Below are 56826 nucleotides of genomic sequence, written 5' to 3'. Positions count from 1 at the left end.
ATGACGCAGGATGGACAGTTTTTCCAACAGGAAAAAAGCCAGCAAGCCGCCCAGCAACACGGCAAACAACATATGCGGCTCAGCCCTGGATTCGAAGGCCTCCGGCAAGGCATGCAGCAGCGAGGTCGACAGCATGATGCCGACCGACAGGCTGACCAGCCGCTCCACCATCTTCGACAGTAGCGCGAACGAGAAGATGGCGGCCGCAGTGATGCTGAATACGCCGGCGATCGTCGTCGCCAGCAGGATGGAAATCAGAGTGGAATTGATGTCAGGCCTCGATCGTCAGATGTAGCGCAGGAAGTGGCAGATTAGACCATAGCTGTTTTTTTTCGGCAAATCAGTCCTCTTCTTCGGAAGGAGGCAGCGGCGCCGGATCGACATGATCGCCTGCGGGCTTGAACAGCACCTCGTCAACGCAAAACTCCGGACGTACGCCGTCGTTCTCGATCAAGCCATGGATCATCTTCAGCAGAACTTCGTCCTGATAAGGCTTGCCAAGGTATTCGTTGATACCGAGCTCCATCGCCCGCTCGCGATGCTTGGCGGCGGTGCGCGAGGTAATCATGATGATCGGCAGCGTCGCCGTGCTGTCTATGTCGCGAATATTGCGAGCCAGGTCGAAACCGTCCATGCGCGGCATTTCGATGTCGAGCAGGACGATATCGGGCCGCATGTTCTGCAACTGATGCAGCGCGTCGACGCCATCGGTCGCCAGCACGACGTGGTAGCCCTCTCGCGTCAACAGCCGGTGCATGACGCGCCTGACAGTGAGCGAGTCGTCCACGACCAGAACCACTTTTTTGCCGGCGCTGTCGTCCGTCGTTTGCGGCGCGACATGACGCAATATTTTTTGATAGCCGTGGCGCTGCGCCAGTTGGATCGGATTGAGGATCAGGACGATGCTGCCGTCGCCCAGCACCGTCGCGCCGACCACGCCGATCATGTTCGCCAGTTGCGGTCCGATGTTCTTGGTCACGACTTCGCGGTTGCCGATGATGTGGTCGACCAGGATGGCGAGGAAATCGTGGCCGCTTTTGACGACCATCACCGGCAACGTGTAGTGCAACGGCACCCCGCGATCGTCGCCGAGCAAGGCCGAAAGATAATGCACCGGCAGCTTGCGGTCCTGCCAGTCCAGCACGCCGTCGCGAAAAACCTGCTCCTGCCTGGCGCCCTTCAGTTGCAGGACCTGCTCCACCAGCAAGGAGGGAATGGCATAGGTCTGTTCCTCCAGTTCGAGCAGCACCACCTGCGCCACCGCCAGCGACAGCGGCAGGTGGATGATGAATTGCGCTCCCTTCCCGGCTACGGTATCGATGCTGATGCGTCCGCCCAGCGAAGCCACTTCGGAACGCACCACGTCCATGCCGACGCCGCGCCCGGCAATGGCGGTGACGTTGCTGCTGGTGGAAAATCCGGGGTGGAAGATGATGCCGGTAAGTTCAGCGTCGGACAGCGGTCGACCCGGATCGATCAGTCCCTGGAGTATCGCTTTTTCGCGGATGCGCCCCAGGTTCAGCCCCTGGCCGTCGTCGGACAGCCGGATCATGGCTTCGTTGCCTTCCTGCTTCACCTCCAGCAGCAGATGGCCGACGGCATCCTTGCCGGCAGCGCGGCGCTGCTCCGCGGTCTCGATGCCGTGCGCAGCGGCATTGCGCAACAGATGTTCAAACGGCCCCACCATTTTTTCCAGGATGCTGCGGTCGAGTTCGACCGCGCCGCCGACGATGTCCAGCTTCAGGTCCTTCCCAGTCTCTTTCGCCATTTGCCGCACCAACCGATATAGACGCTCTTCGACTCCCTTGAATTGCACCATGCGCGCATGCATCAGTTCGCGCTGCATTTCCCGCGTCAGCCGGGTCTGCTGGACCAGGCCGTTTTGCGTGTGATCGACCACATCGAGCAGATTCTTCTGCAGTGACGCAACGTCGTTGACGCTCTCGGCCAGCATGCGCGTGAGTTCCTGCAAGTGTGTGAAACGATCGAACTCGAGTGGATCGAAATGCTGATGCTGCGGCTGCCGCTGATTGGATGCGGTGATCTGGATTTCCGCCTGGATTTCGATCTCGCGCAATTGCGTGCCGAGACGCGCGACGTTGTCGCCCAGATCGGCCAGATAGTCGCGCAAGACGCCGACTTCCGACTCCAGGCCTGAACGCGAAATGGAAATTTCGCCGGCCTGATTGAGCAGGTTGTCCAGAATGCCGGCGCGGATACGCACCAGCGGCGCGGCGCTTGCGGTCTTGGCGGGATCGGCTTCCGGCGCGAACGGCGCTTCGCCGGCTGGTGCAGACTCAGGCTGCGCCAAGGAAGAAGCCGACGTCGTGGCGCCTCCGGCTTGCAGCGCATCGAACAACAGCAAGCCCTGATCGTAACGCGCCAGCAGCTCGTCGATCATCTCGGCCGACGGCACGCCGTCACGCATGATTTCGTCGATACGGCTTTCCAGATCGTGCATGTGCTGCCCGAGACGCATGGCGCCGGCCATGCGCGCGCTGCCCTTGATCGTGTGCAAAGGACGCAGCAGATAATGGATCAGCGACGTGTCGCCGGGCGTCTTCTGTAGTTTGTGCAAGCTTTCGCCGATCTGCGGCAACAGGTCGCGTCCTTCTTCCAGGAAAATATCCAGCAGTTCGGGATCGAGCTTGTCGCCCATGGCGTCGGCTTGCACGCTCACAGGGACGTTGTCGCCGTTCGCCTCGGCGGCATGCTTGCCGTTGGCATCGTGGCGCCGCCGCATCTCCAGGTCGGCCAGCAAGTCGCGCAATTGCACCTGCAGGTCTTCACGCGGCGCCGGCATCCTGCATGCGGCAAACTCCTGTTGCATGGATTGCAGCGAGTGCACCGCCTGCAGCAGGCCGACGCAGGTCGGAGCATCGAGCAAACCCGGATAATTTTCCAGGAACTGCATGATGTCGTCGAGCGGCTGCGCCAATTCCCGCAAAGCAGAGAACCCGACGGAAGCTGAACTGCTTTTGAGAGAATGCGTGGCGCGCAGCGCTTCCGGCGAGATGATCGCGGGAAGCTGCTGCTGCCATTGCGCGATTTCTTCGGCAAGGATGTCCAGCAAATTCTCCGATTCCTCGCTGTAGATCTGATGCAGCCTAGCCGGCAACTCCAGATCGCCGATACGGCAGACGGCGTCGGCAGGCGATGAAAGCGCAGCCTGTGTCTCGGCAGCCGGCTGCGACAGCCTGGACTTTATTTCCTCCGGAGAAAAGGAGAATGCCTCGCCGTGCGCGACACGCTCGGCGGCGGCGATCAGCGCATCCGGCCGTCGCCGCGATTTGCCGTGTTCCCTGATCTCGCGGACCCATGCCGCGATTTCATGCTCGGCATACTCCAGCAAGGCATGGTCGCTGGCATTGCCGGGCCTGCCCGTCGCCTGCCATGCGTTGAGAAAATCTTCCAGGGCCATTGCGCCTTTGCCCAGGGCATTCAATCCCACCATGCGGCCGCTACCTTTGATGGTATGGAATCCCTGGCGCAGCAGGGTGACATGCGCCATGTTTGCCGGTTCTTGGCGCGCCGACGCCAGGGCTACGGCGATCCCGGTCAGCACTTCCAGCGCTTCTGCCAGGAAGACGTCGAGCAACTCAGTGTCGATATCCTCTTCTTCGTCTGCATCGATCGTTGCGGCTGTCGGCGCTATCGCTTGCGAAGACGCCTCGACGGATTGTTCCTCGCCATCGGCGGCAGAGTTTTCCGGCAGCGCCGCTGTGCCCATGCCCTCAGCCTCATCGGCGAGTATGCCTGCATACGGCATTCCCAGTCCCCGGGAACGACGCATGATCGGCAGCGACAGGCTCAATGCGGCGAGATTGTGCGAGAGACGCGACAGCAGCCGAGCCTCCTGATCCGGCACGCCGGGACAAGGCAATCCTCGGATATCGGCGACGCAGGTCTTAAAAAGCGCGGCGACCGCCCCAAGCTGCAGCATTGCCGCGACCGCAGCGAGTCGCGCTGCAATATTTGCCGCTTCCGGTAGATCGGCCGATGCGCCGCTGCCGTCGGCATGGCCTTCCAGCAATGCTTCTATCCTGGCGAGGTCCACCGTCAATTCTTCCATGGCGACGCCCACGGCATCTCGGTGGAACACCGCACCCATTGCGGCGTCGATGCCGCCGGCATCGACTATCGGAACATCTCCCGACAAGGCCGACGTCAGCCGCTGGATGATCGCATTGACCTGATCGGGAAAACATTCCGGCAAATCCCGGATATGCCGCAGGCATTGCTCCAGGAACAGCAAGCCCTTGGCCATTTCAAGGCCGACGGCAATCTGCGGCCCGGCCTGGATGGCGTCGTGCGCCAGATGCGACATGCCGCTCAGCAGTTCGCCGAGCGCCGGCACATCCAGTTCATCGCACAGTGCATTAAGATGCGCCAGTTCGTGCTCGAAGGAAGTCGCCTGGATTGCATCGCCGCCGGCTTCCAGCAATTTTTCCCATGCGCCCTGGACCCGCACCGCCTGCTCCCGGGCTCGCGTCGACAAATTGCCGCGGACATCGCCATAGCGGACGTCCAGGTAATCTTTCTGGCGCAAATCGTGCAAACCATTGGCGGCCTTGATCCGGGCGCTGCCGATGTCGGTAACGGGCGCCAGCGATACGAAAAACAAGGCATCGCGCAGCAAGTGCGCGTCGATGATAACGGCACTGTCAGTTGTGCCGGCCAGACGGCGCAGTTGCAAATTGATTTGTCCGAGAAACTGTTTGACATACTGATCGCCGACGATCTCTCCGTACGCCAAAGCGGCAACTGCCGCCGCCAGGGCGCGCCAGAAAATCCTCACGTTGCCGTCATCCTGCGCACGCGCGATCTGGTCGACAACGGCCTGCATGTCGCGCAAATGCAGGAGGGAAGCATCTGTATCCGTTGCGCGAAAATAAGACAGCAAGCTGCGCTCGAACGCCGCCCGGCATGCCGCGTGGCCAGGAAAGACATCCTCAGCCGCCGTATCGTCGTCATCCGGAAACGACAAGGTCTCAACATCGCGGCGATATGCAAGGACGAGATCCGACGGATGTATCCTTTCCGCACCGCGCAGAACCAGCAAATTCTTGTAGACGCTGAACAAACACAACGGATGCGGGGCAATACTTTCGGCAATGTCGTCAAGATACGCGAGCATGGCCTGACACGCCCGCTGCACCTCGGCTCTGCCCTCAACATCGGTATGTCCGGCGTCGAATACATCCGTCATGGCGGCAATCAATGTCGCCAGCGACATTTCGCCGATAAAGGACAGCGTCTTGGCGCCTTGCAGCAAGGTCTCGCGCGCCTGCGATGCCGACGGATTGTCGCTGTCCAGCACGCGAGCCGCCTCGGCGACGACTTCGGTCAACCCCGGCGCCAGCAGAATCAGGGCAGCAGGATCGGGGCCGGACCGCGGCAGCGCTTCGACGATGGGATCGGTGGTCATGTCGGTGCCGAAAAATATACGCAGCGGCAAGGCGTCAGGAAATCGTGACGCGGAAGCGGGCTACCGAATTCTTCAACAGTTCGGCGAGGTCATGCAGTTCATTGAACAAGGACAGGACTTGCTCGCGGCGCTGTTCGATGATTTCATTCTCGCTGAGGATGCTCTGGATGTTCTGCGCCACACTGTTGGCTGATGTCGCCTGATTTCCGGTCGAGGAGGAAATGTCCTGGATCAGTTCGGCCAGTTGGTTCGACACGCGCCGGATGTCCGACAGCGAAGCGCCGGCGGCATCGGAAAGCTTGGCGCCTTCGACCACCCCGGCGGTCGACTTTTCCATCGCCGCGACGGCATCGTGCGTATCGGCCTGAATCATGCGCACCAGCGCGCCGATCTGGCGCGTCGCTGCGCTGGAACGCTCCGCCAGGCGCTGGACCTCTTCCGCAACGACGGAAAAACCGCGCCCTGCTTCGCCGGCGGACGCCGCCTGGATAGCCGCGTTGAGCGCGAGCACGTTGGTCTGCTCGGTAATGTCGGAGATCAGTTCGGTGATCTCGCCGATTTCCTGCGACGACTCACCCAAGCGTTTGATGCGCTTGGAAGTCTCCTGAATCTGTTCGCGAATTTCATTCATGCCCTTGACCGCATCTTCCACCGCCTTGGCGCCGCGCTCGGCCACCACCACCGAATGACGCGCCACGTCGGCGGATTTGTTGGCGGAGAGCGATACGTCGGTGATCTGTATCGACATTTCCAGCATCGACTGGCCGGTATCGTGGATGCGGCGAGCCTGTATCTTGCCGGCGCTGGTCAGTTCCTGGGTATTTTCCTTGACCTGATTGGACGCCGCCGCCACTTGCGAGGCGGTGTGCGTGACCTGTCCGACCAGGCCGCGCAGTGCTTCCACCGTATAGTTGACCGAATCGGCAATGGCGCCGGTGATATCTTCCGAGACGGTGGTGTGCACGGTGAGGTCGCCGTCCGCCACTTTCTGCAACTCGTTCATCAGACGCAGGATCGCAGCCTGGTTAATGGCGTTGGTGCGCATGGCGCGCTCTTCCTGCTGTTGCGCGTGCAGCCGTTGCGCTTCCGCTTCCTGGCGGCGCAGTTCGGCTTCTTCGGCATTGCGGCGGCTGCTCTGCAACTGCACCCAGGCGATACCGATGCCGCAGATCAGCGCCGTCAGCATCGACGCCAGCATGACCCAGAAGGTCCAAGAACGCGATTCCTGCGCCTGCCGATAATCGTTTTGCAGCACGGTCAGATGTTGCTTCAGGGTTTCATTCTCGAGGAAGACCAGTTGTTCGGACTGCTTGGCCGCGATGAAATTTTGCAGGTTGCCGAGAATGTTGGCGACCAGCGGCTGGTATTCGCCGAACACTTTTTCCAGCTCGCCGAGCTTGTCGCGCACGTCCTTGTCGCGTGCGGCGCCGATGCCGAGGATTTCGCTGCCGTTCAGGAAGCCGTCGATAATGTCGCGGAAGGTGTTGACGTCCTTACCCAGCAAGAAAGCGGTTTCCGGATTGACGCCTTCGGACGTCAGAAATTCATTGGCGCTGCGGCCCAGACGCAAGGTCAGCAATACCAGTTGCCCGGCTGCGGCGATTTCGCGTGGAGAATTGCCGCCCTGCGATTGCAGCATCGAAATCTGCTCGCTCAGGTCGAGCAGATTGGGAGACAGCAATCGCAAGCGCGCCAGCGTGACGCCGAAACCGGTCAGCTCCGGCTGCAACTTGAGGATGGTGGCGGCAGCCTTGTCGGTGTGGTCCCATATTTTTTGCACATCGGTGAGCACCCCGATCATTTCCGGCTCGGGCTTGCGTATGGTGTAGCCTTGATACTCGCCGCCGCGCATCAACACGTTCAGGCCCTGGTTGAATTCCCTGCGGCTTTCCGAGAGCTGGCTGAACGCTTCTCGATTGCCCTGAATGGCGTTCGGCACGGCCTTGCCGATACGTTGGGAATGCATGACCAGATCGCTGGTGATATGCGCTTGCAAGCTGGCGTGGATATAGTGCTTGGAACCCAGCCAAAGGAAAAAGAACATGGAAAGCAGCGCCATGATCAACAGCAACAGCAGGATGCGCGTCTGCGCACGCAGCGAGTGGCGGCCGATGAAAGGCAACCGCGTATGCTGGTAGCGCTGCATGTACTGACCGGCTTTCGCGCTGACAAGCGACGCCGGATTCGCCTGTTTTCCTGACGATGCGACTGTTTTATTTTTTGATAGATACGGCAGCTTCAATGCCATGACTAAGGCTCCTTATTACCTGGTCGCTGCCACGCGGCGTGCGATTTCATTTTACAATCCGACATGCAAGAAGCGCGGATCGCCGACGATGCCGGCAAGACTGATTTCAGTCCATTCGTTCCTGTCGCCGTCGAGGTAGCAGTTCTTTGCATCTGCCGATGCATTCTTGTCGTCTTTTCGGAGCGTCATCTCCTGGATATGACGCAATCCCAGCACCCGGGACACCATGAAGCCGCTGGTGACGGACAGCGCGCCAGAGACGACGATGACGCGGTTTTCCTTTCCCGGGGCCTGCAATTCGCCGCCGAGGAAGCGATCAAGGTCGACCACGCCGATGAGATTGCCGCGCACATTGGCGAGTCCGAGATACCAGTCCTTGGTCAACGGCACCTTGGTGACGGGCATGAGACTGACGATTTCTCCGGCCTCGCGCAAATCGAGCAGGCAACGCCTGTCTCCGACCATCACGCCCAAGCGACTCTCGCGCATACCGGAGCCGTCGCGCGCGGCGTTCATGCGCTCCAGCAGGCGTGCCTGGAACTCATGCAACCTGCCGTGCTTCCATTGTTCGGGAACTGAGCCCACCGTCACTTCTTCTGTCATAGCGCCTTCATCCTGCCGGTCGGTCAGCCGATGGCGGCAATCTTGGACAGTAGCTCCTGCCCATTGACCGGCTTGACAATATATTCGCACGCTCCCTGACTGAGGGCCCAGATACGGTCCGTTTCCTGATCCTTGATGCTGCAGATCATGACCGGGATATCTTTCATGACCGGATCGCGAGTGATCAGACGCGTGATCTGAAAGCCATTCTTGCCCGGCATGACGACATCCATCAACACCAGTTGCGGCCGGTTGAGTCTGATTTTCTCTATCGCTTCTTTACCGTTGCCGGCAGTGTCGACTTCAAACCCGTTCCTGCCGAGGATATCAGCCAACAGATAGCGGTCCGTCGGCGAGTCGTCGACGACAAGGATTTTCTTGATCCCCATTGCGCTGTTGCTCCCTGCCTGAAATGCGCTAGAAAGACGCGGCAGCTTCCTTCGCTTTCGCGTACGTCCCGACAGCCTGCAGCAAACTGTCTTCCGAAAACGGCTTGGTCATGAACGCGGCCGCACCGACAATCGCGCCGCGCGCCCGGTCGAAGAGTCCGTCCTTGGACGACAGCATGATCACCGGAGTTGCATGGAATCTTGCATTTTTTTTAATTAATGCACAAGTCTGGTAACCGTCCAGCCTTGGCATCAGGATGTCGCAAAAAATGAGTGCAGGGTCGCAATCGACGATTTTGGATAAGGCGTCAAAGCCATTTTCGGCCAGGATGACCTGATGGCCGGCATGGCCGAGGAAGATTTCGGCGGAACGGCGGATGGTGCTGCTGTCGTCGACGACAAGGATCCGGAGCGCCGTTTGAGCCTGGATATCCGCCATCGATGCCTCCCTGGAAAAGCATTGTTTTGCGCGGCAGGACGTCGCCGACTCAGCCGACTATAGCAAAACACCCGCGCGTGCGATAAATGGAACAAACCCGCCTTATCCCCTTATTTGACGTAAAGCAGGATCATTGAGGATGTTGGTTGCAAAAACCACGGAGTTGCTGGATGCACAGGATGCGCAAACGCCTGCGCTCAGAGAGCGACCATTTCAAAGTCTTCCTTGCGGGCGCCGCATTCCGGACAAGTCCAGTTGATAGGCACGTCTTCCCAGCGTGTGCCTGGAGCAATGCCCTCGTCCGGCAAGCCGGCTTCTTCGTCGTAGATCCAACCACAAATCAGGCACATCCAAGTCTTAAATTCTGTTTTGCTATCGCTCACGGCTGACTTCCCTCAATTCAATCAAGTAAAATGGTAAACCAGATATCTTAATCTACTCGTCGTGCAAAACCAAACATCTCCACTGATATTAACCTTTGGCGCAGCCGACCCGGTCGGCGCAACCGGCATCCAGGCCGACCTGGCCACGTTCGCCGCCATGGGTTGCCACGGCTTGTCCATTATCACTTCCATTCTGGTCGGCGATACGGCGCGTATCGAAGACATTCAGGTCATCGACGTCGACTGGATGGCGGATCAGGCTCGCGTGATTCTGGAAGATATGCCGGTAGCGGCCTTCAAGGTCGGTGCAGTCGGCAGCATCGAGAATATTTCCGCAATCGCCGAAATCGTCTCCGATTATCCCGACATCCCCCTGATCCTCGACCCCTTCATCACCGCCATGCCCACCCAGGAAGGCGACGATGACGACAACCTGATCGCCATCCGCGAGCTGCTTATTCCGCAAACCACGCTGATGCTGGCTTCCGCCGTGGAACTCAACCGGCTAGCCGAAACCTGGCGCGAGCCGGTCCCCAACGACGCGCTTCAGCTCGACGCCATGCGCATCATCGAAATGGGCTGCGAATACTTGTTCATCACCGGCATGCCGGGCGAGACGCACGAAGTCGTCAATGCCCTGTTCGACGACTCCGGCGTGGTGCGCCGCGACAGTTGGCAACGCCTGCCGGGCGCCTTTACCGGCGCCGGCTCGACGCTGTCGGCCGCCATCTGCGCGATGCTGGCCAATGGCCTGGAAATCCCGGAAGCCGTGTCCGAAGCGCAGGAATTCACCCTCGCCGCCCTTGCCCACGCACAACGCCTGGGCATGGGCAAGCTGATCCCCGACCGCTATTTCTGGGCGCGCGAATCCGACGAACCCAACTAAACACTTTCTCATTCCGCATGAACGCACAAAACTCCGGCATCACCGATATCACCAACGCATCCCTGTTCGCCCGCGCCCAGAAAACCACGCCCGGCGGCGTCAACTCTCCCGTGCGCGCCTTCCGTTCGGTGGGCGGCACGCCGCGCTTCATCACAAAGGCGCAAGGCCCGTACTTCTGGGATGCGGAAGATCGCCGCTACATCGATTACATCGGCTCATGGGGGCCGGCCATCGTCGGCCACGCCCATCCGAAAGTGGTGCAAGCCGTGCAGGAAGCTGCCGCGCGCGGCCTGAGCTTCGGCGCGCCGACCGAAGGCGAAATCGAAATGGCGGAAGAAATCTGCAAGCTGGTGCCATCCATCGAACAAGTGCGACTGGTGTCGAGCGGCACCGAAGCGACCATGAGCGCCCTACGACTGGCGCGCGGCGCCACCAAACGCGACAAGATCGTCAAGTTCGAAGGCTGCTACCACGGCCACGCCGATTCCTTGCTGGTGAAGGCCGGCAGCGGTTTGTTGACGTTCGGCAACCCGACCTCATCGGGCGTGCCGGAAGATTTCGTCAAGCACACGCTGGTGCTTGACTACAACAACACACAACAACTGGAAGATGCCTTCAAGGCCGCTGGCAATGAAATCGCCTGCGTGATCGTGGAGCCGGTCGCCGGCAACATGAATCTGGTGCCGGCCACGCCCGTATTCCTGCAGACCATGCGCCGCCTGTGCACCGAATACGGCGCGGTCCTGATTTTCGACGAGGTGATGTCGGGTTTCCGCGTCGCCTTGGGCGGCGCGCAAGCGCTGTATGGCATTACGCCGGACCTGACCGCACTCGGCAAGGTCATCGGCGGCGGCTTGCCGGTCGCCGCCTTCGGCGGTCGCGCCGACATCATGAAGCACCTGGCGCCGCTGGGTGGGGTGTACCAGGCCGGCACGCTGTCGGGAAACCCAGTCGCGGTGGCGGCGGGACTGACGACGCTCAGGATCGTCCAGGAAGCCGGTTTCTACACCCGGCTGGCCGCACAGACGCGCAAGTTGGCCGACGGCCTCTGCGAAGCCGCCAGAGCCTCCAACGTGACATTTTCCGCCGATACACTGGGCGGCATGTTCGGCCTGTATTTCTCCGCGGCCGTGCCGACCAGCTATGCTGAAGTCATGCAGGGAGACAAGGAGCGTTTCAATGCCTTCTTCCATGCCATGCTCGACGCCGGCGTGTATCTGGCGCCATCGGCCTTTGAAGCCGGTTTTGTCTCGGCACAGCATGACGATGCCATCATCGCTGAGACGATCGCGGCGGCGCACAACGCTTTTGCCGCCATCGCGCGATAGCAGGTTGTTAATATTTAATGCATTCCTGCAACATGGAATACATCAAGCCCGCCCAACAAAAAAGGACGCCTGAGCGTCCTTTTTTTATGTCTTGGAAGACCTTGTTGCCAGTCTATGTCGGCAAAAATTATGCCGAGAACGACGACCCGCAACCGCAAGTGGTTGTGGCATTCGGATTCTTGATCACGAACTGCGCGCCTTCGAGATCGTCCTTGTAGTCGATCTCTGCGCCGACCAGGTACTGGTAGCTCATCGAATCGATCAGCAACTGAACACCGTTCTTGGTCATGGTAGTGTCGTCTTCGTTGACGATTTCATCGAAGGTGAAACCGTACTGGAAACCTGAGCAGCCGCCACCCTGCACGAACACGCGCAGCTTCAGGTCAGGGTTGCCTTCTTCTTCGATCAGTTGCGCAACCTTGGCGGCGGCGCTGTCGGAGAAGACCATAGGTGATGGGATCGAGGTATCTGGAATTTCTGCAACGGCATTCATATTAAGCTCCTGCATCAGCGGACAATGAAGACATTATAAGGTGTCTGAAAAAATCATGCATCGCCGCCGCTTGACGCGGCCAGCTTGAGTACCGGGGCCTCTTCTGTGTGGCCGTGGCTGAGCTTGCCGGAGACCAGCGCGCCACCATGCATTTCCAGAGCCTTGTAATACACATCTCCAGTTATGCGGGCTTTCGGCTGTAATTCAAGTAGCTCGACTGAATGAACATCGCCAATGATTTCGCCGTTGACGATCAGGTGTACCGCACGAATTTCGCCGACGATCTTGGCATGCTCGGAAATCACCAGAACGCTGGGCTGGCCGGGCTCGGCATTGATATTACCCTTGATATGACCGTCGATGCGCAGGCCGCCCTTGAAATTGACATCACCCTGGATATTGGTGGAAATGCCGATCAGGCTGTCGATGGTGCTCTTGGATTTACGTCCCAACATGATTTCACCTCACAAATTCACGGATTGCTGGGCGCGCATCTGGCCTCTTTCGAGTACGCGAGCCTGAATCGCCTTGATGGTTGCCCCCTCGGGCAAGGTCAACACACCTTCCACCCGTTGATAATACTTGAATGCGAGCTTGTAGCGCGCCAGATCTGTGGCGTTTTGCTCGGGGAAGTTGATAATAGCACTTTTGCCGCCCTGCAACACTGTTACGCTCAGTTGCAAGTTACCCACAAACTGCCGGCCTTTTTCACCCTGAATCGCCAGCAACTGGTAACGCACCTGATTCGGCACCACGATCTCGGCCTTGAGACGCTGGATGGTCACCCCGTCAACGCCGACATTGGTTGGCAACAAGCTTTCAAAGAATGACAGGTCTTCCTTCAGCTTGGCATTTTCGGTTTCCAGCGTCTTGATCTGGCCCGCAAGTTGCGTCTGGGCCGAACGCTCGATATTGAGCTGGCTCTCGGCGGCATTGGCGGTCGCGGAGAACTGCTCGCGCTCGGCATTCAATTTTTTCACCTGTTCGGTCAGCTCTGCAACCTGGTCGCGCATGCCGTCAGGATTCAGACCGGCGAAATTACTGCGCCCCAAATCGTAGGCCCACATTGCCACGGCACCGCCCAGACCAACCACCACCGCCAGAAACACCGCCCGCAAGGGCCAGGGCATATGGCGCTTGATGGTCATTTTCGGCGCCGAAATCGACATGCGCCGGACCCATAGTCTGTATTTCACGGCAAGACAGGCACATGCATCAGACCAGTGGTTTCATCCAGCCCGAACATGAGGTTCATGCACTGCACAGCCTGGCCGGAAGCGCCCTTGACCAGATTGTCCTGCACCACCAGCACGACCACGGTGTCGCCATTGTCCGGACGGTGCAGCGCAATGCGCAGCATATTGGACGCACGCGTAGTACGTGTTTCCGGGTGGGAACCGAACGGCATGACGTCGATGAAAGGCTCGCGCTTGTAGGCGTCTTCAAACAGCGCCTGCAATGCGGCATTGTCGATGTCCTTGGTCAGGCGCGCATACAGCGTCGAATGCATGCCTCGGATCATCGGCACCAGGTGCGGCGTGAACAGCAGGCCGATCTTGTCGTCGGTCAGCGTGCCCAGACGTTCCACGGTTTCCGGCGAGTGGCGGTGGCCGGAAACTCCATAAGCCTTGAAATTGTCGGAAGCTTCCGAAAACAGCGTGGCGATTTCCGCCTTGCGACCCGCGCCGGAGACGCCCGATTTGCAATCGGCGATCAGATGCGACGCATCGATGGCGCCAGCCTTGAGCAACGGCGCAAAGCCCAGTTGCATGGTGGTCGGATAACAACCCGGATTGCCGACGATGCGCGCCTTCCTGATGTTTTCGCGGTTAAGCTCAACCAGGCCGTAAGCAGCTTCCTTGAGCAGCTCAGGGCAACTATGCGGCATCTTGTACCATTTTTCAAACGCGGCGACGTCTTGCAGGCGGAAGTCGGCCGCCAGGTCGATGACCTTGACGCCGGCGGCGAGCAACTCTGGCGCCTGCGCCATCGCAACGCCATGCGGGGTCGCAAAGAAAACCACGTCGCAATCGGTTAATTTAGCCTTGTCCGGCGAGGAAAAAGCGATATCGACGCGACCGCGCAGCGACGGATACATTTCGGCAACCGGCATGCCATCTTCCTTGCGCGATGTCACTGCCTGCAATTGCACCTCAGGATGCGCGGCGAACAAGCGCAGCAATTCCACGCCTGTGTATCCTGTGCCGCCGACGATACCAACCTTGATCATGTTTTTCCTTGCTGAAAGAGCGTGCCTCGAGAGCGTTTTATTTTAACAGGAGAATATTGCCGTCACATTACCTGAAAATGATGCGACTCGAAACCCAAAAAAGACCCAAAAAACACATCGCTCGTCGGAACCGTTTCGCCGCCATAATGCAAAAAGCCGCCAGGCATTTCGCCGGCGGCTTTTCGGTGCTGCGAGTGTGCTGAAAAGCACGCGTCGGAATTAACGCTTGGAGAATTGCTTTGCGCGACGTGCCTTGCGCAGACCAACCTTCTTACGTTCGACTTCACGTGCATCGCGTGTCACGAAGCCGGCCTTGGACAGTTCCGGTTTCAACGTTGCATCGTAGTCGATCAGAGCGCGGGTGATGCCGTGACGAACGGCGCCTGCCTGGCCGGATTCACCGCCGCCGTGGACGTTGACCATGATGTCGAAGCGTTCGACGTTATTGGTCAGTTCCAGTGGTTGACGAATCACCATCAGGCCGGTTTCGCGCGAAAAATATTCGTTCGCGGGCTTGCCGTTGACGACGATCTTGCCCGAGCCGGACTTGATGAATACACGAGCCACTGCACTCTTGCGACGGCCGGTTCCGTAATTGTAGTTACCGATCATGTCTGTTCCTTAGAGTTCGAGTGCTTTAGGTTGCTGAGCAGCGTGCGGATGGTTGCCATCTGCATAAACCTTCAGCTTCTTGATCATCGCGTAGCCGAGCGGGCCCTTGGGCAGCATGCCCTTGACCGCTTTTTCCAGCGCGCGACCTGGAAAACGCTGTTGCATTTTCAGGAAATTGGTTTCGTAGATGCCGCCTGGATAGCCGCTGTGACGGTAGTACGTCTTTTCAGTTGCTTTGGTGCCAGTGACACGCAGTTTGCCGGCATTGATCACGACGATGAAATCGCCCGTATCGACGTGCGGAGTAAATTCTGGTTTGTGCTTGCCGCGCAGTCGGAGTGCCACTTCGCTGGCAACACGTCCGAGGACTTTGTCCGTCGCGTCAATCACGAACCACTCGCGCTTTACCTCATGGGCTTTAGCGGAAAAGGTTTTCATGTTGACTTCCTAAGTTAAAAATTAAACGCTCAATGTGGCGGTTCTGCGGCTATCGAACGGCGCATTGCGGTGCTTTGCTCGCGCTTTGTTCGTGATGCCGTCGCAGACTCTTCCTTGTTATCTTTCCCAGAGCGCACGGAAAGCCGAGAATTATAGCCTTTTCAAGGACTTAGCGTCAAACCCTTTATTCCCCGAGCCGCACGCCGTAGCCGTTTCGGCACATTTGCCTATGAACGCACGCCGGGATCAGGAGACAAAAAAAACCCGAAACGAGGGTTCCGGGTTTAAATCCACACCAAAGGAGGAGGGTGGAGGAGACATTGGCAGATTGCGTCAAAACGTCAATCAGTGAATTCAATATAGCAAACGAAATTGTGCGCCGCAAGATTTAATTTTGTCTATGTGGCGTAATTTAGAATTGAGTAAATGCCATTTTTTTTGTGCTTTGCAATATGCATTTTTTTGCCTATTTTCAGTCTGATATCTTTGGTGGCCCCAACCGGATTTCCGGGAAAAGTTACAATAGCGGCCTCCCTCTTCTTTACCAAACGAGAACGCATATGGAATGCACAGTACGCTGGACCGGTCTTTCCGGCATGACCTTCCTGGCCGAAACCGGCTCCGGCCATGTAGTCGCAATGGACGGCGCCCCGGACGGCGGCGGTCGCAACCTGGCGCCGCGCCCGATGGAAGTGGTGCTGCTGGGCACGGGAGGCTGCACTGCCTATGACGTGGTGGTGATTTTGCGCAAAAGCGGCCAGGATATTCGCGGCTGCGAAGTGACGCTGAAGTCGGAACGCGCCGAACAGGATCCGAAAGTGTTCACCAAGATCCACTTCCACTTCACGGTGCGCGGTCGCAACCTGAAGCAAAACGTAGTGGAGCGCGCCATCAAACTGTCGCACGACAAATATTGCTCGGCCTCCATCATGCTGGAGAAGACCGCTGAAATGACACATTCGTTTGAAATCGTCGACGACCTAGGCGACCAGGTGCAGCAACAGCAGTAAGGTTCAGCCTTGCCGCGAGGGCCATGCTGAACCTTGGCGTCAAATGCGAACGTTCAAATACGGTAGGCCACGGTAGTCATGACTTTCGACATCATTTTCATGATGCCGCGAATCGGTGCCGGCATGTCGGCGGCGCCCAGAGCCTTGGCGGCCTGGCCGTGTTCGACTTCATCCTTGCGCATCTGATCCACAATCGCGCGCGACCTGGCGTCTTGCGGCGGCAGCTTTTCCAGATGGCTGATCAGGTGCAGCTCGACCTGGCGCTCGGTTTCAGCGACGAAGCCGAGACTGCGCGCATCGCCGACGCGCGCGGCGATCGTGCCGAGCATGTAAGAACCGGCATACCACAATGGGTTCAGCAAACTCGTGCGTGAACCCAGTTCGCGCAAACGCTCTGCGGTCCATGCCAAATGGTCTTCCTCTTCAATGCCGGCATGAGCGAACTGCTGCTTCAATGCAGGCGTCCGGGAAAAGCGGCCTTGCGCATCGTACAGCGCCTGCGCGCACACTTCGCCGACATGGTTGACGCGCATCAGGCCCGCGCTGTGGCGCTTTTCTTCATCGCTCATGGCGGCATCGGCGATCTGCCCTGCCGGATTCGGCCGCGATGACGCCACCACGCCGCTGACGACGCGCAGCGCCTTGTCCAGATCGTGAATCAGTTTATCGGCGAATAACATAGCGCGCTCTCATTCCAAAATAAGCCGGCACAGCCGGTACATCAGGCCATTTTCCAGTTCACGGTTTCGCCGCCGTTGAGCGGCACGACGGTAGCGTCGCCCATCGGCAATTCGGCCGGAATGGTCCAGCTTTCGCGGCGCAACGTCACCGTGCCTTCGTTGCGCGGCAAATCGTAGAAGGCCGGGCCGTTGAAGCTGGCGAAAGCCTCCAACTTGTCCAGCGCACCGGCCTGGTCGAACGCCTGCGCATACAGTTCCAGCGCATGCAAAGCGGTGTAGCAGCCGGCGCAACCGCAGGCATGCTCTTTCAGGCCCTTGGCGTGCGGCGCCGAGTCGGTGCCGAGGAAGAACTTGTCGCTGCCCGACACCGCTGCCGCCACCAGCGCCTGACGATGCGTCTCGCGCTTCAGGACCGGCAGGCAATAGTAGTGCGGACGAATGCCGCCCTTGAAAATTTCATTGCGGTTGTACAACAGGTGATGCGCGGTAATCGTGGCGGCGGTCGGCCCCTCGGCCGACATCACATAGTCGGCAGCGTCCTTGGTGGTGATGTGTTCGAACACGACTTTCAGTGCGGGCATATCGCGGCGCAGCGGCTGCATCACGCGTTCGATGAAGACGGCTTCGCGGTCGAAAATATCGATCGCGGGGTCGGTGACTTCGCCATGGACCAGAAAAGGCATGCCGACTTCCTGCAGCGCTTCCAGCGTCTTGTAGCACTTGCGCAGGTCGGTCACGCCAGCGTCGGAATTGGTGGTGGCGCCGGCCGGATACAGTTTGACTGCGTGCACGAAACCGCTTTCCCTCGCCTTACGGATCTCTTCCGGCGGCGTATTGTCGGTCAGGTAGAGCACCATTAGCGGCTCGAACGTGGAGCCGGCCGGCAACGCTGCCAGAATACGGTCGCGATAGGCGCCGGCCAGCGCCACTGTGGTGACCGGCGGCTTCAGATTGGGCATGACGATCGCGCGCGCGAACTGACGGACGGTGTGCGGCAACACGCTCGCCAACGTCGCGCCGTCGCGCAAATGCAAATGCCAGTCATCCGGACGGGTAATGGTCACTACGTCGCTCATCGCTCTTCTCTTCCCTGACAGTTCTGTTTTCCCTATGCACACGCTGCGTTGCCTGCATCGCCTGCGCGAGTACGAAATCCACCTATTTTACCGCATGGGTGCGGCAGGCGATTGCGCCACATCGAGCGCAGGCGACCTTCCAGAAAGCAAAAAACCGCTGCGGCCGGGGCCGGAGCGGTTTGATGCGGACCGGACACCAAGGCGTCCAAACCCATCGATCAGTGCGTGATGATCTTGGCCAGGAAGTCACGCGCACGTTCCGAACGCGGTGAACCGAAGAAGTCCTCCTTCTTGCAATCCTCGACGATCAACCCCTTGTCCATGAAGATAACGCGGTTGGCGACCTTGCGCGCAAAGCCCATTTCGTGGGTCACGACCATCATGGTCATGCCTTCCTGCGCCAGGCCGACCATGACGTCCAGCACTTCGTTGATCATTTCCGGGTCGAGCGCCGAAGTCGGCTCATCGAACAGCATCGCGATCGGATCCATCGACAGCGCGCGGGCAATCGCCACACGTTGCTGCTGGCCGCCCGACAACTGGCCGGGGAACTTGTCTTTTTGCGCGATCAGGCCGACGCGATCCAGGTATTTCAGGCCCTTTTCGGTCGCTTCGTCAACGCTGCGGCCCAGCACCTTGACCTGGCCGATGGTCAGGTTTTCGCGGATCGACAGATGCGGAAACAGTTCGAAGTTCTGGAACACCATGCCGATGCGTGCACGCAGCTTCGACAGGTTGGTCTTCGGATCGCCGACGGAAACGCCGTCGACGGTGATCGTACCCTTCTGGAACGGCTCCAGGCCGTTGACGGTCTTGATCAGCGTCGACTTGCCCGAGCCCGACGGACCGCAAACCACGACGACGTCGCCCTTGGCGACGCTGGTGGTGCAATCGGTGAGAACCTGAAAGCTGCCGTACCACTTGCTGACATTGTTGAGTTCAATCATTTATTTCTCCTAATTCCTGAATACGGTATGTCCGCCGGCGTCAGGCGCAGTCCGCGCCGGCGAGAATCGGTTAGCGAATGATGGCGATCTTGTGCTGGAAGCGTTTCACAAATTGCGACAGCGCGAAGCTGAGCACAAAGTAGACCACGGCGACAAACAGGTACATTTCCACCAGGCGGCCGTCGCGCTGGGCGATCTTGGATGCACTGGTCACAAAATCCGGCACCGAACCCAGCACATACACCAGCGACACGTCCTGGAACAGCACGATGGTCTGGGTCAGCAGGATCGGCGTGACGTTGCGGAACGCCTGCGGCAGCACCACGTTGCCCATCATTTGCCAGTAGTTCATGCCGATGGCGTAGCCGGCGAATACCTGGCCGCGCGGGATCGACTGGATACCCGAACGCATGATTTCGCAATAGTACGCAGCTTCAAACAGGATGAACGTGATAAGCGCCGACTGGAACGCGCCGACCTGGATCGGTTCGCTGGCGCCGATCACCCAGGCGCCGATGAACGGCACCAGGAAGTAGAACCAGAAAATCACCAGCACCAGCGGCACCGAACGGATCAGATTGACATAGGTCGTCGCGATGAACGACAGCGGCTTGTTGCTGGACAGGCGCATCATCGCCAGCAAGGTGCCGATGACGATGCCGCCGACCATCGCCGAAATGGTCAGCACCAGCGTGAACTTGAGACCGGTCGTGATCAGGTAGAACCACGAGCGCTCAATGATATCGAAGTCGAAATTGGAAAACATGGTTTAATGCCCTCCCGTACTGGAACTGCCGGTCGTGATGTAACCTGGCACGGCGGTGACCTTTTCCAGGACGCGCGCCAGCAGCAGTGCGATGACGGAAATAATGATGTAGATAACGGTGGCGCCGGTGAGCGATTCGAAGGTCTGGAAAGTGAATTCGCGCATCGAATAGGTCGCAGCCGTCAGTTCCACCAGACCGATGGTCAGCGCCACCGAGCTGTTCTTGATGATCGCCGCAAACTCATTGGTCAGCGCCGGAATGATGATACGGAACGCCATCGGCAACAGCACATAACGGTATGTCTGCACCGGCGTCAGGCCCAGTGCGGCACCCGCCATGCGCTGACCGCGCGGTAGTGCATTGATGCCAGTGCTCACCTGCACCGCGACGCGCGACGAGGTGAAGAACCCCAGCGCCAGGAAAGCGGTGATAAAAGAGGCTTCAGGCAGGCTCTTGAGCCAGTCGCCCAAGGCCGCAGGCACCAGTTCCGGCATCACGAAGTACCAGAGGAACATCTGGACCAGCAGCGGAATATTGCGGAACAGCTCAACGTAGCCGTTGGCGATCTTGACGGCCCAGGGTTTCTGGGTCGTACGGATGGTGCCGATGACTGTGCCCAGAATCAGCGCCATGATCCAGGCCAGCACAGCCGTGGCGATGGTCCATTTCAGGCCGATCAGTAATGTATCGATATAGGGGATGCCATCGGGAGACTGCTCCCAGAATATGCCCCAGTTCCAGTTGTAATGCATAAATGCCCTCGTCTTCTCGTCTCGACTCGTTTGCGATCAAGAGCACTATCTTCATAGTGCACTTCGGCTGCCTGCGCCATTGCTCCCGCAGGGGAGAAACAGCGTTCTGAACAGGTCCTGCTTTCTTCGCCAACTTAAACAAAACGGGGGACAACTCCCCCGTTTCGTTTTATTGCAGCACGTCAATCAAATACTGTGCTTCCAGCTTGCTCTTCGGCTTATTTCTTCTTCGAAGATTGCTTTTGCGCTTCAGGCACGGCTGCGTAAGTCGACGGTTCGCCGGAATCGGTAGGCTTGGCGAAGACAGCTTGCAGTTGCGGGCTCATCGGCACGTTCAGGTTGACACCCTTTGGCGGGATCGGCGATTGGAACCACTTCGCATAGATCTTCTTGATGTCGTCGCCCTTGTAGACGTTGATCAGAGCATCGTCGACCACCTTCTTGAAGGCAGTGTCGCCCAATGGCAGGATCAGGCCGTACGGCTCAACCGACAGCGCTTCGCTGGACACAACGTAATCGCCGGGCGCCTTGGAATTGGCAGCCAGCGAGGACAGCAGGATGTCGTCCATGACGAACGCCACTGCGCGGCCGGTTTCAACCATCAGGAAAGCTTCGGCGTGATCTTTGGCAGCCAGGATGTTCATGCCCAGGTTGCGTTCGGTGTTCAGCGTGGTGATTTGCTTCAGGTTGGAAGTACCGGAAGTCGACACGATGGTCTTGCCCTTCAGGTCATCCAGCGTCTTCAGGTTGGCCGATTTCTTCGACAGGAAACGGTTCGCGGTAACGAATTCGGTGACGGCGAAAGCGACTTGCTTTTGACGTTCCATGTTGTTGGTCGCGGAATCGCACGAAATGTCGGTGGTGCCGTTGGCGATCAGCGGAATGCGGGTTGCCGAAGTCACCGGCACCATCTTCACATTCAGCGAGGTCAGACCCAGTTTCTTTTGGATTGCGGTTGCAGCCTTCAGGCACAGATCGATCGAGTAACCTTGATACGATTGCTTGTCGTCCAGATAGGAGAAAGGAATCGATGCATCGCGCACACCCAGCGTCAGCGTGCCGGTGTCTTTGATCTTCTTCAGACGACCTGTGAACTCTTCAGCGTGGACCGAACCCATCAATACGCTTGCCCCAACCAATACCCCTGCTAGCTTTAATAACTTCATGTGACCTCCTGGAAAAATTTTTACGTAGTGTACCAAAAGCCCTTCTTCAAAAATAGTCTTCATTCTTGAAAAGAGGCCATTCTGCTCTCAATTTGCCTTAGCTTCCCAAATCCTGTCCTGGCGCGCTTTCCGCCGCCCCTGCCTCGATTTTCAGTCATCGCCGACCTTGTCCGTCGGATAACGCAGAGTATCGCGCAAAATGAACCCCATCGGCATATTCATCGCCGGCACGGTGGCGCTGATCGGCTGCATGAACCAGCGGTCGTAAATCTTGAATATCTCGCCCGACCGGACAATACGCACCATCTGCAAGTCCACATATCTCTTGAACTCCGGATCGCCCTTGCGCATCATGATGCCGTACGGCTCCAGCGAAAGCGCGTCGCCGGTCACAATATATCGCTCAGGATGCGGCACCGACAACAGATAGCGCCGCAACAACACATCCTCCATCACAAAAGCATCTGCCTTGCCTTGCTCGACGCTCTCAAAGGCGCTTTCGTTATACGCCACCTCGACAATTTTGAGATCGAGCGAGCGTATCTTGCTGCGCTGCTCAACCAGTTCCACCATCGGCGTATTGCGCGGCACGACAATCGTTTTACCGCGCAGATCTTCCCAGTTGTGAATACCGGAATTCGCCTTCACCAGCATACGCACCGTCGCGAAAAAATGCGGAACGGTAAACGCTGCGATCTTCCTGCGTTCGGCGTTGTTCGTTGAGGTGCTGCATTCGAGATCGGCCTTGTTCTGATCCAGCGCGATGAAACGCGTCACCGTATCGACTTCCATGAACTGCACCTGCATACGCGGCAATTTCAAATCCTTGCGCAAACCTTCCGCAATTTTCTGGCATAGCTCGATCGTATAACCCGTCACCTGCTTGTCGTCATTCACAAAGGCAAACGGCGTCGTGCCGTTGAGATACGCAATTACCAGCGTATTGGTGCGCCTGATTTTTTCAAGCGTTCCTTCTGCACCGGCAAACAGCGGCAAACTCATGCATGCTGCAACAAACGTCCATCGCTTCACTGCCTGGCCGACGAACCGGATCATCATGGCGGACTCTCTTACCGGCATCCTGCGCCGGAGAATAACAAAGAGCAAGTATCATGCCAGAAAATCAAGCACCTGATGTGCCGATCAGCACCGCAATTCGCACCTTTATTCGTCCATTTGCCTTTGCCGCATGCAGCCATGCGTAGCGGCTAGCCGCTACGGCAAACATCACAAGAAGAAAAAGAGACCGGATGGCGGCGCGCATGACAGTTGCACGCGCTCAGCCATGGCTGAATGCCGTCGTCTGCATATGTTTTTGGCGGGGATGTCTCCTCCTTACGCGCACAACATCGCTTGCAGACAGCGACGGGAAACATGCAACGAAACGCCTCTGCGTTCCCACAAGCCCGGCTTTCCGAAACGTGTTGCCGATTTTACTTTTTCAAATCCTGCGACATCCGAAAGACATTGATCTTGTTTTTTCTTCCGAATGCCGCACTGTTTCTTTACTTTACAGCGACCGTATCATGGATACAAACCGCGCATTTCACGCGCTTGCAAAACGCGCGTGCATGCCACGATGAACGCGGCTGTGCGCAGCGACACTTTCTTTTCTTCCGCCAGTTGCCACACTGCCGCAAACGCTTCGCGCATGATGCGCGTGAGGCGCAGGTTGATCTCGTCTTCGGTCCAGAAGAAGCTCGAGAAGTCCTGTACCCATTCGAAGTAACTCACCGTCACGCCGCCGGCGTTGGCGATCACGTCGGGCACGATCAGCACGCCCTTGTCGCGCAGGATATCGTCAGCCGCCGGCGTGGTGGGGCCATTGGCGCCTTCCAGAATGATCTTCGCGCGAATCGACGACGCATTGCTTACTGTGATTTGCTGTTCGAGTGCGGCAGGCACCAGAATGTCGCAATCGGTTGCCCAAAACTGGGCGCGGTCCTTCACTTCGTCCGCGCCCGGGAAACCGGCAACGCTGCCGTGCTCCGCCACGTAAGCCTGCAGCGCCGGCACATCCAGGCCGCTGTCGCGCACGACCGTGGTGACGTGATCCTGCACCGCCACCACTTTCGCACCGGCCTCTGCAAACAGGCGCGCGGCGATGCCGCCGACGTTGCCGAAACCTTGCACCGCCACACGCGAATCCTTGATGTCGAGATGGCGCTTGGCGGCGGCTTCGCAACCCACCACGAACACGCCGCGGCCGGTCGCTTCATGGCGTCCCAGGCTGCCGCCGAGCGAGATCGGCTTGCCGGTCACGACGCCCGAAGACGTGCTGCCCTGATTCATGGAATAGGTATCCATCATCCACGCCATGATCTGCGAATCGGTATTGACGTCCGGCGCCGGGATATCCTTGTTCGGTCCGATGATGATGCCGATTTCGCTGGTGTAACGGCGCGTCACTCGCTGCAGTTCGCCGCGCGACAAGGTCTTGGGATCGACGCGGATGCCGCCCTTGGCGCCGCCGTACGGCACATTGACTGCTGCGTTCTTGACGGTCATCCAGGCCGACAGCGCCATCACTTCGGACAAGGTCACATCCTGGTGGAAACGCACGCCGCCCTTGCCGGGACCGCGCGAGGTATTGTGCTGCACGCGATAGCCCTCGAAGTGAGCGATGGTGCCGTTGTCGCGTTCGATGGGTACGTCGACGATCAGTATGCGCTTGGGGCGCTTCAGGGTCTCCACCCAGCGCGCGAGCGAGCCGAGATAAGGGGTGACACGGTCGATCTGTTCGAGATAATCGCCCCATGGACCGATGCCATGTGGAGTAAGGTATGAGGGAACTTCGTGCTGGACTGGTACGTTCGACATGATGCAATCGCTCCTTGTGTTAGCCGTGCTGGCCGAGGCTGCTGCAAAATTAATCAAACTCGCGGAACTCAATGTAACGCCATCCTACTCCTTCGGAAGCGGGAATTGTCGCGCAGTGTTGCTCAATTTTTCAGCCGCCGCCGAGACAAAAACCCGGGCAGGAATGCGGATACGTCGGCACCAAACCATCGTGCAAACTTGATATCCAGACACGCCATCGACAGCGACGCCATCGTAGGACAAGGCAATGCAGCAAAGCTAATGCTTTGTACGCATGCAACTATGCAATCCATGCATAGTTATGCAAAAACTCCCGTTTCATACGGCTTTCGGCGACTTTTTTATTTGCGCGGCAGCGCCTTTGCGAGCGTCTTCCTGCTCCAGCAGGTAGTCCCACAAGCGCGCCACCACCACCTTGCCGCTGCGCTGTGGCGTCGGGCGTTCGCGGTACAGGCGGATTTCCATCTCCACTTCCCACTCGCCGTGGGCGCCGTCGGCGCGCGCCAGTTGCTTGTTGCGCACTTCGCGCGCCACCGACGATTCCGGCAGGAAGGCTACGCCGTGCCCTTCCAGCGCCATCATCTTGAGGCTTTCGGACATGTCGGTTTCATAATGTTTTTCCAGATGCAGCGGCTTCTTGGCATCGGTCATGATCAGCTCGACCATGCGCCCCAGGTAGGCATTGGGCGTATAAGACAAAAAAGGCAGTGGCGCCTTGGCGCTGCCTGGGAACACATAATCCGGCTTGCCGGTGCGATCGCAGCGCGAATACGGGCGCACGCTCTCTTTGCCCATGGTCAGCATGTCATAGCGACTGGAATCGAGTTGCACCGGCTGGCGCGGATGGTGGTAGCACAACAGCAGGTCGCAGCCCCCCTCGACGATGGTCATTACGGCGTCATGCACGTTGAGCGCGATCAGGCGCGTATTGAGCGCGCCGAAGCCGGATTCCAGCGAACTCAGCCATTTCGGGATATAGGTCAGCGACAGCGTATGCGGCACCGCAAAATCAACCGTGGTCTGCGCAGCCGGCCGCTTGCCGCGCAACAGGGCGCGCGTGTTGTTAATCTGGCCGAGCATTTCCACTGCCTGCTCATAGAACACCTCGCCCGCTGCCGTCAGCCGCGTAGGGTAAGAAGTGCGGTCGATCAGGTCTGCGCCGAGCCAGGCTTCGAGCGACTGGATGCGCCGCGAAAACGCCGGCTGCGTCACATGGCGCAATTCGGCGGAGCGGCTGAAACTGCGTGTTTCAGCCAAGGAGATGAAGTCTTCCAGCCACTTGGTTTCCATTCGTTCTTCCCACTTCAGAAGGGCATGACGCCGACAATATTCGCGTTGTTGTTCGACCCGCCGGATTACGCCAGTTGCAGGGAAGGCGACACGGACGCAGCGTCCTCGTCATCATCGTCCCGGGCTTGCTGCCGCGCCCACATCTGTGCGTAAGCGCCGTTGGCGATCAACAGTTGCGTGTGCGTGCCGCGCTCGATGATACGGCCATGTTCCAGAACCAGTATCTGATGCGCATCGACGATAGTCGACAAGCGATGCGCGATGATCAGCGTGGTGCGGTTCTGGGCAATTTCGCTCAGTTGCTCCTGGATCGCCTGCTCGGCTTTGGAGTCGAGCGCCGATGTGGCCTCATCGAAGATCAGCACCGCCGGATTCTTCAGCAGCGTGCGCGCGATCGCCACGCGCTGCTTTTCGCCGCCGGACAATTTCAGTCCGCGCTCGCCGACCGTGGTCTCGTAACCGTCCGGCAGCGATTCGATGAAATCATGCACGTAGGCTGCCTTGGCGGCGGCAACGATTTCTTCCTTGCTGCTGCCGGGCTTGCCGTAGCCGATGTTGTATTCGATGGAGTCGTTGAACAGCACCGTGTCTTGCGGCACGATCCCGATGGACTTGCGCAGCGAAGCCTGCGTCACCCCACGCAAATCCTGGCCATCGATCGAAATGCTGCCGGCATCGACGTCGTAGAAGCGGTACATCAGGCGCGACAGCGTCGACTTGCCCGAACCGCTATGTCCGACCACCGCTGTCGTGGTGCCGGCGGCGATCTCGAAGTCGACATCGAACAGGATCTGGCGATTGCTCTCGTAGCTGAAATCGACATGCGAAAAACGCACCGCTGCGCCGCCGGTCGCCAGCGGCACGGCATTCGGCGCATCGGCGATTTCCTTGTTTTGCTCCAGCAGCGAAAACAGGCGTTCCATGTCAGCCAGGCTTTGCTTGATTTCGCGATAGATCACACCGAGGAAATTGAGCGGGATGTATAGCTGGATCATGAAGGCATTGACCAGCACCAGGTCACCCAGGCTCATCTGGCCGTCGATCACGCCTTGCGTGGCACGCCACAGGATCAGGGTCACCGCGACGGCGATGATGGCCGATTGGCCCGAGTTCAACAGCGACAGCGAAGACTGCGATTTGATCGCGGCGATTTCGTAACGCTGCAAACCTTCATCATAGCGGCGCGCCTCGAAATCCTCATTACCGAAATACTTGACGGTCTCATAGTTGAGCAGCGAATCGATGGCCTTGGAATTGGCGCGCGAATCGAGATCGTTCATGGTGCGGCGAAAATGCGTGCGCCACTCGGTGACCGTGATGGTGAAAACGATATACAACGCCAGCGCGCCGGCCGTGATCACGCTGAACCAGATTTCATAATGCAGCGCCAGATAGACCAGCACCAGCGCGATCTCGATCAGCGTCGGCAAGATGCTGAAGAGCGCGTACGACACCAGCGACGACACCCCGCGCGTGCCGCGTTCGATATCGCGCGTCATGCCGCCGGTCTGGCGATTCAGATGAAAGCGCAGCGACAGCGAATGCAGATGGCGGAACACTTGCAGCGCGATCGTACGCACCGCGCGCTGCGTCACCTTGACGAAAACGAATTCGCGCAGTTCGGTAAAAATGGTGGTCGCCAGGCGCAACGCGCCATAGGCCAGCAGCAGCGACAGCGGCAACACCAGGAGGGCTTGCGGATTGTTGGGGCCGATGGTCATGCGGTCGACCAGTTGCTTCAATAGCAGCGGCACGCCGATATTGGTCAGCTTGGCGCCGACCAGGAAACCCAGCGCCAGCAACACGCGCCATTTGTAGGTCCACAGATAAGGCAGCAGCATGCCCAGTGTTTGCCAGTCGCTGTGCGCGGGAGCGGAAGCGCTGCGCGCGGGCGGCGGCACGGAAGAGGACGGAGATCGACGCATGAAGGATTTGACCGAAAAAATGATGCTTTTGTTTTGTGCAAGGAACGACGCAGGATCGCCGCGACTCCTATAAACTAGGAGTTTCTTCCTGATCTTCCGCATTATAAGAGTCTGCAAGACTTCACGCTTTTAAAAGGAAAGCCATGACAACTCCGCACAACACCGCGCTGCCTACGGGCAAGTCTCCGCATCTCCGGGTCATGCCGATGCCGGCCGACGCCAATGTCTACGGCGACGTCTTCGGCGGCTGGATCATGGCGCAAGTCGATATCGCCGGTTCCCTGCCTGCCACCAAACGCGCCAACGGCCGTGTGGCAACCATCGCGGTCAACTCGTTCTTGTTCAAACACCCAGTCTTCGTCGGCGATCTGCTGTCGTTTTACGCCGACATCGTCAAAGTCGGCAACACATCGATCACCGTCAACGTCGAGGTCTTTGCGGAACGCAACCGCCTGCAAGCCGAGGTCGTCAAGGTCACCGAAGCCACCCTGACCTATGTCGCCACCGACGAAAACCGCAAGCCTCGCAACCTGCCTCCCCTGGAATCCGACGATAGCCCCTCCGCCATCGGGCTGCAGGAACTCGGCGGCGGCTGGAGCGCTGCCTGAAACCATCCCCGGGACAGGCTCGCCCCACTGCGGGCCTGTCTTTCCACTCACCGTTAAAACCAGCCCCATGACTTCCACATCCTCACGCCCCGACATCCTGATCGCCGCCAGCCTGCTACCGCACCTGATGCAGCGCCTGCAAGACAACTTCATCTGTCACGACCTCAACGCTCTCAGCGAAGAAGCGCTGACAGCCATTGCGCCGTCCATCCGCGGCATCGCCTCCAAAGGCGAAACCAAAGTGACGCGCGACTTCATCGCGCGCTTTCCTGCGCTGGAAATCATCTCCGTGTTCGGCGTCGGCTACGACGGCGTCGATGCCGTGGCGGCACGCGAACGCGGCATCGAAGTGACCAACACGCCCGACGTGCTGACCGACGATGTTGCCGACTTCGCCATGACGCTGCTGCTCGCGACCGCACGCCAGATTGCGCATGCCGATCGCTTCGCCCGCAGCGGCGCATGGACCAAAGGCCCTCATGCACTGACCGCCAAGGTTACCGGCGCCCGCCTTGGCATCGTCGGCCTGGGCCGCATCGGCAAGGCCATCGCCAGGCGCGCCGCCGCCTTCGACATGGACATTGCGTATCACAACCGCTCGCCGCAAAGCGACGTCGGTTACCGCTATGTCGCCAACCTCAAGACGCTGGCGTCCGAAGTCGATTTCCTCGTCCTGTCGATGCCGGGCGGCGCCGGTACGCGTGCGCTGATCAATGCCGAGGTGCTCGATGCGCTCGGTCCCAAGGGCTTCCTGATCAACGTCGCACGCGGCTCGGTGGTCGACCAGGACGCGCTGATCAAGGCATTGCAGGAAGGCCGGATCGCCGGCGCCGGTCTCGATGTCTTCGCGAACGAACCGAACATTCCGGAATCGCTGACCAAGCTGGACAACGTGACGCTGACGCCGCACATGGCCAGCGGCACCGTCGTCACGCGCACTGCGATGGCGGACCTGGCGTTCGACAACCTGCAGGCGCATTTCAGCGGTAAACCGGTGCTGACGCCGGTACCGCGCTAAGCCGGAAACGCGAGCATGAGCACAACCCGGCTGATTGCGCTCGACTGGGGCACCACGTCGCTGCGCGCCTACCGTCTCGGCGAGGATGGGGCAGTCCTCGACAAACGCAGCCTGCCCTGGGGGATCATGCATCTTCCCGCAGTTGACGGCGGCAGCCGCGACGCCGGTTTCGCCAAGGCCTTCGACGCAGCCTGCGGCGACTGGCTGCGCACCACGCCGGATGCGCCCGCCACGCCATCGATCGCGGCCGGCATGGTCGGCAGCGCCCAGGGCTGGCGCGAAGCGCATTATGTGGAAATCCCCCTTGCCGTCGGCGACGTCGGCAAGCAGTTGACGCGCGTCGATCTCGGCGCCGGCCGCATATTGCATATCGTGCCGGGCCTGTTGCAGCGTTCGGTCTTGCCCAATGTGATTCGCGGCGAAGAGACCCAGATCGTCGGCGCACTGGAGTCGTATCAGGGCGACGATGAAATCCTCATCGGCCTGCCCGGCACGCATTCCAAATGGGTGCGCGTGCAGGAGCGACGCGTGACGCATTTTGACACCTTCATGACCGGCGAAGTATTCGCAGCATTGAGCCAGCACACCATCCTCGGCCGCACCATGGAGCACAGCGAACAGACCGATCATGCCGCATTCGAGCGCGGCTTGCGCGTGGCCCGGTCGGACGAGGGCCGCGCCGGCGTCCTGTCGAATATCTTCAGCAGCCGCACACTGGGACTGGTCGGCGAACTCGGCGCGGCAAGCCAGCCGGATTATTTGTCGGGGCTGCTGATCGGCCATGAAATCGCCGCGCTGCAATCGACCCGCCAGGCCGCCGGCTGCACGGCGTCGCCGCGCATCATCCTGATCGGCGACGATCAACTGTGCGCGCGTTACCAAACCGCGCTCAAGCTGTACGGCTTGGAGCATATCGACATCGCCCCCCACGCCACCGAACGCGGCTTGTGGAAAATCGCCGGGCAAGCCGGACTGCTCGGCTAAGCGGCACCACTGGAGAAACGCCATGCTCAAGGAATCACTGAAACAATGCGGACTGATCGCGATCCTGCGCGGCATCCGTCCCGACGAAGTCGAAGCCGTCGGCACGGTCTTGTACGAGGCTGGCTTTCGCATCATCGAAGTCCCGCTCAACTCGCCCGAGCCCTTTGAAAGCATCCGCGTGTTGCGTAGCGTCCTGCCCGCCAACTGCATGGTCGGTGCCGGTACGGTGCTGTCGCCTGAACAGGTGCTGCAGGTGAAAGATGCGGAAGGACAGTTGATCGTCATGCCGCACAGCGATCCCGAAGTAATCCGTGCCGCCACCGCAGCCGGCCTGGCCAGCGCGCCGGGCGTGGCGACCGTCACCGAAGCGTTCGCCGCGCTCGCGGCAGGCGCGGATATCCTCAAGATGTTCCCGGCGGAGCAACTCGGCCCGGCTGTGGTCAAGGCCTGGCGCGCCGTCATTCCTGCCGGCGTGGTGCTGGCGCCGGTCGGCGGCATCACGCCGGCCAGCTTGAAGGAATTCACCGCCGCCGGCGCATCGGCTTTCGGTCTTGGCTCGGCGCTATACAAACCCGGCATGACTGCGGCACAAGTCAGACAGAATGCCGACGCCTTCGTCAGCGCCTGGAAGCAAACCTGAAAACAAACCTCAGTCGCATCTTCCGGCCATAAAAAACGCGACTTTCAGGGTCGCGTTTTTTATGGCCGGATCGGAAGAATCAGGCGGCTTTCTTCTCGTCGCGCAATTCGCGGCGCAGGATCTTGCCGACATTGGTCTTGGGCAGTTCATCGCGGAACTCGATGTACTTCGGCTTCTTGTAGCCGGTGAACTGTTCCTTGCAATACGCCATCAATTGCTCGGCGGTCAGCGACTTGTCCTTGCGCACCACGAACAGCTTGACCGCTTCGCCGGTGTGTTCGTCCGCCACGCCGACGCAGGCGCATTCCAGCACGCCCGGGTGCGCAGCGACCACGCCTTCGATTTCGTTCGGATAGACGTTGAAGCCCGACACCAGGATCATGTCTTTCTTGCGATCGACGATGCGGGTGTAGCCGCGCTCGTCCATGATGCCGACGTCGCCCGATTTGAAGAAACCATCCGGCGTCATGACCTTCTCGGTTTCATCAGGACGATTCCAGTAACCGGCCATGACTTGCGGACCGCGGATGGCGATTTCGCCCGGCTGGCCGAGCGGTACCGGGTTGCCGTCGTCGTCCAGGATCTGGATGTCGGTGGACGGCAGCGGCAAGCCGATGGTGCCGGTGTATTCGCTGATGGTGCAAGGGTTGGCGCTGGCGATCGGCGATGTTTCGGACAAGCCGTAACCTTCGATGATGGCGCAGCCCGTGACTTTCTTCCACTTGTCCGCCACCGCCTTTTGCACCGCCATGCCGCCGCCGACGCAGCAGCGATAACCGGAGAAATCCAGCTTGGCGAAATCGGGATGATTCAGCAGCGCGTTGTACAAGGTATTGACGGCCGGGAAGGTGTTGACCTTGTATTTGGCGAGTTCCTTGATGAAGCCGTGAATATCGCGCGGATTGGGGATCAGCACATTAAGCGCGCCTTCGCGCGTGCCCAGCATATTGCAGACCGTCAGCGCAAAGATGTGATACAGCGGCAGCGCGCAGATGAACACCAGTTGATCCAGCTTGGCACCCTGCTTCAAGGCCGGCATCAGCCATTCTTCCGCCTGCAGCACATTGGCGACCAGGTTGCGATGCGTCAGCACCGCCCCCTTGGCGATGCCGGTGGTGCCGCCGGTGTATTGCAGGAAGGCGATATCGTTATGGCCGACCACGACCGGTACCGGCTTCTTGCCTGCACCCAGCGCCAGCGCTTTTTTGAAGGCGATGGCCTGCGGCAGCGAAAACGGCGGCACCAGTTTCTTGACGCGGCGCACGACGAAATTGACGATGGCGCCCTTGAGCCCGCCCAGCAATTCGCCCATGTTCGCGACCACAACATGCTTGACGCTGGTGTTGGCGATCACCTTGGCCAGCGTGCAGGCGAAGTTTTCCAGCACGAAGATCGCTTCGGCGCCGGAGTCTTTCAATTGATGCTCGAGTTCGCGCGGGGTGTACAGCGGATTGACGTTCACCGCAGTGTAGCCGGCGCGCAGGATGGCGGCGATGGCGATCGGATATTGCAGCACATTGGGCATCATGATGGCCACGCGCGCGCCCTTCTTCAGGCCCGTGCTTTGCAGCCAGGCGCCCAGCGCGTTGGACAGCCGATCCAGTTCGCCGTAGCTCAGGTACTTGCCCATGCAGACATAGGCTTTGCGGTCGGCATACTTGATGAAAGCTTCGTCGATCAACTGCACCAACGACTGGTAGCGGTTCGGGTCGATGTCGGCGGGGACGCCTGCGGGATAAGATGCAAGCCAGAATTTATCCATATTGTTCCTTTTGTCTCCGGTTCAGAGCGGCTGCCGGGTTATTTCCCACGGCTTGGGCGCGCACTGCAAAAAAAAAGCACGGTTGTGTTTTTATTTATTGCAGATGCTATCCACCAATCAGATTAAGGGCAAGTATTTTGCAAAGATTTAAGAAAATTTCTTATTTCCGGCAGGGAATCGCTGAGCCGGATCATACCTTGCTCCATCTTTTCCAAAACGGCAACTTTTAATGAAAAAATGTCAATTTAGCAACAAACCTCGTTGTTGCCAAATCGGTGCCGCCACCCTTCTCATTTTGCCGCTGCCGATTGTATCGACTGCGCCGATTGCAGACGGTCCAGTTGCTCCTCGCGCGGCTTCTTGTCCAGCGCCGCCAATGCCTTGACGCGTTCGAAGAAATCGGCAAAACCCCGGCCCTGGCGGAACAGCGCGCGGAACGCCGGTACCCGGTCGTGATACGTGCCGACCAGCGCCAGATGCGCATTCGACAAAGGCATTGCAAACCAGCGGTCGTATCCTGTGAAGCCGCCCCAGCGCGCTTTGAGTTGCTGATACTCGGCACGCAATGCATCGAAGATCGCGGCTTTGCGTTGCAGTTTGTCGGCGTCGCTGGCATCGCTCTCGTAATCGGCCTCCAACTGGGACCGGTATTTCAGCAAGAGTTCAAGAAAATCCTGCTTGCGCCCGGCAAAGACCTTGTACGCCACGCTGAGCTTGTCGTCATGCCGCGCCTGCAGCCACCGCTCCAGGCCAAGTTCTTCCACCGTGGTTGCATACGATTCGTTGAATTGCGAATCGCCTTTGACGTACACCGTCTGATGCGCCAGCTCATGAAAGATCAGGCGCGCCAGCTCGCCGTCGGGATAGTTGATGAAGGTCGACATGACCGGATCGTTGAACCAGCCCAGCGTCGAATACGCCGGCACGCCAAGCACCTGGACATCGTAGCCGTCCCTGACCAGGCCGTCGGCATATTGCTGCGCATCCTGCTGGCTGTAATAACCGCGATAGTCGACGCAGCCGGCGATCGGAAAACACCACTGCCGCGCCGTCAGCGATAGAGACGGCGCCGCCACCACGTTCCATACCACGAAGGGGCGCTGCAATTGCGCATAGCTCTTGTAACTGCCATTGTCGGGAAGGGATAATTGTTCAACCGCGAAACGGCGGATTTCACGCACGGTTTGCAGCTTGGCGCGCAGGCGTTCCGGCGTCTGCGGATCGGCCAGCCAATCATCAATCGGCTTGGCCTGCGCCAACAATGAAAATTGTCCGTGCGCCGCCTGCGTGTAATAGCCCAGCGACGTACACCCGGCCAGCAGCAGGCTGGTTGCGACCAGCCCGGCCATGAGGGATGATTGCGTCAGGCGCTTTGCGCGCATGCTTCCACCTGCACCAGCACATCATAAAACGTCGGTGCATTGCCCATGTCGGTCAGGCGCTGGCTGGTCACTTCGTTAGCGTTCTTGCCGTCGCCGGAGAACTTCTTCCACCAGATCGACAAACCCACCACCAGACCGGGGCGCGCTTTCGGCGTCACGCGCGCCTTGGCCATCATGCTGCCGCGATCATTGAAAATACGCACCGCCGATCCGCTGACGATACCGCGCGCGGCGGCGTCGTCCGGATGGATGTCGAGATGCGGTTCGCCTTCGGTATCGCGCAGGCTCTGCACGTTCACGAAAGACGAGTTGAGGAAATTGCGCGCCGGCGGCGAGATCATCGCCAGCGGATATTTTTCCGCGAGCACGGCATTGCTGGCGACCGATTCATAGGGCGGAATATACGTCGGCAGCGGATCGAGGCCGTCGGCCAGCATGCGCGCGGAATAGAATTCGCATTTGCCCGAGGGGGTACCGAAACCGCCTTCGGCAAACGGTGCAACCGGCATGTTCAAACGCTGCCAGCCTTTCTGCTTGAGGCGCTCCCAGTCGTAGTCGGCAGCGCGCGGGTTGTTGCGGTCGAAGGCCTGCGCCGCGATGGCGTCGTCGCTGTCCTTGAAGCAGTCGTCGTCGAAACCCATGCGCGCCGCCAGCAGGCGGAATATCTCGGTGTTCGGTTTGGCTTCGCCGAGCGGCGCAACCGCGGCGTTGTTGGCCATCATGTAGACATGACCGTAAGTCGCATGCACGTCGACGTGTTCCAGTTGCGTCGTAGCCGGCAACAGGATGTCGGCATAGTCGGCGGTATCGGTCTGGAAGTGCTCCAGCACCACCGTGAACAAATCCTCGCGCGCAAACGCCTGCGCCACCTTGCCCGACTCAGGCGCGACCGCGACCGGATTGGCATTGTAGACGATCAGCGCTTCCACGCGCGGACCGAAGCCCGCCGACGACTCGCGCAGCAAATCGTCGCCGATGGTGCTCATGTTGATCGTGCGCGGCGACACGCCATGCTGCAGCATCAAATCCGGACGCTGCAGGAAGGCGCCGTTTTTCGGAAAAGAATCCGAAGTCGACATCTGCAAGCCGCCGCCGGCATGGCGCCATGCGCCGACCAATGCCGGCAGGCAGGCGATATTGCGCACCGCCATGCCGCCGCCGCGCACGCGCTGCAAACCGTAGTTGGCGCGAATCATGGTGATCTCGCCGCGCCGGGCAGCGCTGCCGTATTCACGCGCAAGCTGGACGACCTCTTCGACGCCGATGCCGCAGACTTCGGCGACGCGTTGCGGCGGCCACTCCTGCACGCGCTGCTTCAACTGATCGAAGCCCAGCGTGTACTGCGCGATGTAGTCGGCATCAAGCAAGTTCTCGTTGATCAACACATGCATCATGCCCAGCGCCAGCGCCGCATCGGTGCCCGGCAGCAGCGCGACGTGCTGGTGGCATTTGTCGGCGCTCAGCGAACGGTAGGGATCGATGGCGATCAGCTTGGCGCCGCGGCGCTTGGCTTCCTGTACGCGGGTCCAGAAATGCAGGTTGGAGGCGATCGGATTGCCGCCCCAGATGATGATCAGTTTGGCGTCCTGCACATGCTCGGTATCCGCGCCGATGCGGGTGCCGAGCGTGTACTTGTAGCCAGCGCCGCCGGCCGAGGCGCAGATCGTGCGGTCCAGCAGCGAAGCGCCGATGCGGTTGAAGAAACGCATCGCCATCGACTCGCCCTGCACCAGGCCCATGGTGCCCGCGTAACTGTACGGCAGGATGGCTTGCGGATTGCGTGTCGCGACTTCCTTAAGCCGTGCGGCGATCGTATCCAGCGCCTCGTCCCAACCGATGCGCTCGAACTTGCCTTCGCCCTTCTTGCCGACGCGTTTCATCGGATGCAGCAGGCGATCCTTGTGATAGGTGCGCTCGGTATAGCGCGATACCTTGGTGCACAACACGCCGGCGGTGGTCGGATGCTCGGGATCGCCGCGCACGTCGGTGGCGACGCCGTCCTTCACGGTGACCAGCAAGGCGCACGTATCAGGGCAATCGTGCGGACAGGCGGCGCGGACGATGACAGATTCGGAGATAGAATTCATGGCAATAAGGAAACAGACGGTGGGATTGAGCGGCAAGCTGTCACTTTATCTTAAAATGCCTCATTCTTTATAAAGCTACCGATGTCATTCCGGCAATCTTCTCTCCTGCCCACCGTAGCGCCTACCATCGAATTCTGGCGCGATCCCGTCCTGCCGTATTTCGAAGGCAGGCGCGCCGTCGGCAGCGTCAGTTGCTATGCGCCGCACACGCACCCTACCTTTTCTATCGGCATCGTCGACGCCGGCGCCAGCGTCTTTTCGCTGCCGCAACGGCAGACGGACATCCGGCCCGGCGATGTGGTGCTGATCGCCGCCAACGAGGTGCACTCATGCAATCCCGTCAACCGGGAAAGCTGGGGTTACCGGATGTTTCATATCGACGAGGCATGGCTGCTGAAGCTGCTGAAGGAAAGCGGCATCGGCGCCCTGCCGGCGTCGCAGGTCATGCGTTCACCCCGGGCCTGCACCCTGATGGATGAGATCAGCGCCGCCATGCACAATGCGGAAGACGCGCTGCAAAAGGAAACCGTGCTGATCGCTTCGCTGTGCGAATTGTTCGCGGAATGGCAATCCGCCGACGCGACAACCGGACTCGCTAACAACACTGCCGATCTGCAACCGGTGCGCGACTACCTGCGAGCCCATTGCTGCGACAAGATCGGCCTGGACATGCTGGCGCAACTGGCCGGCATCGGCCGCTACAAGCTCATACGCCAGTTCCGCGCGCAATTCGGCATGACGCCACATGCCTTGCAGCTCGACATGCGCATCAACCTCGCGCGCGATTTCCTCAGGCGCGGCCTGCCGCTGGCCGACGTCGCCTATCGCACCGGTTTCGCCGACCAGAGTCATTTTCACCGCATATTCAAGTCGCGCGTCGCGGCAACGCCGGCGCAATACCAACTGGTTTCCTAAGACAAGCCGGCAATCGCCAGCGCCAGTCCGCCCAACAGGAGAATCGCGCCGGCCAGCCATTCGGCGCGCGCGAAATGGCGTTCGATATGCGCAGCGATGCGCGCATCGGATATCGCAAACACCAATCCCGCATCCCAGGCGAATACCGCGGCAAACATCCACAGGCCGTACAGCATCCTGATTTCCATGCTGGTGCCTGCACTCACCATCAGCGTGAAGAGGCCGAGATAAAACAGACCGTTCTTCGGATTGAGTCCGCCGGAGAAAAAACCGGCAACGAAGCCGCCCAGGAAGCCTGCACGCACATGTTCCAGGCCGGCTTCGCCTGTCGGCGCCGGCGATCGCGGCGAACGACTGACGCGCATGAAGGCCCAGCCGATATAAGCAAGGTATGCCGCCGCCAGCAACTTCATCGCCGTCAGCCAGAACGGACTGCGCTGCAACAGGCTGAAGCCCGCCAATGCCATGACGATGTACGCGCCGTTGGCGCAGGCAATGCCGAGACTCGTGCCGACGCCGTTGCGGCGGCCGTGGCGCAGCGCATTGCGCAACAGCAAAAGGAAATCGGGACCGGGGCTGATCAGCGCCAGCCAGTGCGCCGCCGCCAGCATTGCAAATTCCTGCCACACCATTTTCATGCCGCTCCATGATCGCAAAAGTCACGATGCTAGACGGCGCTCCGTACGGCGTATTGAACAAAATTGCGGATGACGGCGGAAGACGCCGGATCGATGCCTGGCGTTTTGTCCGCGGCGCTTATTGCTGGTCGTTGAGGTGACAGGCCGACATATGGCCCGGCGCGATTTCCCTGAGCAGCGGCTTTTCCGCCGAACAGCGCGGCATGGCATGCGGACAGCGCGGATGGAAATGGCAGCCCGACGGCGGATTGAGCGGCGAAGGGATTTCCCCCTTGACGGCAAGGTAGACCGCTTTGCCGACTTCCAGCTTCGGTGCCGACGCCAGCAGGGCTTGCGTGTAGGGATGATTCGCACGCGAGAAAATGGTGGCGGTGGACGCCGACTCGATCACGCGTCCGAGATACATGATCAGCACACGGTCCGAGATATGCCGCACCACGCCGAGGTCATGGCTGATGAACAGATACGTCAGGTCGAGTTCATCGCGCAGCTTGATGAACAGGTTCAGGACCTGCGCCTGGATCGACACATCGAGCGCCGCCACCGCTTCGTCGCACACTAGGAACTCCGGCTTCACCGCCAGCGCACGCGCTATGCCGACGCGCGCACGCTGGCCGCCCGAGAACTGATGCGGAAAACGGCGCAGCATGTCGCTGCTCAAGCCCACGCGCTGCAGCAGTCCGGCAACATAATCCTGCTGTTCGCGCCTGTTCGTCATGCCATGCACGACCGCCGCCTCGCCGACGATGTCGACCACGCGCAGGCGCGGATTGAGCGAAGCGTAAGGGTCCTGGAAAATCATCTGGATCGCCAGTTGCCGCGTACGCCTTTGCTGCGACGACAGCGCGTCGAGGCCTTCTCCCCGCCACAAGCGTTGGCCTTCGGACAGGCTGTGCAGGCCTACCGCCATGCGCGCCAACGTGGATTTACCGCAACCGGATTCGCCGACCAGCCCGACCACTTCTCCTGCATTGATATACAGACTGACGCCGTCGACGGCCTGCACGACTTCCTCGCGCAAGACCTTGCCGAACGGCCGGGTAAACACATTCGCCGTCTTGGCGGCGCTGTCGAGCGGCTTGATGAAGCGTTTGGAAACGTCGCGCAATTCCAGCAATGGCTGCATGTGGCTGTCTTTCTGCATATCGTTCTGCATTATGCTGCGCCTCCGGGAGGCGCTTCCGTCATCGGATGAAAACAACGCAAGGCGCGGCCGTCGACGATGCGCGTTTCCGGCGTCTCCACGCACTCGCCGGTGGCGCGCGCGCAGCGGTCGCGGAAGGAACAGCCGGACGGCAGCGTGAGCAGCGACGGCGTACTGCCGGGGATTTGCCGCAGGGGCTGTCCGGGCGGGTTGCGCGACGGCGCCGAGGCAATCAGGCCGTGCGTGTAGGGATGACGCGGCTGCATCAGTACTTGCGCGACGTCGCCGCTTTCGACAATGCGGCCGGCATACATGACGCTGACGGTGTCCGCAAGACCGGCGACGACGGAAAGATCGTGCGTGATCCAGATCAGCGCCGTGCCTGACTCGCGGCACAGCTTTTGCATTTCAAACAGAATCTGCCCCTGGATCGTGACGTCGAGCGCGGTGGTCGGCTCATCGCAGATGATCAGGTCCGGCTTGTTGAGCAAGGCGATCGCAATCGCCACGCGCTGGCGCATGCCGCCCGAGAATTGATGCGGATAGGCTTGCAGCCGCTCGTCCGGTGCGGCGATGCCGACGCGCACCAGCGCATCGCGCGCCATCGCCAGCGCGGCGTGCTTGCCGACATCCTGATGCGCGCGCACGGCTTCGATCATCTGCGTATCGATGCGCAAGACCGGATTCAAGGTCATCATCGGATCCTGGAAGATCATGGCGATGCGATTGCCGCGGATCGTCCGCATTTCCTCTGCCGGCAGCAGGCGCAAATCCCTGCCGTTGAGCAGGATGCGGCCGCCGACTACCTGCCCCGGTTCGTCGATCAGGCCCATGATGGAATAACCGGTCATGGATTTGCCGGAACCGGATTCTCCCACCAGACCCATGACCTCCCCGCGCTGGACCGCGAACGACACGTCGTCCACCGCACGCGCAATGCCGCCGCGCGAAAAGAAATGCGTCTGCAGATTCTCCACTTGCAAGGTCGCGGCCATGCTCATTATCTCCTTATTGTCCTTGCAAACGCGGGTTGAGCACGTCGCGCAACTGGTCGGCGACGAGATTGATCGCCACCACCGTCGCCAGCAAGGCCACGCCGGGGAAGAAACTGATCCAGTATTTGCCCGACATCAGGTATTGGAAACCGTTGGAAATCAGCAGCCCCAGCGACGGCTCGGTCACCGGCAAGCCGAGACCGAGGAAGGACAGGGTCGCCTCCAGTGAAATCGCCGACGCCACCTGCAAGGCAGCAATCACGATCAGCGGCGGCAGACAGTTCGGCAGCAGATGGCGGAACATGATGCGTAGCGGCGACAGGCCGAGCAGGCTGGCGGCTTCGATATATTCTTTTTTGCGTTCGACCAGTGCGGTGCTGCGCGTGGTGCGCGCGTAATATGCCCACTGCACGGTGACCAGCGCGATGATGATCTTGTCGATGCCGCGCCCGGTCAAGGCCAGCAAGATCAACGCGACGAGAATCGGCGGAAACGCAAGCTGGATATCGGCCACGCGCATGATCAGCGCTTCGGTGCGGCCGCCCGCATAGCCGGCCAGCAATCCCAGCGACAAGCCGATGGCCAGCGCGATCACGGTGCTGACGACGCCGACCATGACCGAAATGCGCAAGCCATAGAGGATTGCCGACAACATGTCGCGGCCTTGGTCGTCGGTGCCGAGCAGGAAAGTCAGATTGCCGTCCATCGAGGTCTTGCCGGGCTCCAGACGCGAATCCATGACGTCGAGGTGCGCCAGGTCGTAAGGATTTTGCGGCGAAATGACAGGAGCGAAGATCGCCGCCAGCAGGATCAGCAGCAACAGGATAAAACCGACGGTGGCGATGCGACTGGAGAAGAACCCTTGCAGAAACCGGACAAACGGCGGCGTGAACGGCGTGTCGGCGCCGAAGATTTTTTTCAGCATGTCAGCCTTTCGCTTCCGACAGACGCACACGCGGATCCAGCAGCGAATACAGCAAGTCCACGCACAGGTTGATCGCGATGAAGATCACCACGATCAGCGACAGGAAAGCGACGATCACCGGGCGGTCGAGTACGCGAATGGAATCGATCAGCAACTTGCCCACGCCCGGCCACGCGAAGATCGATTCGGTGACGATCGAGAACGCGATAATGGAACCAAATTGCAGCGCCACCACGGTGACGATGGGAATGAGAATGTTCTTGAGCACATGCACGCCGATGATGCGGCTATTGCGCAAACCCTTGGCGCGCGCGAACTTGACATAGTCCTGCAGCAGCGCCTCCTGGGTCCCGGATCGCGTGAGCCTGATAATGAGCGCGATGTTGAACAACGCCAGGTTGAGCGCCGGCATCAGCAAATGCCTGAGTCCGTCCCAGGTCAGGAAGCCGAACGGAATGCCCAACAACATCCGGGTCTGCCCGCGTCCGCCGGTCGGCAGCCAGCCCAGCTCGACGGCAAACACCATGATCAGCATCAGCCCGACCCAGAACGTCGGCAGCGAAAAACCGAAAATCGATACCGTCATGATGGTTTTCCCGGCCAGGCCCTTGGGCCGCAATCCCGCCCACAGGCCGAGCGGCAGGCCCACCACGATGGCGATCAGGATGGCCGAGATCGCCAGCTCAAGCGTGGCGGGCAGGCGTTCCAGGATCAGTCCCAGCGCCGGCGTCGCATACACGAAGGAGCGCCCCATGTCGCCGGCCAGCGCGTTCTTGATGAAATAAAAATACTGCACCCATAGCGGCTGGTCCAGTCCGAACGCCGCAATTACATGCGCGCGCTCGATCTGGTCGGCATCGGCGCTGATGAGGATGTCAATCGGATTACCGATGGCGTAGACGCTGACGAACACCAGTAGCGACATCAGCAACAGCACGGCGAGGCTCTGTACACAGCGGCGAATGATAAAAACGAGCATTGGCGGTTGGCTGGATTAAAGGGCAAAGTGCAGATGGTGCATAAATCGTGCAAGAGAAGCAACTACATTTCGCGAAACCTGAGAGTAATATAGACGACACGGCGGCAAAAGACCGTCCCCATTCTCTCCACGACAAATGTCGAAATAGCAATATAGCAGGTGTTTAACGAGGCACTCATCATGAAACTCATCGATCCGATCACCAAATTCCACGCGGAACTGCAAAAAATCCGGCGCGACATCCACGCCCACCCCGAATTGAGCTACGAAGAACAGCGCACCTCCGACGTGGTGGCGCAGAAACTGACCGAATGGGGCATTCCGGTCGTGCGCGGCCTGGGCGTCACGGGCGTGGTCGGCATCATCAAGAACGGCAGCAGCCCGCGCGCCATCGGCTTGCGCGCCGACATGGACGCGTTGCCGATGCCGGAGCTCAATACCTTCCAGCACGCATCGAGACATGCAGGCAAGATGCACGCCTGCGGCCACGACGGCCATACCGCCATGCTGCTGGGCGCGGCACACCACCTGTCGCAGTATCGCGATTTCGACGGCACAGTGTATGTGATTTTCCAGCCGGCCGAAGAAGGCGGACGCGGCGCCGAACGCATGATCCGGGACGGTCTGTTCGAGAAATATCCGATGGATGCGGTGTTCGGCATGCACAACTGGCCCGGCATGAAGGCCGGCCAGTTCGGCGTCACGCCCGGCCCGATGATGGCGTCGAGCAATGAGTTCGAAGTGATCGTCAAGGGCAAGGGCTCGCATGCGGCGCAACCGCACAAGAGCATCGACCCGGTCATGACGGCGGTGCAGATCGCGCAGAGCTGGCAGACCATTGTGTCGCGCAACGCCAATCCCAACGATCCGGCGGTGCTGTCGATCACCCAGATCCACGCCGGCAGCGCCACCAACGTGATTCCCGACGATGCCAGCCTGATCGGCACCGTGCGCACCTTCAGCACGCCGGTGCTGGACCTGATCGAGCGCCGCATGCGCGAGATTGCCGAGCACACCGCTGCCGCCTTCGATGCTGAAGTCGAGTTCAACTTCACGCGCAACTACCCGCCGCTGATCAACCATGCCAAGGAGACTGCGTTTGCCGTTGAAGTCATGCAAGGCGTGGTCGGCGCCGACAACGTCGACGCCACAGTCGAGCCGACCATGGGCGCGGAAGATTTCGCCTTCATGCTGCAGCACAAACCCGGCTGCTATGTTTTCATCGGTAACGGTGAAGGCGGCCACCGCGACAGCGGCCACGGCCTGGGGCCATGCAACCTGCACAACCCGAGCTATGACTTCAACGACGACCTGCTGCCGCTCGGCGCGACCTATTGGGTGCGGCTGGCGGAGGCTTTCCTCAAACCCCGGTAAGCGCACGGGACGCCTTCAACACGGCGGCGCATAAATGTGCCGCCGTTTTTCATTGCGGCATCGATTAGAAGTCATTGCATCAATAGGTACCGCAATACGTTCTAATCAATCCGCCAGAATCGCCACCGCCTGCCTGCCATAAGCGACGAGGTAGCCGCCGTTCTGCTGCTGCCATGCGCGCGCCGTTTCCTGGTCGGCAAACCAGTTCTGGCGGAAGTCGCCGAACTGGCCTTGCTCCAGCCGGTAGCGGTCCAGCACTTCCATGCCGCGGCTGTCGATGTCGTGCTTGCAAGTTTCCCAGCCGGCGAAACCGAGTTCGCGCGCCAGCGTATGCAGGACATGCTTGAGCTGCAAGGTGTCGCGGACGGCATAGAGGTCGGCAACGCCGAGTTCCGGCATCACGCCGGCGTCGATGATCCGGCGCAGCACCGGCAAGGCCTTGCTGGGCTGGCCGGAGCGGCCTTCGCGCACCAGGCGGCGCGCGTGGCGACGCAAGAACTCGCTGTTGCAGCAGGATTCGCCGGAAATGGCTCGGAATTGTTTAAACAGGGGATGGGTGGTGGACCACATAACGTTCCTTTCATCGTGACCGTTCTCGCTACGGTCATGTCAAGGTTTCAACGTCAGGGCGTATCCGAAAAGGAAGTACCGCATAACAAATCTACAGGCGCATCAGCTTTCGCGAGAGCGGGCTTCCTGTCAGGCCCGGCGCCATTTTAACGGTGATTGCACGATGGCTGCAACCGCTATCCAGAAATTGTCGTTTCAGGCATGATCGACGCTCATCGGCCATCCGACGATAAATCGAACGATAACAAGGAGAACACATGAAACTGGTTGCCGACATTCTGATCGCACTGATCGCCGTACTGCACGTCTGGATCCTGGTGCTGGAGATGTTCCTGTGGACGCAGCCGATCGGACTGAAGACCTTCCGGCAATCGCGCGAAGCGGCCGAAGCATCGAAAACGCTCGCGGCAAATCAGGGCCTGTACAACGGTTTTCTGGCGGCCGGCCTGGCGTGGGGACTGGTCGGCGACGACGGCGCCATCAAGCTGTTTTTCGTCGCCTGCGTGCTGATCGCCGGCATTTATGGCGGCCTGACCGCCAAACGCTCGATCCTCTATGTACAAGGTTTACCGGCCCTGCTGGCGCTCATCGCCCTGTTCGCCGCCCGCTGATGCCAATGTCAGCGCAAGCGATTATTCCGTGACGACGGCAGGCTGGCGCAGCAGGCGGATATCGCCGTACCAGGCTTCGACTTTTTCTTCGGTGTTGTCGGTATCGGTCAACACGCCGACGCCGATCAGGCGTCCCGGCTGTTCGCCGTAAATCTTCACGTAGTCGTCGACGATATTGCGTTGGTAGCCGACCCATTTGCCGACATTCGCCGGCCCGCTTTCGGCGACCAGCATCTGGATACGGCCGGTGCGCGTATTGGCGATGACGCTCCCCTTCGGCGCTTTGTTTTCCCAGATGTACATCAGGGTCGCGTAGGGAAATTCATGTCCCGACACCAGCTTGGCGGTGTCGAACAGGATGGTGTCCATGAAGGAGAGCTTGCTCTTGTCGCCGTCGAAAGCCAGGACAATGCGCACCGGCGAGTCCTCGGTGTCGCGGTAGCGGTTGTCGGCGGTCTTGATCAGCGCGGAAGTCTTCCAACTCCAGCTCAACCACGGCTGCTTGGCCGGATCAATGCTGACGGTGTGGCGCAGTCCCGACGACGCCTTGTCGGCATAAGCGCGCAATACCGTGCGGTCGCCGTCCTTGACCAGGCCGTACTCGGTCATTTTTTTCTTGCGCATCAGCACCAGCGGCTCCCATCCGTTCGGCAACCCTTCGGGGGGATTGGCGGAAAACAGCGCCAGCGCCTGATCCAGGCGGATTTGCTTGGCCGCCGGATCATGCGCTTTTTGGGTGTCCCGCATATTGGCGCAGGCGGCCAGGAGGGCGACGATACTTGTCATGACGGCCAGGCGCAGCGTGGAAGGTACCGAGGATTTGACGACAGACTTCATGGATTTCTTTGCAAAAGGATGCTGCGGGCAGGTGCGGAGGCGGCTGGTCAGTTTTGCTGGCGCAGGATATTGATGAACATTTTCCCGATCGAAGACAGCGTGGCATTTTTGCGCGTCACGATACCATAGTGCTCGATGCGGGTCTTCAGATGCACAGGCAGGATGCACAGCATCTGCTTGGCGGCGAAAAAATGGGCGATGTCCAGCGGCATCACCGCGACCATGTCGGACTGCGCCAGCAAGGTGACGGTGACGAAAGGCGAAGCGGTCTCGATGACGTTGCGCGGCAGCTTCAGGCCTTCCAGCTTGAATTCATGTTCTATCCAGATGCGCATGGGCATATTGCTGGAATAGACGATCCACGACGATGTCAGCAATTCCTGCAGCCGTACCTTCTGCACCGTCGCCAGCGGATGGTCGAGGCCGGTGACGATGCACATCGGCTCTCCGCGCAGCATTTCGTAGTTATAGAGTTGCGGCTGCGAACTGACCGAGGAGCGTCCCACCATCAGGTCGATGCGGCCCTGGTCGAGCAGCAGCAACTGGCGCGCGCTGGTGTCTTCGGTGATTTCGATCGAGACTTCCGGCTGCACTTCGCGCAGGCGCGTCAGCGCGCGCGTGACCAGCGGCGCGGCGCCCATGATGGTGCCAATGGACAGACGGCCGCCCTGCCCGGTCAGCATGCCTTGCAATTCGTCGCGCAAGTTGCTGATGTCGCTCTGGATCAGCCGTGCATAGCGGATCACGCAGCGTCCCAGCTCGGTGGCTTCGATGCCGCGCGGCGAACGGTCGAACAAGGTCACGCCCAGCGCCGATTCCATTTCGTGCAAGGCCTTGGTGGCCGCCGGCTGCGTCATGTGCATGACTTCCGCCGCCTTGTGCAGCGAGCCCTGCTCGTCCAGCGCCGTCAGGAGCGCCACCTGCCTGAAGCGCAGGCGGCTGACGATGGCGCCTACCGAAGGCAATACGGAAGACGTTTCTTGCAATGTATCCTGCAATCCTTGCAGTTGGTTATCACCCGATGAATTAAGGTCATTAGACATCGTTGGAGAAGCCTCTTATATTTTGTCCGGCAAAAACACAATGCTAACGCATCCATACGAGGGCCTGTTAATAATCAATTTGCGAGTGCGAACGCGCGGCAGGCGTTGATTGCCTAGGCGCAGCGACGCGACGTAGCGGTACTACGGCAAGGAGCGGCAACAACGGCAGGCGACGCCTGCAGCCGTTCCCGAAGGGTTCGCCCCAGAAGGCGCGCTGGCGGCGTTGCATGGCGTGGCAGGTGGGCCCGCCACCTGCCACGCTACGCGCCTTGCCAGCACGCCTTCTGGGGCGAACGCATCTCGCAAATTGATTATTAACAGGCCCTAGGATGCGAATAATTAATTATGGAGATATTTGCGGAATTGATCTGACTCGGATGAATTCGGCGTGCAGGGCGCCTTTGCTGCGCCACAGCATCGGATGCGCGTTCGGCTGCGTCCGCAAATTTCTCGCCATCCATCGGAGACAGCGTGAGACTGATTCAATTCGAAGACCGCCAGGGCGGCCGCAAAGTCGGCATCGTCAATGGCAAGGCCATCAACGTGGTTTCCCAGGTCAAGACCATGCGCGAGCTGGCGCTGCTGGCAATTGCCACGGGCAATTCGCTGGAACGCCAGGCGCAACTGCTCAATAGCAATGTGCAGGAAGACTACGCCGCCATCCTCAGTGAAAATCGCGTCCTGGCTCCATTGGATCATGAAGATCCGGCGCACTGCCTGGTGTCGGGCACCGGTCTGACCCATCTGGGCAGCGCCGCCACGCGCGACAAAATGCACCAGAAGCTGGACGACGACGAAAGCGCCATGACCGACACCATGCGCATCTTCAAATGGGGGCTGGAGGGCGGACGTCCGGGCCGCGGCAAGATCGGCGCCCAGCCGGAATGGTTCTACAAGGGCGACGGCGCCATCGTGGTCAATCCCGGCGCCGCCTTTCCGGTGCCGGAGTTCGCCGAGGATGCCGGCGAAGAACCCGAGCTGACCGGCCTGTACCTCATCGGCGATGACGGCCGGCCACATCGTCTCGGCTTCGCCATCGGCAACGAATTTTCCGACCACGTGGTCGAGCGCAAGAATTACCTGTATCTGGCGCACTCCAAGCTGCGCTACTGTTCGTTCGGCCCGGAACTCCTGGTCGGCGACCTGCCCGCCAATCTGGTCGGCATGAGCCGCATCCGCCGCGATGGCCGCGTGATCTGGGAGAAGGAATTCCTGTCCGGCCAGGACAATATGTGCCATGCGATCGAGAACCTGGAATACCACCACTTCAAGTACAACCAGTTCCTGCGTCCGGGCGACATCCATGTACATTTCTTCGGCACCGCGACCTTGTCGTTCGCCGACGGCGTGCGCACCCAGCTCGGCGACAGTTTCGAAATCAGCCTGCCCGATTTCGGCGAGCCGCTGATCAACGGCATTGCACGCGAACAGTCGCGCATTGCCATCGACGGCATCAAAGTACTTTGATTTTTCGGCCAGCAAGTTTCAGGAATTTTGTTTTAACGAACAGAAAAGCGCCCACGAAGAGGCGATTGCCGATACGCTCCCCCGGACCGGACATCCGATCCGGAGAGCGTGTCAATAACGAACGGCTTTGTGTAGCGGACATTCCCGGTCCGGTGCCAGGCCTCAGCAAGGAGACCCAGCAATGCAAAAAAACTTCACCCCCGGCGTGCAGCATGACGGCGCCTGCGCGCGTCGCGCCATCCATTCGTCCCCTGTCGGTTGCGGACCGTGCGAACGCGATCGCCGCGTTCTTGCAGTCGGCCTCGCGGTCTGATCCTACGCTCGCCACAGTAGCGGCCGGCGCCCTTGTCTGAAAACGCGCCGGCATCAAAGAATCAGTCGCAGACCTGGAGACTTCATGCATTACACCTTTGACTTCATGAGCGTGTTCGTCAACTGGCCCCGTTTGCTCTACGGCGCCTGGTTGACGGTACAGTTGTCGGCGCTCTCCATTGTATTGGGCTTTGTGGTCGGCACGTTGTGCGCCATCGCCTACAAGAGCAAGAGCTGGCTGCTGCAGGCGCTAGTGAAAGCGTATGTCGAAATCATCCGCAATACGCCGCTGCTGGTGCAGGTGTTCCTGGTCTATTTCGGCCTGGCGAGCATCGGCCTGAGACTGACCGCGGAAACCGCCGCCGTGATTGCGCTGACCGTCAACGTCGGCGCCTACACGGCGGAGATCATGCGCGCCGGCATCAATTCGATCCATCCGGGACAGATCGAGGCGGCCGAATGCCTCGGCATGTCCAGGTTCCATGTCTACTGGCATGTGGTGCTGCTGCCGGCGGTCGAACGCGTCTATCCGTCGCTGACCAGCCAGTTCATCCTGCTGATGCTGGCCTCGAGCATCACTTCGCAGATTTCCGCCGAAGAACTGACAGCAACCGCCAACCTGGTGCAGTCGGAAACCTTCCGCAGCTTTGAAGTCTACGTGGTGATCGCCGTCGCCTACCTGGCCTTGTCCTTCCTGTTCCGCGCCGCGTTCTGGCTGATCGGGAAAGCGTCGTTTGTGCGCAAGCGCAAACTCGGCACCAATCTGTAAGGAAACAGCGTGACCTCATTTACCTTTTTACACGTCGAGTACCTGTTGCAGGCGGCGGTCTGGACCATCGTCCTGTCGCTGATCGCTTTCGTCTGCGGCGGCGCCGGCGGTTTCGTGATTGCACTGGGCCGCGTCTCGAAGTCGGCCACGTTGCGCAGCATCGCCAGTTGGTACATCCAGATCGTCCAGGGCATTCCCTTGCTGGTGGTGCTGTTCGTCACCTACTTCGGGCTGGCGATTGCGGGATTCAAGCTGTCGCCGCTGGTGGCTGCCGGGATTTCGTTTGCGGTGTACTGCGCCGCCTTCCTCGGCGAAATCTGGCGCGGCTGCATCGAGGCGGTGCCCAAGACCCAATGGGAAGCGTCGGAGTGCCTGGGCTTCAACCGCTTCGAGCAATTGCAGAAGGTGATCCTGCCGCAGGCGTTCAAGATCGCCATTCCGCCGACCGTCGGCTTCATGGTGCAGATCGTCAAGAACACTTCGCTGGCGTCGGTAATCGGCTTTGTCGACCTGTCGCGCGCCGGCCAGATCATCAACAACTCGACTTTCCAGCCGTTCACGGTGTTCGGCTGCGTGGCCCTGATCTATTTTTGTCTTTGCTATCCGCTGTCGGCGCTGAGCAAGCACTTTGAAAGGAAATTGAATGTCAGCAATCGTTAGCATCAACAATCTGCACAAGAGCTTCGGCGCCAACAAGGTGTTGAACGGCGTCTCGCTGGACGTGCAGAAAGGCCAGATGGTCGCGATCATCGGCCGCAGCGGATCCGGCAAGAGCACGCTGCTGCGCTGCCTCAACGGACTGGAGCGCATCGACTCGGGCGACATCAACGTCTGCGGCCACGACATCCACCATCCGGACAAGCTCAACCTGCGCGAACTGCGCAAGCAGGTCGGCATCGTGTTCCAGAGCTACAATCTGTTCCCGCATGTGACGGTGGAGCGCAACATCACGCTGGCGCTGACCACCATCAAGAAGCTGTCGTCTGCAGAAGCGAAGAAAATCGCGCACAATGTGCTGACGCTGGTCGGCCTGGAAGCCAAGAAGGACGCCTATCCCGAGCAACTGTCAGGCGGCCAGCAGCAGCGCGTGGCGATCGCGCGTTCACTGGCGATGGCGCCGGAATTGATGCTGTTCGACGAAGTGACGTCGGCGCTCGACCCGGAACTGACCGGCGAAGTGTTGAAGGTCATGGAGGACTTGTCCAGGCAAGGCATGACCATGGTGCTGGTCACGCATGAAATGGCGTTCGCGCGCAAGCTGGCCGATATCCTGGTGTTCATGCATCAGGGAAAAGTCTGGGAAGTGGGGCCTCCGGACGAATTGTTCACCCATCCCAAAACAGCCGAGCTGGCCAAATTCGTCAGCAGCGATCTGTAGATCGGCCGCACTGGCTATACCGGCAACACCACCTTGCAGTAAAAATTCATACCTCAGGAGACAACATGAAAAACTTATTGAAGTTCACCAAAAAAGCGACAGCCGTCATCCTCGGCCTGGCTTGCTTCGCCCAGGTCGTCCATGCCGATACGCTGGCCGACATCAAGGCGCGCAAGAAAGTCCTGATCGCCGTCGACCTCGGCGCGCCGCCTTTCGGCATGACCAATGCCAAGCTGGAGCCGCAAGGATCGGACGTCGAAACGGCGCGCGCGCTGGCCAAGGACTTGGGAGTGGAACTGGAGATCGTGCAGGTGACCGGTCCCAACCGCGTGCCTTTCCTGATGACCGGCAAGGCCGACATGGTCATCGCAACATTCAGCATCACGCCTGAACGCGCCAAGGTGGTGACGTTCACGCATCCGTACGGCGCTTCGCAATTCGTCGTGGCGGCGCCGAAAGGCATCGCGATCAAAGGCCTGCCCGATCTGAACGGCAAGCGCATCGCCGTCGTGCGCGGCAACATGCAGGATTCGCTGTTGACCCCGCTGGCGCCCAAGGGGGCAACCATCGTACGCTTTGACGACGATGCAACCGTGACCGCCGCCGTCGTCTCCGGCCAGGTCGACGGACTGTGCACGCCGAATGCGCTGGCGGCTGCGATCGCCCGCCAGAACCCATCGAAGAACCTGGAAACCAAGTTCGCCATCAAGGATATCCCCTACGCTATCGGCATCCGCCAGAACGAACCTGAACTGCAAAAATGGCTGAATGCGTGGATCGACACCAACACCAAGAACGGCCGCCTGGGTAAGATCTACCAGCAATGGGTCGGCACGCCGATGCCTGACCTGGCGCAGTTCGCAGCGAAGTAATTCGCGTACATGCCGCGGCCGGCGCATAGATATGCGCCAGCCTGCGCGACATTCTCATTTTTACCGAGATCATCATGAAATCTATTTCTCCCGTCATCCGATTGAATCCTGTCGATGATGTCGTCATTGCGCGCCGCCAACTGATCCCCGGCACCATTCTCGAAGAAGAGAACGGCCTGCGGGTCGGCGCACTGATCCCCGCCGGCCACAAGATGGCCACGCGCGCCATCGCCGTCGGCCAGCCGATCAAGCGCTATGGACAAATCATCGGCACCGCCAGCCAGGCCATCGAGCCGGGCCAGCATGTGCACACGCATAATCTGGCCATGGCGGAGTTTTCCCGCGAGCACTCCTTCGGCGCCGATTTCAAGCCGGTCGATTATGTCGAAACGCCGGCCACGTTCATGGGCATCGTGCGCCCGGACGGCCGCGTCGCCACGCGCAATTACATCGGCGTGCTGACCTCGGTGAACTGCTCGGCGACTGCCGCGCGCGCCATTGCCGACTACTTCCGCCGCGATATCCATCCGGAAGCGCTGGCCGATTTCCCAAATGTCGACGGCGTCGTCGCACTAACCCACGGCCTCGGTTGCGCGGTCGATTCGGAAGGCGAACCGCTGGCGATGCTGCGCCGCACGCTGGCCGGCTACGCCAAGCATCCCAACTTCGCCGCCGTGCTGATCGTCGGCCTCGGCTGTGAAACCAACCAGATCTCCGGTTTGCTGGAAGCGCACAACCTGAAAGAGAACGAGTATTTCCACACTTTCACGATCCAGAGCACCGGCGGCACCGCCAAGACCGTCGCACTAGGTATCGAGAAGATCAGGAAGATGCTGCCGGCCGCCAATAACATCAAGCGCGAGCCCGTCCCTGCCAGCCACCTGACGTTGGGCCTCCAGTGCGGCGGCTCGGACGGCTATTCGGGCATCACCGCCAATCCCGCTCTGGGCGCGGCGGTTGACCTGCTGGTCCGACACGGCGGCACGGCGATCCTGTCGGAAACACCGGAAATCTACGGTGCAGAGCACTTGTTGACGCGCCGCGCAGTGTCGCCGGAAGTCGGCGAAAAACTGCTGGCGCGCATCGCCTGGTGGGAAGAGTATTGCGCCAAGAACGGCGCCGAGATGAACAACAATCCGTCGGCCGGCAACAAAGCCGGCGGTCTGACGACCATCCTGGAAAAATCGCTGGGCGCCGTCGCCAAGGGCGGCACCTCCAACCTGGTGGACGTCTACAAGTACGCAGAGACGGTAACGGCCAAGGGCTTCGTCTTCATGGACACGCCCGGCTACGATCCCATCTCCGCCACCGGGCAGGTCGCCGGCGGCGCCAACATGATCTGCTTCACCACCGGTCGCGGCTCCGCCTACGGCTGCGCGCCGTCGCCGTCGCTCAAGCTGGCGACCAACACGGCGCTGTGGCAGCGTCAGGAAGAAGACATGGATATCAACTGCGGCGAGATCGCCGACGGCATGGCCACGCCGCAGGATATCGGCGCCCAGTTCTTCCAGATGATCCTCGATACGGCTTCCGGCAAGAAGACCAAGAGCGAATTGCATGGCTACGGCCAGGACGAATTCGTGCCGTGGCATATCGGCGTGTACACCTGAAGGTTGTTTCTCCTTGCTGCCGCCGGTGATCGTTTTCCGGCGGCAGTTTTTCCTTCGAGGTGCTGCGATGTGCTTCAAGAATCTGTTCCGGAAGCATTTCTCAGTATCCCGTTCATTGCACGACATTTCATCTGGAGCAAGGTATGGCACAAGCATTCACAGTTCAGGCCCACCTGCCTGAAGATCATCAACAAGCGACATTGGTCGGACGCATATGGCAACCCGGCGTCGGTCCGGTACTGGTCAAAGTGCAGGCCGACGGCGTATACGACCTGAGCCCTGTCGCAGCGACATCGAGCCAGTTGCTGGAGCTGGACAATCCCGCTGCCGCCGTCGCGCAAGCCAAGGCGCCGCGCCTGGTTTCGCTGGAAGACTTGCTGGCCAATGCCGACGCCGCCAAACGCGACACTTCGCGTCCCTGGCTACTGGCACCGATCGATTTGCAGGCGGTCAAAGCCAGCGGCGTGACCTTCGTCGCCAGCATGCTGGAACGCGTGATCGAAGAGCAGGCGCGCGGCGACGCCGGCAAGGCCGAAGCGGTGCGCAAGGCGATCACCGCCGTCATCGGCGACAACCTGTCGAGCGTGGTGCCGGGTTCCGACGAAGCCGCCAGGCTCAAGGAAGTGCTGCTCGCGCAAGGCGTCTGGTCGCAATACCTGGAAGTCGGTATCGGCCCCGATGCGGAAATCTTCACCAAAGCGCAGCCGCTGTCCTCCGTCGGCCTCGGCGACGAGGTCGGTATCCATCCCAAATCGGTATGGAACAACCCGGAGCCGGAGATCGTACTGGCGATCAACAGCCGCGGCAAGGTAGTCGGCGCCACGTTGGGCAACGATGTCAACCTGCGCGACTTTGAAGGCCGTAGCGCGTTATTGCTGGGCAAGGCCAAGGACAACAACGCTTCCTGCGCAGTCGGACCATTCATCCGTCTGTTCGATGCAAACTTTTCAATTGACGATGTGCGGCGCGCCGAACTTACAATGCAGGTCGACGGCACCGAAGGCTTTACGCTCAAAGGCAGCAGCTCGATGTCGATGATCAGCCGTGATCCGCTGGATCTTGCGCAGCATGCCATCGGTCCGAACCATCAGTATCCGGACGGCCTGGTGCTCTTCCTCGGTACCATGTTCGCGCCGACTCAGGATCGTTTCGGGCCGGGACAAGGCTTCACCCATCAGGTCGCCGATGTCGTGACGATCGCTACGCCCAAGCTCGGTGCTTTGGTGAACAAGGTGAACTTTACCGACAAGGTCGCGCCTTGGACGTTCGGACTGACAGCGCTGATCAAGAATCTGGCACAACGGAAACTCATTTAACAAAGGAAAACTCATGTCGCAATCCCCTGGACGCCTGGTCGGCAAAACCGTACTGATCACTGCCGCCGCGCAAGGCATCGGCCGCGCGTCGGTCGAACTGTTCGCCCGCGAAGGCGCGCGCGTCATCGCCACCGACATCAGCCAGGAACACCTGTCCACGCTGCAGAATGCGGAGGCGCATATCCTCGACGTGACCGACTCCGCAGCGATCAAGAAACTGGTCGACAGCATCGGCACTGTCGACGTGCTGTTCAATTGCGCCGGCTACGTCCACTCCGGGAATATCCTCGAGTGCGACGACAAGGCCTGGGACTTCTCCTTCAACCTCAATGCGCGTGCGATGTTCCACACAATTCGCGCGGTGTTGCCAGGTATGCTGGCCAAGAAGTCCGGTTCCATTGTCAACATCGCCTCGGCAGCATCCAGCGTCAAGGGCGTGGCAAATCGTTTCGCCTATGGCGCCAGCAAGGCCGCTGTGGTCGGCCTGACCAAATCGGTCGCCGCCGACTTCGTCGCGCAAGGCGTGCGCTGCAACGCCATCTGTCCCGGCACCATCGAGTCGCCGTCGCTGAATCAGCGCATCACGACGCAAGCCAAAGAGACCGGCAAGAGCGAGGCCGAGGTGCGTCAGGCCTTCGTGGCTCGCCAGCCAATGGGCCGCATCGGCAAGGCGGAAGAAGTCGCCGCGCTTGCGTTGTACCTGGCGTCGGACGAGTCGGCATTCACCACCGGCGCAATTCATATGATTGACGGCGGTTGGTCCAACTGATCTCGTGTCTTCTTCCAATGTAGTTTGCTACATCGCGATGCTGATTTACCAGCGGCCCTGTCGATCGTCCGATCGCCCGGGCCGCAGCGTTTTGCACGTATCACTCACGGTGTGCGAATTGGTATTTTTATTTTTTGATCTTGTCGACCTCGTCCGGGCAATCAAAGTGGGCATAATATTGCCTCTGCCTATTGGAAACTGCCGGAAAACAGCCCATGTCTGCTCCTGAAATTCAAGTCGCTTTCGAGACGCCCATGCAACTTGGCGAATGTCCACTATGGCATGCGGCAGAAAGCGCGCTCTACTGGATCGATATTCCCGACATGGCAGTGCATCGCCTGCACGAAGCAAGCAAGGAACATCGCAGTTGGCCCATGCCCGGCGAGCCTGGTTGCATCGCGATTCACGCCGATGGCGGCCTGCTGGTGGCATTGCGCGGCGGGCTCGTCCGTCTCAATACCGATACCGGCGAAATGACGCCCTTGCTCGATGCTCCTTACGACACCGGCAAGCTGCGCTTCAACGATGGCCGGTGCGACGCCATGGGCCGATTCTGGGCCGGTACGATCTACGAACCCCGTGATCGTGAACTCGGCAGCCTGTTCTGCTTTGATCGCGGCGAACTGCGCGATGCCGGCCATCCGGTGACGACCTCTAACGGCGTCGCTTTCAGCGTCGACCAACGCACCATGTACCACGCCAATACGCCCGCCCATCGCATCAACGCATACGACTTCGATCTCGCCGTCGGCAAGACCAGCAACATGCGCTTGTTCAAACAATTCAATGCGGATAAGACTGCGCCTGACTATGGCGGCCGTCCCGACGGCGCTGCAGTCGATAGTGAGAATGCCTACTGGTGCGCCATGTTCGAAGGCGGGCGTGTTTTGCGCCTGTCTGCGACGGGAGGCATACTTCAGGAAATCAAGCTGCCGGTGCGTTGCCCGACCATGCTCGCTTTCGGCGGCGCCGATTTGAAGACGCTCTATATCACCACTGGACGGAATGGGCGATCGCCTGCCGAGATCGAGCACTGTCCATTGTCGGGATGCGTACTATCGGTTCGTGTCGATGTTGCGGGGCAGCTTGAATATGCCTATCGCAGTTGAATCAAGCAAGAGCGCGCTCTTCGTTGTCTATTTTTGATTTTGTTTTGCCGTTTAATTGCCTTACTAGCAATGTTCACGAGCATTAAGTCAGCGTTTCCTGCAAAGCTGTGCAATTTCAGCGACAATCACGTTCCAGCTTCTTGATAACTATTGCTTTCTTTTCTAGTGGTTATGAGAAAATAGTTTTCGTGTAATAAAAGGCGCTTGTCCCGTTCTTACAAGATTTTTTCTTCCAATATTTCATACTTTCACCATAGCGAAAATCTCATGTCGATGAAAAAAATTGCTCTTAAACTCACCGTTGCCAGTATTGCGCTGATCGCTCTGCAATCGTCCAGCTACGCTGTCGATTCCACCTCTGTGGAATTCGGCGCCGGCTCCAAAGTCCAGATGCTGCGTCTCGGCGCACAATGGGATTGGAAAAACACCGCTTGGTGGCAATCCAACGGCACGCATATCGGTGGCTACTGGGATCTGACAGTCGCTGAATGGCACGAGAAGCGTTACAACAATACTGATCAAAGCAAGAACTTCACCGACATCGGTTTTACTCCGGTCTTCCGTTTCCAACGCGATGATAAGAAGGGATTTTACGGCGAAGCCGGCATCGGCGTTCATCTGTTCTCCTCACTGTACAACAACGACACCAAGAAGTTGTCGACAGCGTTCCAATTTGGCGATCACATAGGAGCTGGTTATGTGTTTTCGAACGGACTGGACCTGGGAGTGAAGCTGCAGCATTTTTCGAATGGTGGCATCAAGCAGCCGAACGGAGGGGTGAACTTTGCGGTGGTAAAAGCGG

Annotated in this window: 58 protein-coding genes (1 of these 58 only partly in view); 23 read left to right on the top strand and 35 right to left on the bottom strand. The window is 59.7% G+C overall.

What is annotated here, in order from left to right:
- Positions 1–213, bottom strand: partial view of a ZIP family metal transporter gene (locus RV1423_RS18835; RefSeq protein ID WP_231502361.1) — the 5' end (the start) only. It extends 513 nt beyond the left edge of the window; the window shows 213 of its 726 coding nt (coding positions 1–213); the start codon lies at positions 211–213; its stop codon lies beyond the left edge, outside the window.
- Between RV1423_RS18835 and RV1423_RS30660 the strand changes: the two genes are divergently transcribed.
- Positions 134–295: a hypothetical protein gene (locus tag RV1423_RS30660; RefSeq protein WP_231502357.1), complete on the top strand. Its 162-nt coding sequence runs from the start codon at positions 134–136 to the stop codon at positions 293–295. The two genes, RV1423_RS18835 and RV1423_RS30660, sit on opposite strands and share 80 nt — an antisense overlap.
- 45 nt (positions 296–340) lie before the next feature.
- On the opposite strand, the gene RV1423_RS18830 is transcribed toward RV1423_RS30660, so the two are convergent.
- From RV1423_RS18830 to RV1423_RS18805, 6 genes are all read right to left on the bottom strand, one after another.
- Positions 341–5428, bottom strand: a complete 5088-nt coding sequence (locus RV1423_RS18830) for an Hpt domain-containing protein (RefSeq protein WP_155835161.1) — start codon at positions 5426–5428, stop codon at positions 341–343.
- Positions 5429–5462: 34 nt separating this feature from the next.
- The gene (locus tag RV1423_RS18825; protein WP_034299931.1) at positions 5463–7676 is read right to left on the bottom strand and encodes a methyl-accepting chemotaxis protein; all 2214 of its coding nucleotides are present in this window, start codon (positions 7674–7676) and stop codon (positions 5463–5465) included.
- A gap of 51 nt (positions 7677–7727) precedes the next feature.
- Positions 7728–8279, bottom strand: coding sequence for a chemotaxis protein CheW (locus RV1423_RS18820; RefSeq protein ID WP_051516776.1), 552 nt, complete (start codon positions 8277–8279; stop codon positions 7728–7730).
- Between the two features lie 23 nt (positions 8280–8302).
- Positions 8303–8668, bottom strand: a complete 366-nt coding sequence (locus RV1423_RS18815; protein ID WP_034299929.1) for a response regulator transcription factor — start codon at positions 8666–8668, stop codon at positions 8303–8305.
- 28 nt (positions 8669–8696) lie between these two features.
- A complete protein-coding gene (locus RV1423_RS18810) occupies positions 8697–9107 on the bottom strand; it encodes a PleD family two-component system response regulator (RefSeq protein WP_034299927.1) in 411 nt (136 codons plus the stop codon).
- A 197-nt stretch (positions 9108–9304) separates the two neighbouring features.
- On the bottom strand, positions 9305–9457 hold the full coding sequence (locus RV1423_RS18805) for a rubredoxin (protein WP_034299925.1): 153 nt from the start codon (positions 9455–9457) through the stop codon (positions 9305–9307).
- Positions 9458–9551: 94 nt separating this feature from the next.
- Between RV1423_RS18805 and RV1423_RS18800 the strand changes: the two genes are divergently transcribed.
- Both RV1423_RS18800 and hemL read left to right on the top strand, forming a co-directional pair.
- A complete protein-coding gene (locus RV1423_RS18800; RefSeq protein ID WP_034299923.1) occupies positions 9552–10376 on the top strand; it encodes a hydroxymethylpyrimidine/phosphomethylpyrimidine kinase in 825 nt (274 codons plus the stop codon).
- A 17-nt stretch (positions 10377–10393) separates the two neighbouring features.
- Complete coding sequence (gene hemL, locus RV1423_RS18795) at positions 10394–11704, top strand: glutamate-1-semialdehyde 2,1-aminomutase (RefSeq protein ID WP_034299921.1); 1311 nt, start codon at positions 10394–10396, stop codon at positions 11702–11704.
- A 127-nt stretch (positions 11705–11831) separates the two neighbouring features.
- Here hemL and erpA read toward each other — a convergent pair whose 3' ends face one another.
- The 6 genes from erpA to rplM all read right to left on the bottom strand — a co-directional run bounded on the left by erpA (position 11832) and on the right by rplM (position 15477).
- Complete coding sequence (gene erpA, locus RV1423_RS18790; RefSeq protein ID WP_034299918.1) at positions 11832–12197, bottom strand: iron-sulfur cluster insertion protein ErpA; 366 nt, start codon at positions 12195–12197, stop codon at positions 11832–11834.
- A 53-nt stretch (positions 12198–12250) separates the two neighbouring features.
- Positions 12251–12652, bottom strand: coding sequence for a polymer-forming cytoskeletal protein (locus RV1423_RS18785; RefSeq protein WP_034299915.1), 402 nt, complete (start codon positions 12650–12652; stop codon positions 12251–12253).
- A 9-nt stretch (positions 12653–12661) separates the two neighbouring features.
- Entirely contained in the window at positions 12662–13366 is a 705-nt protein-coding gene (locus RV1423_RS18780; protein WP_034299912.1) for a DUF6776 family protein, read from the bottom strand.
- Positions 13367–13389: 23 nt separating this feature from the next.
- Complete coding sequence (gene argC, locus RV1423_RS18775) at positions 13390–14427, bottom strand: N-acetyl-gamma-glutamyl-phosphate reductase (protein ID WP_034299909.1); 1038 nt, start codon at positions 14425–14427, stop codon at positions 13390–13392.
- Between the two features lie 219 nt (positions 14428–14646).
- Positions 14647–15039, bottom strand: coding sequence for a 30S ribosomal protein S9 (gene rpsI, locus RV1423_RS18770; RefSeq protein WP_034299906.1), 393 nt, complete (start codon positions 15037–15039; stop codon positions 14647–14649).
- Between the two features lie 9 nt (positions 15040–15048).
- Positions 15049–15477, bottom strand: a complete 429-nt coding sequence (gene rplM, locus RV1423_RS18765) for a 50S ribosomal protein L13 (protein ID WP_007877931.1) — start codon at positions 15475–15477, stop codon at positions 15049–15051.
- A 560-nt stretch (positions 15478–16037) separates the two neighbouring features.
- Here rplM and RV1423_RS18760 point away from each other — a divergent pair.
- The gene (locus tag RV1423_RS18760) at positions 16038–16487 is read left to right on the top strand and encodes an OsmC family protein (protein ID WP_034299902.1); all 450 of its coding nucleotides are present in this window, start codon (positions 16038–16040) and stop codon (positions 16485–16487) included.
- 53 nt (positions 16488–16540) lie between these two features.
- Here RV1423_RS18760 and coq7 read toward each other — a convergent pair whose 3' ends face one another.
- From coq7 to RV1423_RS18720, 9 genes are all read right to left on the bottom strand, one after another.
- Positions 16541–17167, bottom strand: coding sequence for a 2-polyprenyl-3-methyl-6-methoxy-1,4-benzoquinone monooxygenase (coq7, locus tag RV1423_RS18755; RefSeq protein ID WP_034299899.1), 627 nt, complete (start codon positions 17165–17167; stop codon positions 16541–16543).
- Between the two features lie 41 nt (positions 17168–17208).
- The gene (gene pyrC / locus RV1423_RS18750) at positions 17209–18243 is read right to left on the bottom strand and encodes a dihydroorotase (protein ID WP_034299896.1); all 1035 of its coding nucleotides are present in this window, start codon (positions 18241–18243) and stop codon (positions 17209–17211) included.
- A 218-nt stretch (positions 18244–18461) separates the two neighbouring features.
- The gene (locus RV1423_RS18745; protein WP_034299894.1) at positions 18462–19190 is read right to left on the bottom strand and encodes an amino acid ABC transporter ATP-binding protein; all 729 of its coding nucleotides are present in this window, start codon (positions 19188–19190) and stop codon (positions 18462–18464) included.
- Between the two features lie 70 nt (positions 19191–19260).
- Complete coding sequence (locus tag RV1423_RS18740; protein ID WP_034299892.1) at positions 19261–19956, bottom strand: amino acid ABC transporter permease; 696 nt, start codon at positions 19954–19956, stop codon at positions 19261–19263.
- Between the two features lie 3 nt (positions 19957–19959).
- The gene (locus RV1423_RS18735) at positions 19960–20709 is read right to left on the bottom strand and encodes an amino acid ABC transporter permease (RefSeq protein ID WP_034299891.1); all 750 of its coding nucleotides are present in this window, start codon (positions 20707–20709) and stop codon (positions 19960–19962) included.
- Positions 20710–20927: 218 nt separating this feature from the next.
- Positions 20928–21875, bottom strand: a complete 948-nt coding sequence (locus tag RV1423_RS18730; protein ID WP_034299889.1) for an amino acid ABC transporter substrate-binding protein — start codon at positions 21873–21875, stop codon at positions 20928–20930.
- Between the two features lie 150 nt (positions 21876–22025).
- On the bottom strand, positions 22026–22934 hold the full coding sequence (locus RV1423_RS18725; protein WP_051516775.1) for an amino acid ABC transporter substrate-binding protein: 909 nt from the start codon (positions 22932–22934) through the stop codon (positions 22026–22028).
- Positions 22935–22998: 64 nt separating this feature from the next.
- A complete protein-coding gene (locus RV1423_RS29935) occupies positions 22999–23139 on the bottom strand; it encodes a hypothetical protein (RefSeq protein WP_155835160.1) in 141 nt (46 codons plus the stop codon).
- A gap of 260 nt (positions 23140–23399) precedes the next feature.
- On the bottom strand, positions 23400–24695 hold the full coding sequence (locus RV1423_RS18720; protein ID WP_034299887.1) for a Glu/Leu/Phe/Val dehydrogenase: 1296 nt from the start codon (positions 24693–24695) through the stop codon (positions 23400–23402).
- Between RV1423_RS18720 and RV1423_RS18715 the strand changes: the two genes are divergently transcribed.
- Positions 24694–24897: a hypothetical protein gene (locus tag RV1423_RS18715; protein WP_034299885.1), complete on the top strand. Its 204-nt coding sequence runs from the start codon at positions 24694–24696 to the stop codon at positions 24895–24897. The genes RV1423_RS18720 and RV1423_RS18715 overlap by 2 nt on opposite strands.
- Before the next feature lie 116 nt (positions 24898–25013).
- Here RV1423_RS18715 and RV1423_RS18710 read toward each other — a convergent pair whose 3' ends face one another.
- Together RV1423_RS18710 and RV1423_RS18705 are read right to left on the bottom strand one after the other, a co-directional pair.
- Positions 25014–25985 (bottom strand): LysR family transcriptional regulator, encoded by a 972-nt coding sequence (locus tag RV1423_RS18710; RefSeq protein WP_034299881.1) that lies wholly within the window; start codon positions 25983–25985, stop codon positions 25014–25016.
- A 65-nt stretch (positions 25986–26050) separates the two neighbouring features.
- Positions 26051–27910: an ABC transporter ATP-binding protein/permease gene (locus RV1423_RS18705; RefSeq protein ID WP_034299980.1), complete on the bottom strand. Its 1860-nt coding sequence runs from the start codon at positions 27908–27910 to the stop codon at positions 26051–26053.
- Between the two features lie 143 nt (positions 27911–28053).
- On the opposite strand from RV1423_RS18705, the gene RV1423_RS18700 reads away from it, so the two are divergent.
- The 4 genes from RV1423_RS18700 (at position 28054) to RV1423_RS18685 (ending at position 31160) form a co-directional block, all read left to right on the top strand.
- The gene (locus RV1423_RS18700; RefSeq protein ID WP_034299879.1) at positions 28054–28518 is read left to right on the top strand and encodes an acyl-CoA thioesterase; all 465 of its coding nucleotides are present in this window, start codon (positions 28054–28056) and stop codon (positions 28516–28518) included.
- Between the two features lie 67 nt (positions 28519–28585).
- Positions 28586–29536 (top strand): 2-hydroxyacid dehydrogenase, encoded by a 951-nt coding sequence (locus tag RV1423_RS18695; RefSeq protein WP_034299876.1) that lies wholly within the window; start codon positions 28586–28588, stop codon positions 29534–29536.
- Positions 29537–29551: 15 nt separating this feature from the next.
- Entirely contained in the window at positions 29552–30520 is a 969-nt protein-coding gene (locus RV1423_RS18690; protein ID WP_034299874.1) for a 2-dehydro-3-deoxygalactonokinase, read from the top strand.
- Positions 30521–30542: 22 nt separating this feature from the next.
- A complete protein-coding gene (locus tag RV1423_RS18685; protein ID WP_034299871.1) occupies positions 30543–31160 on the top strand; it encodes a 2-dehydro-3-deoxy-6-phosphogalactonate aldolase in 618 nt (205 codons plus the stop codon).
- 79 nt (positions 31161–31239) lie between these two features.
- On the opposite strand, the gene RV1423_RS18680 is transcribed toward RV1423_RS18685, so the two are convergent.
- From RV1423_RS18680 to RV1423_RS18670, 3 genes are all read right to left on the bottom strand, one after another.
- The gene (locus RV1423_RS18680; RefSeq protein WP_034299868.1) at positions 31240–32922 is read right to left on the bottom strand and encodes a long-chain-fatty-acid--CoA ligase; all 1683 of its coding nucleotides are present in this window, start codon (positions 32920–32922) and stop codon (positions 31240–31242) included.
- A gap of 290 nt (positions 32923–33212) precedes the next feature.
- Positions 33213–34304, bottom strand: a complete 1092-nt coding sequence (locus RV1423_RS18675; protein WP_034299866.1) for an aminopeptidase — start codon at positions 34302–34304, stop codon at positions 33213–33215.
- Entirely contained in the window at positions 34286–36391 is a 2106-nt protein-coding gene (locus tag RV1423_RS18670; protein WP_034299863.1) for a molybdopterin-dependent oxidoreductase, read from the bottom strand. The genes RV1423_RS18675 and RV1423_RS18670 overlap by 19 nt, the downstream gene beginning before the upstream one ends.
- An 81-nt stretch (positions 36392–36472) precedes the next feature.
- On the opposite strand from RV1423_RS18670, the gene RV1423_RS18665 reads away from it, so the two are divergent.
- A complete protein-coding gene (locus RV1423_RS18665) occupies positions 36473–37306 on the top strand; it encodes an AraC family transcriptional regulator (protein WP_051516774.1) in 834 nt (277 codons plus the stop codon).
- Here the strand turns inward: RV1423_RS18665 and RV1423_RS18660 are convergent.
- From RV1423_RS18660 to RV1423_RS18640, 5 genes are all read right to left on the bottom strand, one after another.
- Positions 37303–37944, bottom strand: coding sequence for a LysE family translocator (locus RV1423_RS18660; protein ID WP_231502354.1), 642 nt, complete (start codon positions 37942–37944; stop codon positions 37303–37305). The genes RV1423_RS18665 and RV1423_RS18660 overlap by 4 nt on opposite strands.
- Positions 37945–38062: 118 nt before the next feature.
- Positions 38063–39088 (bottom strand): ABC transporter ATP-binding protein, encoded by a 1026-nt coding sequence (locus RV1423_RS18655; protein ID WP_051516779.1) that lies wholly within the window; start codon positions 39086–39088, stop codon positions 38063–38065.
- Between the two features lie 11 nt (positions 39089–39099).
- Positions 39100–40089 carry an ABC transporter ATP-binding protein gene (locus RV1423_RS18650; protein WP_034299859.1) on the bottom strand — a complete coding sequence of 330 codons (990 nt, stop codon included), beginning with the start codon at positions 40087–40089 and terminating at the stop codon, positions 39100–39102.
- A gap of 7 nt (positions 40090–40096) precedes the next feature.
- Positions 40097–41008: an ABC transporter permease gene (locus RV1423_RS18645; protein ID WP_051516773.1), complete on the bottom strand. Its 912-nt coding sequence runs from the start codon at positions 41006–41008 to the stop codon at positions 40097–40099.
- A gap of 1 nt (position 41009) precedes the next feature.
- On the bottom strand, positions 41010–41987 hold the full coding sequence (locus RV1423_RS18640; protein ID WP_034299857.1) for an ABC transporter permease: 978 nt from the start codon (positions 41985–41987) through the stop codon (positions 41010–41012).
- A gap of 180 nt (positions 41988–42167) precedes the next feature.
- On the opposite strand from RV1423_RS18640, the gene RV1423_RS18635 reads away from it, so the two are divergent.
- Positions 42168–43361, top strand: coding sequence for a M20 aminoacylase family protein (locus tag RV1423_RS18635; RefSeq protein ID WP_034299855.1), 1194 nt, complete (start codon positions 42168–42170; stop codon positions 43359–43361).
- A 105-nt stretch (positions 43362–43466) separates the two neighbouring features.
- Here the strand turns inward: RV1423_RS18635 and RV1423_RS18630 are convergent, their stop codons facing one another.
- Positions 43467–43931 (bottom strand): hypothetical protein, encoded by a 465-nt coding sequence (locus RV1423_RS18630; RefSeq protein WP_034299853.1) that lies wholly within the window; start codon positions 43929–43931, stop codon positions 43467–43469.
- Positions 43932–44188: 257 nt separating this feature from the next.
- Between RV1423_RS18630 and RV1423_RS18625 the strand changes: the two genes are divergently transcribed.
- A complete protein-coding gene (locus tag RV1423_RS18625; protein ID WP_034299851.1) occupies positions 44189–44542 on the top strand; it encodes a DUF1304 domain-containing protein in 354 nt (117 codons plus the stop codon).
- A 21-nt stretch (positions 44543–44563) separates the two neighbouring features.
- On the opposite strand, the gene RV1423_RS18620 is transcribed toward RV1423_RS18625, so the two are convergent.
- Together RV1423_RS18620 and RV1423_RS18615 are read right to left on the bottom strand one after the other, a co-directional pair.
- Positions 44564–45379, bottom strand: a complete 816-nt coding sequence (locus RV1423_RS18620) for a DUF3047 domain-containing protein (RefSeq protein ID WP_197034961.1) — start codon at positions 45377–45379, stop codon at positions 44564–44566.
- 47 nt (positions 45380–45426) lie between these two features.
- Complete coding sequence (locus RV1423_RS18615; protein WP_034299848.1) at positions 45427–46422, bottom strand: LysR family transcriptional regulator; 996 nt, start codon at positions 46420–46422, stop codon at positions 45427–45429.
- A gap of 471 nt (positions 46423–46893) precedes the next feature.
- Here RV1423_RS18615 and araD1 point away from each other — a divergent pair, with 471 nt between their 5' ends.
- From araD1 to RV1423_RS18565, 11 genes are all read left to right on the top strand, one after another.
- Complete coding sequence (gene araD1, locus RV1423_RS18610) at positions 46894–47889, top strand: AraD1 family protein (protein WP_034299845.1); 996 nt, start codon at positions 46894–46896, stop codon at positions 47887–47889.
- Between the two features lie 181 nt (positions 47890–48070).
- The gene (locus RV1423_RS30845; RefSeq protein WP_255344225.1) at positions 48071–48202 is read left to right on the top strand and encodes a hypothetical protein; all 132 of its coding nucleotides are present in this window, start codon (positions 48071–48073) and stop codon (positions 48200–48202) included.
- A gap of 84 nt (positions 48203–48286) precedes the next feature.
- Positions 48287–48970, top strand: a complete 684-nt coding sequence (locus RV1423_RS18605) for an amino acid ABC transporter permease (protein ID WP_034299843.1) — start codon at positions 48287–48289, stop codon at positions 48968–48970.
- Positions 48971–48979: 9 nt separating this feature from the next.
- Entirely contained in the window at positions 48980–49630 is a 651-nt protein-coding gene (locus RV1423_RS18600; protein ID WP_034299841.1) for an amino acid ABC transporter permease, read from the top strand.
- Positions 49614–50348 carry an amino acid ABC transporter ATP-binding protein gene (locus RV1423_RS18595; RefSeq protein ID WP_034299839.1) on the top strand — a complete coding sequence of 245 codons (735 nt, stop codon included), beginning with the start codon at positions 49614–49616 and terminating at the stop codon, positions 50346–50348. Before RV1423_RS18600 ends, RV1423_RS18595 begins: the two co-directional genes overlap by 17 nt.
- 65 nt (positions 50349–50413) lie before the next feature.
- Complete coding sequence (locus RV1423_RS18590) at positions 50414–51220, top strand: transporter substrate-binding domain-containing protein (protein ID WP_034299834.1); 807 nt, start codon at positions 50414–50416, stop codon at positions 51218–51220.
- A 74-nt stretch (positions 51221–51294) separates the two neighbouring features.
- Positions 51295–52830 carry a UxaA family hydrolase gene (locus tag RV1423_RS18585; RefSeq protein ID WP_034299833.1) on the top strand — a complete coding sequence of 512 codons (1536 nt, stop codon included), beginning with the start codon at positions 51295–51297 and terminating at the stop codon, positions 52828–52830.
- Between the two features lie 143 nt (positions 52831–52973).
- Complete coding sequence (locus RV1423_RS18580) at positions 52974–54146, top strand: fumarylacetoacetate hydrolase family protein (protein WP_034299830.1); 1173 nt, start codon at positions 52974–52976, stop codon at positions 54144–54146.
- Positions 54147–54159: 13 nt separating this feature from the next.
- A complete protein-coding gene (locus RV1423_RS18575; RefSeq protein WP_034299828.1) occupies positions 54160–54915 on the top strand; it encodes an SDR family oxidoreductase in 756 nt (251 codons plus the stop codon).
- Positions 54916–55130: 215 nt separating this feature from the next.
- Complete coding sequence (locus tag RV1423_RS18570; RefSeq protein WP_034299826.1) at positions 55131–56024, top strand: SMP-30/gluconolactonase/LRE family protein; 894 nt, start codon at positions 55131–55133, stop codon at positions 56022–56024.
- 267 nt (positions 56025–56291) lie between these two features.
- Positions 56292–56826: acyloxyacyl hydrolase (locus RV1423_RS18565; RefSeq protein ID WP_034299824.1), on the top strand; the 535-nt coding region annotated here is incomplete at its 3' end.

It is taken from the genome of Herbaspirillum sp. RV1423 (assembly GCF_000577615.1).
Lineage (GTDB): Bacteria > Pseudomonadota > Gammaproteobacteria > Burkholderiales > Burkholderiaceae_D > Herbaspirillum.
The sequence above is the reverse complement of the archived record's forward strand: the minus strand, read 5'-3'. Positions and strand labels throughout refer to the sequence as shown.

Coding starts and splice junctions, on each gene's coding strand:
- RV1423_RS30660 (WP_231502357.1), top strand. CDS start 134: ATGATGCCGACCGACAGGCTGACCAGCCGCTCCACCATCTTCGACAGT.
- RV1423_RS18830 (WP_155835161.1), bottom strand. CDS start 5,428: ATGACCACCGATCCCATCGTCGAAGCGCTGCCGCGGTCCGGCCCCGAT.
- RV1423_RS18825 (WP_034299931.1), bottom strand. CDS start 7,676: ATGGCATTGAAGCTGCCGTATCTATCAAAAAATAAAACAGTCGCATCG.
- RV1423_RS18820 (WP_051516776.1), bottom strand. CDS start 8,279: ATGACAGAAGAAGTGACGGTGGGCTCAGTTCCCGAACAATGGAAGCAC.
- RV1423_RS18815 (WP_034299929.1), bottom strand. CDS start 8,668: ATGGGGATCAAGAAAATCCTTGTCGTCGACGACTCGCCGACGGACCGC.
- RV1423_RS18810 (WP_034299927.1), bottom strand. CDS start 9,107: ATGGCGGATATCCAGGCTCAAACGGCGCTCCGGATCCTTGTCGTCGAC.
- RV1423_RS18805 (WP_034299925.1), bottom strand. CDS start 9,457: ATGTGCCTGATTTGTGGTTGGATCTACGACGAAGAAGCCGGCTTGCCG.
- hemL (WP_034299921.1), top strand. CDS start 10,394: ATGAACGCACAAAACTCCGGCATCACCGATATCACCAACGCATCCCTG.
- erpA (WP_034299918.1), bottom strand. CDS start 12,197: ATGAATGCCGTTGCAGAAATTCCAGATACCTCGATCCCATCACCTATG.
- RV1423_RS18785 (WP_034299915.1), bottom strand. CDS start 12,652: ATGTTGGGACGTAAATCCAAGAGCACCATCGACAGCCTGATCGGCATT.
- RV1423_RS18780 (WP_034299912.1), bottom strand. CDS start 13,366: ATGTCGATTTCGGCGCCGAAAATGACCATCAAGCGCCATATGCCCTGG.
- argC (WP_034299909.1), bottom strand. CDS start 14,427: ATGATCAAGGTTGGTATCGTCGGCGGCACAGGATACACAGGCGTGGAA.
- rpsI (WP_034299906.1), bottom strand. CDS start 15,039: ATGATCGGTAACTACAATTACGGAACCGGCCGTCGCAAGAGTGCAGTG.
- rplM (WP_007877931.1), bottom strand. CDS start 15,477: ATGAAAACCTTTTCCGCTAAAGCCCATGAGGTAAAGCGCGAGTGGTTC.
- RV1423_RS18760 (WP_034299902.1), top strand. CDS start 16,038: ATGGAATGCACAGTACGCTGGACCGGTCTTTCCGGCATGACCTTCCTG.
- coq7 (WP_034299899.1), bottom strand. CDS start 17,167: ATGTTATTCGCCGATAAACTGATTCACGATCTGGACAAGGCGCTGCGC.
- pyrC (WP_034299896.1), bottom strand. CDS start 18,243: ATGAGCGACGTAGTGACCATTACCCGTCCGGATGACTGGCATTTGCAT.
- RV1423_RS18745 (WP_034299894.1), bottom strand. CDS start 19,190: ATGATTGAACTCAACAATGTCAGCAAGTGGTACGGCAGCTTTCAGGTT.
- RV1423_RS18740 (WP_034299892.1), bottom strand. CDS start 19,956: ATGTTTTCCAATTTCGACTTCGATATCATTGAGCGCTCGTGGTTCTAC.
- RV1423_RS18735 (WP_034299891.1), bottom strand. CDS start 20,709: ATGCATTACAACTGGAACTGGGGCATATTCTGGGAGCAGTCTCCCGAT.
- RV1423_RS18730 (WP_034299889.1), bottom strand. CDS start 21,875: ATGAAGTTATTAAAGCTAGCAGGGGTATTGGTTGGGGCAAGCGTATTG.
- RV1423_RS18725 (WP_051516775.1), bottom strand. CDS start 22,934: ATGATGATCCGGTTCGTCGGCCAGGCAGTGAAGCGATGGACGTTTGTT.
- RV1423_RS29935 (WP_155835160.1), bottom strand. CDS start 23,139: ATGCGCGCCGCCATCCGGTCTCTTTTTCTTCTTGTGATGTTTGCCGTA.
- RV1423_RS18715 (WP_034299885.1), top strand. CDS start 24,694: ATGATGCAATCGCTCCTTGTGTTAGCCGTGCTGGCCGAGGCTGCTGCA.
- RV1423_RS18720 (WP_034299887.1), bottom strand. CDS start 24,695: ATGTCGAACGTACCAGTCCAGCACGAAGTTCCCTCATACCTTACTCCA.
- RV1423_RS18710 (WP_034299881.1), bottom strand. CDS start 25,985: ATGGAAACCAAGTGGCTGGAAGACTTCATCTCCTTGGCTGAAACACGC.
- RV1423_RS18705 (WP_034299980.1), bottom strand. CDS start 27,910: ATGCGTCGATCTCCGTCCTCTTCCGTGCCGCCGCCCGCGCGCAGCGCT.
- RV1423_RS18700 (WP_034299879.1), top strand. CDS start 28,054: ATGACAACTCCGCACAACACCGCGCTGCCTACGGGCAAGTCTCCGCAT.
- RV1423_RS18695 (WP_034299876.1), top strand. CDS start 28,586: ATGACTTCCACATCCTCACGCCCCGACATCCTGATCGCCGCCAGCCTG.
- RV1423_RS18690 (WP_034299874.1), top strand. CDS start 29,552: ATGAGCACAACCCGGCTGATTGCGCTCGACTGGGGCACCACGTCGCTG.
- RV1423_RS18685 (WP_034299871.1), top strand. CDS start 30,543: ATGCTCAAGGAATCACTGAAACAATGCGGACTGATCGCGATCCTGCGC.
- RV1423_RS18680 (WP_034299868.1), bottom strand. CDS start 32,922: ATGGATAAATTCTGGCTTGCATCTTATCCCGCAGGCGTCCCCGCCGAC.
- RV1423_RS18675 (WP_034299866.1), bottom strand. CDS start 34,304: ATGCGCGCAAAGCGCCTGACGCAATCATCCCTCATGGCCGGGCTGGTC.
- RV1423_RS18670 (WP_034299863.1), bottom strand. CDS start 36,391: ATGAATTCTATCTCCGAATCTGTCATCGTCCGCGCCGCCTGTCCGCAC.
- RV1423_RS18665 (WP_051516774.1), top strand. CDS start 36,473: ATGTCATTCCGGCAATCTTCTCTCCTGCCCACCGTAGCGCCTACCATC.
- RV1423_RS18660 (WP_231502354.1), bottom strand. CDS start 37,944: ATGAAAATGGTGTGGCAGGAATTTGCAATGCTGGCGGCGGCGCACTGG.
- RV1423_RS18655 (WP_051516779.1), bottom strand. CDS start 39,088: ATGCAGAAAGACAGCCACATGCAGCCATTGCTGGAATTGCGCGACGTT.
- RV1423_RS18650 (WP_034299859.1), bottom strand. CDS start 40,089: ATGAGCATGGCCGCGACCTTGCAAGTGGAGAATCTGCAGACGCATTTC.
- RV1423_RS18645 (WP_051516773.1), bottom strand. CDS start 41,008: ATGCTGAAAAAAATCTTCGGCGCCGACACGCCGTTCACGCCGCCGTTT.
- RV1423_RS18640 (WP_034299857.1), bottom strand. CDS start 41,987: ATGCTCGTTTTTATCATTCGCCGCTGTGTACAGAGCCTCGCCGTGCTG.
- RV1423_RS18635 (WP_034299855.1), top strand. CDS start 42,168: ATGAAACTCATCGATCCGATCACCAAATTCCACGCGGAACTGCAAAAA.
- RV1423_RS18630 (WP_034299853.1), bottom strand. CDS start 43,931: ATGTGGTCCACCACCCATCCCCTGTTTAAACAATTCCGAGCCATTTCC.
- RV1423_RS18625 (WP_034299851.1), top strand. CDS start 44,189: ATGAAACTGGTTGCCGACATTCTGATCGCACTGATCGCCGTACTGCAC.
- RV1423_RS18620 (WP_197034961.1), bottom strand. CDS start 45,379: ATGAAGTCTGTCGTCAAATCCTCGGTACCTTCCACGCTGCGCCTGGCC.
- RV1423_RS18615 (WP_034299848.1), bottom strand. CDS start 46,422: ATGTCTAATGACCTTAATTCATCGGGTGATAACCAACTGCAAGGATTG.
- RV1423_RS30845 (WP_255344225.1), top strand. CDS start 48,071: ATGCAAAAAAACTTCACCCCCGGCGTGCAGCATGACGGCGCCTGCGCG.
- RV1423_RS18605 (WP_034299843.1), top strand. CDS start 48,287: ATGCATTACACCTTTGACTTCATGAGCGTGTTCGTCAACTGGCCCCGT.
- RV1423_RS18595 (WP_034299839.1), top strand. CDS start 49,614: ATGTCAGCAATCGTTAGCATCAACAATCTGCACAAGAGCTTCGGCGCC.
- RV1423_RS18590 (WP_034299834.1), top strand. CDS start 50,414: ATGAAAAACTTATTGAAGTTCACCAAAAAAGCGACAGCCGTCATCCTC.
- RV1423_RS18585 (WP_034299833.1), top strand. CDS start 51,295: ATGAAATCTATTTCTCCCGTCATCCGATTGAATCCTGTCGATGATGTC.
- RV1423_RS18580 (WP_034299830.1), top strand. CDS start 52,974: ATGGCACAAGCATTCACAGTTCAGGCCCACCTGCCTGAAGATCATCAA.
- RV1423_RS18575 (WP_034299828.1), top strand. CDS start 54,160: ATGTCGCAATCCCCTGGACGCCTGGTCGGCAAAACCGTACTGATCACT.
- RV1423_RS18570 (WP_034299826.1), top strand. CDS start 55,131: ATGTCTGCTCCTGAAATTCAAGTCGCTTTCGAGACGCCCATGCAACTT.